This is a genomic window from Faecalibacterium longum (assembly GCF_040094125.1).
GTDB classification, from domain to species: domain Bacteria; phylum Bacillota; class Clostridia; order Oscillospirales; family Ruminococcaceae; genus Faecalibacterium; species Faecalibacterium longum.
In genome coordinates this window covers 1-48,142 of sequence record NZ_JBBNIH010000095.1, presented here as the reverse complement: position 1 = coordinate 48,142, position 48,142 = coordinate 1, and the positions used below count along the sequence as shown (strand labels likewise).

Sequence of the window (48,142 nt, the reverse complement as noted above, 5' to 3'; positions counted from 1 at the left end):
TTTTTATTTCCCGGCGGGGTGCAAATCCCTGTCAACTGTGGTACAATAGAAGCCGGCGGTCAGGGCATCATGATCATCTTCGAGGGTATGGGCAAGGTCTTCCACGGCGAGGCCATCGTGGCCGGCGGCGAGGCTGTCCCCAACAAGGCCAAGCTCTCCACCGAAAACGCCGGCAAGGGCGTCTTCACCGACGACCTGATGAAGGTCGAGGACATCAAGAACGGCTACTGCACCCAGTTCCTCATCAATAAGAACGAGGGTGCAAGCGCCGCAAAGATGCGCGCCTTCGCCGAGTCCAACGGCGACAGTGTCGTCTGCATTGAGGACGATGACGTCATCAACCTCCATGTCCACACCGCCGACCCCGGCAAGATCCTGAGCGAGGCCATCAAGTACGGCTACCTGACCAACTTCAAGATCGAGAATATGCACGAGCAGTTCCTGGCCCGCCAGAAGCAGGGCAAGAGCCTCGAGAAGCAGGCTTCCGCCGAGAAGAAGCCCGACCCCGCCAGCGAGTTCATCTACGCTGCCGTTGACCCCAGCCGCGACTATGGCTTCGTTGCTGTCGCCGCCGGTGAGGGCCTGAAGGCTGTCTTCACCGACCTGGCCGCTGACGCTGTCGTCTCCGGCGGTCAGACCATGAACCCCGCCACCGAGGACATCCTTGCCGCCATCCAGAGCGTCCCGGCCAAGACCGTCTTTGTTCTGCCCAACAACAAGAACATCATCATGGCTGCTGAGCAGGCCCAGAAGCTGGCTGACCGTCAGGTGGTCGTCCTGCCCACCCGTACCGTCCCCATGGGCATCACCGCTCTGCTGAACTTCGACCCCTCTGCCACCGTGGAGGCCAACACCATCAACATGATGTCTGCTGCCGATAAGGTCTCCACCGGCCTCATCACCTACGCCGCCCGCGACAGCGAGTACGACGGCAAGCGCATCAGGAAGGGCGAGATCATGGCCCTGGAGAACGGCAAGATCGTCTCCACCTCCAACGACATCACCAAGGCCACCTATCGTCTGGCCCGCGGTATGTGCAAGAAGGATTCCAGCTTCGTCACCATCATCTCCGGCTGCGACGTCTCCGACGAGGATGCTGAGAAGGTGACCGAGATCGTCAAGGCAAAATGCCCCAACCATGTTGAGGTCAGCCACATCCGCGGCGGTCAGCCGGTCTACTACTATATGATCAGCGTGGAGTAAGCCTCTCCCCTGTTCAAAAACTCAATCGTATAACAAAACGACCTCTGCTTCCGGTCCATCCGGCTGCAGAGGTCGTTTTTTGCTGCAATTTTAGAAGAAGCTCACCTGACTGCTTTCCGGCAGCTCACCCAGAGCGCCCACCTGACGCAGGCGGTCGATGATGCTGCTGCCAACGCCGGAGGCCTGCTGCAGTTCCTCGATGGAGAGATACTCTTCGCCGTGGATGGTCACATTTTCCAGCGCATCGGCGGCGGCACCGCCCAGACCCTTCAAGGAGCAGAAGGGCAGGCGTACCTTGCCGTCCTCCACCACATACTTGGAGCCCCGGCTCTTGCCCAGTTCGATGGGCAGGAACTCGTAGCCGCGCACCAGCATCTCGTTGACCAGCTGGAGCGAGACGAGCACATCTTCATCCTTGGCGTTCTTCTCTTCCTTGAGGCGGCGCTTCACCTCGTTCATGTGGGCGCGGGCCACCGCCGCACCGCCCACAGCGGCTTCATAGTCGATGTCATCGCCGCGGACGGTGAAGTACACCGCATAGAACGCCTGCGGGTGGTAGAGCTTGAACCACATGAGGCGGATGGCCGACATCAGGTAGGCCACCGCATGGGCTTTCGGGAACATATATTTTATCTTGCGGCAGCTCTCGATGTACCAGTCCGGCACATCGTGCTCCCGCATGGCCTCTTCCCAGCCGGGCGCAAAGCCGCCCTTGGCCACCTTGCCCTTACGGACGGCCTCCATAATATCGAAGGCCATCTTCGGCTCGAGGCCCTTGCGCAGCAGATAGAGCATGATACTGTCACGGCAGCCGATGACCTCCGCGATGGTACAGGTGCCGCTGCGGATGAGCTCGTCGGCGTTGCCGGTCCAGACGTCGGTGCCGTGGGACAGGCCCGAGATCTGGATAAGCTCGGAGAAATTCTTGGGACGGGCCTCCACCAGCATACCGCGAACGAAGTTGGTGCCCATCTCAGGGATGCCGAAGGTGCCGGTCTGGCTGTCGATTTGCTCCGGCGTCACACCCAGCTCTTCCGGGCTGGTGAGCAGGCTGTAGACCTTGGGGTCATTCATGGGGATGCTGTCCACGGGGATGCCGGTGTACTCCTCGAAATACTTGTAGAAGGTGGGCATATCGTGGCCCAGCTCGTCCAGCTTGAGCAGGGTGTCGTGGAGGTACTTGAACTCGAAGTGGGTGGTCAGCAGACCGCCCGCCACATCGTCCGCCGGGTGCTGGATGGGGCAGAAGTCGTAGATCTCGTAGGTATCCGGCACGACGACCATGCCGCCGGGATGCTGGCCGGTGGTACGCTTGACGCCGGTGCAGCCCAGCGTCAGGCGGTTTTCTTCCGCGTGGTTGACCGTTCTCCCCCGCTCATCCAGATATTTTTTGACGTAACCGTAGGCCGTCTTGTCCTGAATACCGGAGACGGTGCCGGCCTTGAACACGTTGGCCTTGCCGAACAGCTCCTCCGTGTAGCGGTGGACGTTGGACTGGTACTCACCCGAGAAGTTCAGGTCAATATCAGGCTCCTTGTCGCCGTAGAAACCAAGGAAGGTCTCGAAAGGAATGTCGTGGCCGTCCACCAGCATCCGGGTGCCGCAGTGGGGGCAGTTCTTGTCGGGCAGGTCGAAGCCGTCGTCCACGCTGCCATCGGTGATGAACTCGCTGTACTTGCACTTGGGGCAGCGGTAGTGGGGCGGCAGACTGTTGACCTCCGAGATTCCGGAGAAATGGGCCACAGCTGACGAGCCGACCGAACCACGACTGCCCACCTGATAGCCGCCCGCGTTGGAGTAGGCCACCAGTTTGACCGCGATGACGTACAGGACGGCGTAGCCGTGGCCGCAGATGGAGTCCAACTCTTTTTGCAGGCGCTTCTCCACGATCTCGGGCAGAGGGTCGCCATAGTCCCGCTTGGCGTGTTCCCAGGTCGCATCCCGGAGCTGCTGTTCTGCGCCCTCGATGCTGGGCGGGTAGGTGCCGCGCGGGATGGCGCGGACGTTGCCGTCGATGCTGGCCGCTATCTTGCGGGGATTGGTCACGACGATCTCGTAGGCCTTTTCCTTGGGCAGGTAGCTGAACTGGTTCAGCATATCCTCGGTGGTGCGGTAGAACAGGGGCGGCTGGTTGTCCGCGTCCTTGAAGCCGTTGCCCGCCTGCAGGACAGAACGGTAGATGGCGTCCTCCGGCTCGGTGAAATGGACGTCGCCGGTGGCGATGACGGGCTTGTGCAGGTCTTCGCCCAGCTTGATGACGGTGCGGTTGAAGTCCTTGATGACCTCTTCGCTCTCCACCTTGCCCTCCCGCACCATATAGGCGTTGTTGCCCAGGGGCTGGACCTCCAAAACATCGTAGTACGATGCAATTTTCTTCAGTTCTTCGTAAGAGCGGCCCTCTACGACAGCCCTGTAAAGTTCTCCTGCTTCACAGGCAGAAGTGAGGATAAGGCCGTCCCGATACTTGTTCAGAAGGCTGCGGGGAACGCGGGGCTTCTTGAAAAAGTAGTTGACATGGGCCTCGCTGACGATTTTATAGAGGTTTTTCAGGCCCATCTGGTTGCGTACGAGGATGATGAGGTGATAGTACTTCTTTTTCAGCACCTCGCGGTTTCCGCCGAGGCCGGTGTTGATGCCGCTGACGGCGGTGACCTGCTTTTCCTCCAGATCTTTCAGCATGACGCAGAAGATGCGGCCCAGTGCGGCAGAGTCCTCGCAGGCGCGGTGGGCCTCGTAGGCGGGCAGCTCCAGATGCTTGTTGATGGTCCCCTGCTTGTAGTTGTGGAGGCCGGGGTACATGGCCTGAGCCATGGTCAGGGTATCGATATAGGTCGGCTCAAACTCGATGCCGCTCCGCTTGGCGGCGGCGCGAAGGAACCGGATGTCGAAGGAGTGGGCATTGTGAGCCACAAGGATGCGGCCATCTACAAAGTCGAGGAAGGCTCTCAGCGCCTCGGCCTCGCTGGGGGCGTCAGCCACCATCTCGTTGGTGATGCCGGTCAGCTCGGTGATCTTGGAGGTGATGGCCTTTCCGGGTTTTACGAAGGTATCGAATTCTTCCACCACTTCCCCGTTCCGCACGATGACCGCGCCGATCTCTGTCAGGTACTCCACGCCGGGGTCGAGGCCCGTCGTCTCAGTGTCGAAGACGCAGAACTCACCGTTCAGCGGCTCGTCTTTCACGCCGTAGACACAGGGTATCATGTCATCGACAAAGTAGGCCTCACAGCCGTAGATGAGCTTGAAGTCCGGGTCTGTCTTGTGGATGGCGTCTGCAGCCAGCATAGCCTCGGGGTAGCCCTGACAGACACCGTGGTCGGTGATGGCAATGGCCGGGTGGCCCATCCGGTGGGCCAGCTTGACGATGCCGCCGGGGTCGCAGAAGGCGTCCATGCTGGACAGCTTGGTATGCAGATGCAGCTCCACCCGCTTGACGGGGGCGTTGTCCTCCCGCTTTTTGCGCTCGACAAAGAGGACGTCGTAGGGCCAGACGATATAGTCGTGCTCGTACTTATCGTAGGAGCAGTCGCCGCGCACCACGACCGTCGTACCCTTGGGGATGGACTCCCACTTGGAGCAGTCCTCCCCTTCCTGCGCACGGATCTTCAGGTTGATGGAGCCGGTGTAATCGGTGATGGAGACAGTGTATATCTTGCGGAAGTTGCCCTTCACTTCGGTGAAGAAGACGTCGCCCCAAATCATACACTTGCCGCCCTCGCCGCCCAAATCCTTGAGGGGGGTGAGGTTTTTCGGGGTGAACATCTTGCCGTGGAAGATGGTGACGGGCTTGTCCGTGAGGTCGAGGCCCTCCACCTTGATGGAGGGGGCAGTGTTCTTTTTCTCGAACTTGACGACAGGCGGCGCAATTTTCCGCTCGAGCTTTTCTTCCATCTGGCGCTGTTCGGCTTCGCCCACGCTGCTTTCCAGCGTCACTTTTGGCTTTACGCCGGTGTGGGCGGCGATGCGCTCCGCCAGCAGGCGCTCGAACTGCATCTCCTGCAAAAACTTCGTGCCGTGGCAGACGCCGATGGTGATGTTCTGGCCGGTGATGATGATGCGGCAGCGGTCGAGGAAACCGTTGATGGGGACACCATCCCGTTTCATCTCCTCCATCATTTCCCGCAGACCGGCTTCATCCAGCGTCGCATAGCCGAAAAGATTGTTGATGCGGAGCTCGAAGCCCTCGTAATCCGGTGCCAGCGAGGCCAGCAGCCGGGCGCACAGCCCCTTGTCCAGCGGGGCAGAACTGCGCAGCGTAAAGATGACCTGCCGCTCCTGCCGCAGCATCTGGGCGTGCTCGACGACCACGCGGCCAAAACAGGCCGCAAAGTCCGGGTCCGCCATAAACTGCGGCCATAGCTGGGAAACAAGTGGTGTCACAGTGGTACTCCTTTTCTATCAGATAACAGCACAAACTGCCGCGCCCTGGAGAAGGGCGTGGCAGCAGGTTGTTCTTGAGCTTACAGCTTATAGATCTCCTCCATGAACTGGTCGAGGATATTATCCCCCGTCAGCTTCTTGACGGGGTTGCCGTGGACGAACAGTACTGCCTCGCCCTTTCCGCCGGCAATGCCGATGTCAGCCTCACGGGCCTCGCCGGGACCGTTGACGACACAGCCCATGACAGCCACCTTGATGGACTTTTTGCAACCCTGAAGCCGCCGCTCCACCTCATTTGCGATTTCAGTGCAGGGGTACTGGGTGCGGCCGCAGGTCGGGCAGGTGATAACCTCCGGGCCGGCCACCGGGAAGCCGACAGCGCGCAGGATATTGTAGCCTGCTTCCACTTCCTTCTCAGGGTCAGCAGCCAGCGAGACACGGATGGTGTCGCCGATACCCTCCAGCAGCATCCCACCGATGCCCATGCCGCTCTTGAGCAGGCCCATCTGGTAAGTGCCGGCCTCAGTGACGCCCACATGGAGCGGGTAGTCGGTCACAGCGCTGAGCTGGCGGTATGCCTCCATCATGCGGGGGACGTTGGAATTCTTGATGGAGATGACGATGTTGTTGAAGTCGAACTTTTCCAGCAGGCGGACATGGTACAGAGCGCTCTCCACCATCGCTTCCGGCACAGGTGCGCCGTACTTGGCGAGAATGTGCTTTTCCAGACTGCCGCCGTTGACGCCGATGCGGATGGGGATATTTTTCTGCTGGCAGGCATCCACGACCGCCTTCACGCGGTCATCGTCGCCGATGTTGCCCGGGTTGATGCGGATCTTATCCACGCCCACATCGGCGCAGGCAATGGCAGCCTTGTAGTCGAAGTGGATGTCTGCCACAATGGGGATATTCACGGCGTTCTTGACAGCCTCGATGCACCTGGCGTCTGCCGCACTGGGACAGGTCACGCGCAAAATCTGACAGCCTGCCGCTTCACAGCGCTTTGCCTGCGCCACATTGCCCTCGATGTCTTCCACCGGGACGTTCAGCATGGTCTGCACGGCAATGGGATTCTTGCCGCCGATGGTCACATTTCCGATCTTCACTTCACGTTTCAGCTGCCGCATGGTTTTACCCCTTTCAAATTGCTCCGGTCACGAGCCGGACGATGTCATTGTACGTTGCAAAGAGCATCAGGCCGAACAGCAGCGCAAAGGCTGCGACGGTCAGACTGCTCTGGATTTTTTCCGGCACTGCATGGCCGGTGACTGCCTCGATGAGCAGGAATACGATCTTGCCGCCGTCCAGCGCCGGGAACGGCAGCAGATTGAGGACGCCGAGGTTGATGGTGATGAGCGCCAGCAGCTCAGCCACATCCTCCCAGCCGTAGCTTGCGGCCTGACCGATGGCGGTCACGATGCCCACCGGGCCGGACAGGTCGTTGATGCTCTCGCGGCCCCGCAGAAGGTCGGCCAGCGAAGTATAGATGATGCGTCCATAGTAGATGACGCTGTTGGCCGACTCTTTCAGGACGTTCTGCGGTGTTTTTTTAAGGCCGTAGACTGTGAAGCCCAGTGTCATGTGGGTCTGGCCCTGCTCATCCTGCCAGGTGTCGAACTGGACGTCCGGCAGCTCCACGAGCTTGCCGTCCCGGCGGACGGTGAAGTCTGCGCGGTAGCTCTCGGTGCGCATAAGCTCGTAGAGCATATCGTTGGCCACGAAGCAGTGCCGACCGTTGACGGCCACGATCTCGTCGCCGGCCTGCAGGCCGGTCTGGCCACAGAGGGCGTTGTCCTCCACGGCATAGATGACTTTGCTGGTGATCGGCTCACTGCGCAGTGAGATGAGGAGCAGCAGCACCACGAAGCCCAGCACGAAGTTCATCACCGCGCCTGCCGCCATCACCAGCATCCGCTGCCAGACAGCCGCCTTGTTCAGCGGCTTGCCTGTCCGCTGCGCCAGCACCTCCGGCGGGATGTCCGGGCCGTCATCGTCCCCGCTTCCACCCTCGGCCTGTTCGCTCTCAGGGCTCTCCTCCCCTTCCAGCGCCACAAAGCCGCCTACGGGCAGGAGCCGCAGGGTATACTGCGTGCCTTTGCGATAGGTCTTGATGAGGGTCGGACCCATGCCAATGGAAAACTCGTTGACCTGGACCCCGCAGAGCTTTGCCACTGCAAAATGGCCGAACTCGTGGATAGCGATGACCGCGCCGAAGATGAGCAGCGCAGCAACAAAGGTGATGAAAACTGACATTATTTCTCCTATATTACAGATGTGCTCTCACGAATGCACGGGCCATACGGTCACACTCATACACATCCGCGAGGCTGTAGTCGCCGCCGAAGCTGTCGCTGTCCACGACAGCCTCCACCAGACGGCCGATGTCGAGGAAGCCGATCTTATCCTCAAGGAAGAGCTTGACAGCCTCCTCGTTGGCACCGTTGGCGGCGCAGGGGCCGAGACCGCCCTTCTTGATGGCCTTCTTGCAGGCGGCGAGGCAGCGGAAAGTCTCCTCGTCGGCCACATCGAAGGTCAGCAGTTTGAGGGTGGTGAAGTCCAGCTCCGGCACGACGCCCGGCACACGGGCCGGATAGGTCAGCGCATACTGGATGGGGATGCGCATATCCGGCACACCCAGCTGGGCGATGATGGAGTTGTCGCTGTACTGCACCGCCGAGTGGACGATGCTCTGGCGCTGGACAACGATTTGAATTTTCTCCGGAGGCAGACCGAACAGCCACACAGCCTCAATGAGCTCGAGGCCCTTGTTCATCAAAGTGGCACTGTCGATGGTGATCTTTGCACCCATGTTCCAGTTGGGATGCTTGAGGGCATCGGCCTTGGTCTTGCCCCGCAGCTCTTCGGTCTTCATGCCGAAGAAGGGGCCGCCGGAGGCCGTCAGCAGAATTTTGGTCAGGCTCTTGGCGCTCTCCTTATCCTGCAGGCACTGGAAGATGGCCGAGTGCTCACTGTCCACAGGCAGCAGCTTGACGCCGTGCTTCGCCACGGCCTGAGTGACAAGATGGCCGCCGGTGACAAGGCTTTCCTTGTTGGCGAGGGCGAGGTCATGGCCGCTCTCGATGGCGGCAAGGCTTGCGCCGAGGCCAGCGATGCCCACCACGCTGTTCAGCACCACGTCCGGGCCGTCCATCGCGGCGAGGGTCTTCAGGCCCTCCGGGCCGGTCAGGAGCTTGGGTGCATCGGCGCGGCCTGCCAGCGCAGCCGAAAGCTTTTCGGCACCGGCCTCACTGGTCATGCAAACATATTTCGGGTGGAATTCTTCTATCTGCTGCAAAATTTTATCCGTCTGGCTGTGGGCCGACAGGCCGAACACCTCATACCCTTGAGCACGGATGACATCAAGGCTCTGGGTGCCGATGGAGCCGGTAGAACCCAGCAGCGTGATTTTCTTAGCCATAAAGAATCTACCTCCTGCTGATTTTAATCGTAGAACGCTGCGATGACCACCATCGTGACGAAGGGCGCGATGAACATCACGCTGTCAAAGCGGTCAAGGATGCCGCCGTGGCCCGGGAAGATGGTGCCGTAGTCCTTGATGCCGCACTGGCGCTTGACCACGCTGGCGAACAGGTCGCCGTAGATGCCCAACACCGCAGCCACACAGGCCAGCAGCGCAATGATGACATACATGGATACGCCAATATTGGAGCGGGTGAACTCTTCCATCCGGTCTGCTGCGATGGAGTAGATGACCGTGACCAGCACACCGAATACCATAGTACCCAGCACGCCGCCTACAGCGCCCTCCACCGTCTTTTTGGGGCTGACCACCGGGCAGAGCTTATGCTTGCCAAAGGCGCGGCCCGCGAAGTAGGCGCAGGTATCGCCGCCCCAGGCGAAGCAAAGGATGAGCAGGATGAAGAAGATGGCGTCGTAGCCATATTCCTCCACCGGCAGCATCTCCTTGAGCCGGATGAACGAGTAGAAGCAGAAGATCACGATGCCCGAAAACATGGCGAGGCCGCTGGCTTTCTGGTAGCTGATGACACCGTTGCGCACTACAAGGTAGATGGCATAGAACAGCACCACGAGGAAGGAAGCGGGCATCACCATCGCCCGGCAGACGCTGTAGCTCGACAGCATGATGAGCAGTGTGTAGGGTACCAGAACGGCCAGCAGCGGCCAGTCCTGCTTTTCAAAACCCAGCGCAGAGTAAATTTCATGCAGGGCGATGAGGGTGATGGCCGCGATGACCAGATTGAACACCAGCGTATCGAAGGTGAACAGGACGCCTGCCAGAACGATCAGGCCCACCACGGCTGTGATGATTCGTGTTTTCATAGTTTCATGTTCTCCTTTGTTTCGTCCGGGAGCCGCTCCCCTGCTCTGGCAGGGTCTGCAGCGTCAGCGCCTGAGGAAATACCGGACGCTCTCCGGGGGCCGCGCACGCCGCGCGGCATCTTGCGTATCGTTTGCTGCGCTCAAAGTCCGCCGAAGCGGCGGGAACGCCGGTTGAACTCCATGATGGCGGCATCGAGGTCATCACGGGTGAAATCAGGCCACAGAACGTCCATCTCCACCAGCTCCGAGTAGGCTGCCTGCCAGAGCATGAAGTTGGAGAGCCGCTTTTCTCCGCTGGGGCGGAGGATGAAGTCGGGGTCTTTCTGGCCGGCGGTGTACATTTGGGCCGAAAGAGCCTCTTCCGTGATGTCCTCGGGCTTCATCTCACCCGCAGCCACCTTGGCCGCAAGACTCTGGGCCGCCCGGACGATCTCAGGCCGTCCACCGTAGTTGACGGCGATGTTGATGGTCAGACCGGTCTTGGAAGCCGAGTCGGTCTCCAGCTCGTTCATCAGCTTTTGCAGCTTGGGGTCCAGTGCAGTGCGGTCGCCCATGAAGCAGATGCGGATGTTCCGGTTCTTGTAGTCGAAGCCCTTGATGAGGTACTCGCCGAACAGCCGCATGATAGCACCCACTTCTTCGGCGGGACGCTTCCAATTTTCGGTCGAGAATGCGTAGAAATACACCGACTCCACACCCAGCTCATCGCAGTAGTTCGCAATGTCCTGAAAGACCTGTGCGCCCTTTTTGTGGCCGGCGGTGCGGGGCAGGCCGCGGCTCTTGGCCCAGCGGCCATTGCCGTCCATGATGATGCCGATGGACAGCCCCTTTGCAAAATCCTTTGGATGTTCCATGATCTTATTCCTCTATTTTCAGTCTGGCAAAAAGTGCCGCGCACCTTCTTTCAGCGCACGGCACCTCCCTGCTTGCTTGCAGTCAGAATCAGACGGACATGATCTCCGTCTGCTTTTCTTCCACAGCAGCGTCGATATTCTTCACGTACTTGTCGGTCAGCTTCTGGACGTCCTCTTCCATGGTCTTCTGGGTGTCCTCGGTCAGTTCGCCAGCCTTCTTCATGGCCTTGGCTTTGTCCATAGCGTCGCGGCGGACATTGCGGACAGCGACCTTTGCCTCCTCGCCCATCTTGGAGACTTCCTTGGCCAGCTGCTTGCGGCGCTCCTCGGTAGGAGCCGGGAAGTTCAGACGGATGGTCTGGCCGTCATCAATGGGGTTGATGCCCACATCGCTGGCCAGGATGGCCTTGCTGATGGCGCGCAACAGAGTGCGGTCCCACGGGGTGATGGTCAGAGTGCGGGCCTCGCTGACAGCCACAGAAGCCACCTGCTGGATGGGCGTGGGCGAACCATAGTAATCCACGGTCACCTTGTCCAGAACGCCGGGGTTGGCACGGCCTGCGCGCACGGTCTTCAGCTCGCGCTCCAGATGCTCGACTGCGCTCTTCATCTTGTCTTCGAATGCCTTGGTGTTGCTGCTCATTGTCCTTGTCTCCTGTTTGTTATCAATTCTCACCAGCCGCGAAAAGGCGTCTGGCATATTCTATTGTCGGAAGCGGGGCAGTATGCTCAGCCCTCGTAGACCAGCGTACCCACGTTCTCACCCTGCACAGCGCGGGCGATGTTGTCGGGGTCGGCCAGGTCGAACACGAGGATGGGGAGCTTGTTGTCCCGGCAGAGGGTGGCGGCAGTGCCGTCCATAACAGCCAGACGGTCTTCCAGCACCTTGGTAAAGGTAAGGGTCTCGTACTTCTTGGCATCGGGGTACTTATGGGGGTCCTTGTCATAGACGCCGTCCACCATCGTGGCCTTGAACATGATGTCTGCACTCACCTCAACGGCGCGCAGAGCAGTGGTCGTGTCGGTGGAGAAGAAGGGGTTGCCCGTACCGCCGCCGAAGATGGCGATCTTGCCCTCTTCCATTGCGTGGAGAGCTTCCTTGCGGGTGAAGGCCGGGGCCACCTGCGGCATGGTGATGGAGGTGAACACCTCGGTCGGCACACCCAGCTGCTCCAGCTTGTCGGAGACAGCCAGGGCGTTCATCACCGTTGCCAGCATACCGATCTTATCGGCCAGCGTACGCTCCATCTTGCCGCTGGAACGGCCGCGCCAGAAGTTGCCGCCGCCCACAACGATGCCGATCTGAACACCCAGCTCATGGGCCTTCTTTACGCCGCCGCAGATTGCGTCCATGGTCGGCTCGTCGAAGCCGGTCCCCTTTTCGCCGCCGAGGGCCTCACCGCTGATCTTCAGAAGGATACGCTGATATTTCAATGCCATAATAACATACACCACCTGTATCAGATTTGGCCGCGCTGTACGCCGCCGATTTTATCTCTTATCTATTTTACAATAAAACTGCTCCAAAGTAAACAGGCAAACGCCAGCTCATCGGCAAAGGTTTCTTCTCCTTCTGCACTTTGGGCAAAAAAAGCTGGACATTTGCCGCGAATCATGCTATAATACTGCTTGCATCCCGGCAAAATAGAATATGCGGGCATCGTACATCGGCTAGTATATCAGCCTTCCAAGCTGAGGAGGTGGGTTCGATTCCCATTGCCCGCTCCACAAAAACCGCCTAGATTCGTCAGAATCCAGGCGGTTTTCTTGCTTCATTACCTCATTTCTTTTCCATACCATATAATAATGCCCCCTTCGAAAAAATTTTGAAGGAGGCATTATTAGACTATACAGCTCTCACCGCACTCTCTTTTTCATCCTTGCCATGAATGCATCCGCCTCGATGGCCTCAGGGGTGAAGCTGTTGTTCTTCCACCATGCGGCCAGTGCTGCACCGACGGTGAAGCCGGTGCAGATCATCTGCTCGAGCTGGGCATTGTCGATGGGCAGCAAAGGCTTGCCCGCTGCGCTGAGCAGCTGATTTGTCAGGGCGAGGCCCAGCGCTGCGGTACGGGTCAGAGTACCGGCGGAGACAGTGCGGTTGGTAATGATATGTGAGTTCATAGCTTAATTCCTTTCTCTTGTATGTCCGTTTGCTTCTAAATCGGCGATACGGTGGTTTGCCACCTTCATCTGCTCTTCCAGCACGGCGACGCGCTGGGCAAAGTTGTTGTGCGCCCGCACCTCGCGGGTCAGCTCCTCAAGCTTGGTGTCTGTGACAGCCTGACTGCGGCTGTTGGCGATGAGTACGCCGATGAGAGTCACGGCCCCGGTGATAAGCGCTGCGAGAACAGTCTCCATCGGTCTCACCCCTTCCATCTGGACTTATTCGTCCGGGTGTCGATATGTACCCAGCCGGTCATGCGCTTGGGATGTTTTGCATCCTTCGGGTACCGCCCGATGCCGCCGCGCCCGGGAAGCAAGGTCTCAGCGTAGGCGGCGACAGTCGCCACCGGCACACCTTCGACGTAGAAGTCCGCTGCCCGGCCCAGCAGGTGCTGGCTGCTCTTGCTGCCGCCCACGGCGGCATTGTGTTCGGTGGTGCGGTAGCCGCTGGTGATATGTACCGGTTTGCCGAAGTGCTCCCGGATGCACTGCAGCAGCACCACCAGCTCGTCGTCGATGAGGACGACGTCGCTGCCCTTGCAGGCGAACTCGCGGACACGGAAGCTGGGCGAAAGCTGCCGGGTGGAATCGCGGGTCATGGAATATTCTCTGATTGCCAATTTCTTCATCCTTTCTTTTTGCTTTGTTGATTGACATTGTATCGCATATGTGCTACATTGTATTCAGAAGGAGCGTGATACTATGGCACAGACCACTGTCAGCATCCGTATGGATAATGATTTGAAAAACAATTTCGACCACATCTGCAATGAACTTGGGATGTCCATGTCCACTGCTGTCACCATGCTGGCCAAGAAGATGACCCGTGAACAGCGCCTGCCTTTCGAGCTTTCGGTGGACCCGTTCTACTCTGAGCAGAACCAGGCTCGTCTGCGTAAGTCCATCGCGGAGATGGAAGCGACCGGCGGCACCATCCACGAGGTCGATTTGGATGATTAAGGCGTGGACAGAGGAAGCATGGGAAGATTTTGAATACTGGACAACGCAGGACCGCAAGGTGCTCAAGCGCATCCTGCAGCTCCTGAAGGACATTGACCGAAACAGTTATGAAGGCATCGGCAAGCCCGAGCGCCTCAGCGGAGACTTGTCCAGCTATTGGAGCCGCCGTATCGACGATGCAAACCGTATCGTTTACCGAATTGATGGAAATGTAGTCAAAATCGTCCAGTGCGGTTCCCACTACAGAGATAAATAATTTTCATTTCCGGAGCAGCCACTCATTCGAGCGGCTGCTTTTTGTTTAGTACTTCTTCCCGCAGATCTCCTCGAAATCCGCCTTCGAGATAATGCCCTTGCGGACATACACCCGCAGCATCGCCTCAGAGATGCGGCCCTGCGTCCAGCGCTCGGTCAGTTTTTCCTTGTTGCTCATAACTTCGTTCTCCTTTCTCATTCTGCGTCTGGCAGGCTCAGCGCCACCATGTCTTCCAGAGCGTCCGCAATGCGGGTCTGGTCGGAGACGCCGGCGTCTGCCATGGGCGGGTTATCCTCGAACGCCTCGATGGCGGCCAGATAGTCCTCGTCAGTGGTGCAGGCACTGAAATCGCAGCCCGCCTTGCGGTAACGCTCCACCTCATCGTCGAAGACCAGTGCGACGCTGCCGTTGATGATGCCGCCGCCCACGATCATCTTGGTGTAGCGGCCCCACTGGTAACGGTCCAGCCACTGTTCAGCGGTAAGCTTCTCGCCCACCGGGGTGATGACGTCAGATTTGTTGTCGTAAATTTTGTATCGTGCCATTTTGATTTCTCCTTTCATTACGCCGAATAGACATCGACGACATCCTGATATTTGTCTACCGTGCTCTGGATTTTTGAGATACCGCCTGCGAACAGCGCATAATCTCCAATTACAGCAGATGCAAGGCCATACCGTCCGACACTCAAGTCTGGCATCGTCATCTTGGTTAACGCGGTGTTGTATGCATCCACCGTTGCCACATAGGCTGCATCGCTGTTGCCTTTATAGCCACCTGCAAACATTGCGTATTCGCCCACTGTGGCCGAGGCCAGGCCATTCTTTGTGCTGCTCAATTCGACGGCAGTGCTTCGGGTCAGCGAGGCATCGTACGATTCTACTGTGGAGAGGTATTTTCCCGTAGTGCTGTTGTATCCTCCTGCAAAAAGAAGATGATTCCCGATGGTTGCGGCAGAATGGACTGCTCTGGGGCAACTCAAGGGCGCGGCCTTACTGGACGTAAGAGACGAATCATATGCGCGCACTATCTCCATAGCCCCAATGGTTTCAACAAGAGTCGAATCCGAGTTCATGCTGCTGCCGCCGCTAAACACTGCATAACCTCCGACTGTGCCTCCTGCACAGGCGTATGCATTACTGGGCAGCGGAGTTGCAGTCGTCCGGGTGAGAGACGTGTTGTATGCATCTACGGCGGACTGCGATATTGCAAATAAGCCATTATACCTTCTGCCGCCAGCAAAAAGCGCATAGGATCCTACAACTGCTGCGGCACTGTCATATCGGGTAATACTCAGCTCTGTAGCGGTCGTCCGGGTAAGAGATGCATCGTAGACATCCACCGTGCCAAAGGACGTGTCTCCGCTTCGTCCACCGACGAATAGTGCGTGATTCCCCAGCGTTATCGCCGTCAATCCTTGCCTTGCCACGCTCAAAGAAGCTGCGGTCGTCCGGGTGAGAGATGCGTTGTATGCGTCCATTATGGCCTCGCCTTTTTTGGCGTCGCTATCATAACCGCCGCCTCCGAACAGGGCATATCCGCCAACTGTCGTTCCGGCAAGCAGACTTCTAGCCTTGCTCAGCGATGCTGCCATGCCAAATTTGTCAGCCTCTGCACTGTAGCACAGCCTCGCCTTGCCTCCGACACCGATGTACATCTTCTTGACCTTGCGGGCCTTACCGCCGATGCCGATGTAGGCTTTTTTCATCTTGCGGGCTTTGCTGCCAACGCCCACATAAACTGCTTTTGCCATATCCGGCCTCCTTTACACGTACACGATGAGCACCTTGTTGGTGGTCAATGCGCTTCCCGCCCCCGGGTCGGTGGTCTGGGCGGCAAAAGTCAGGCCGTTGACCGAGTTGGCCGTGCCGCCCGCACTCGAAGACCCGGCATAGTTGTGGGTGTGGGAACTGTTGGCTTTGCCGTTGAGTTTGGTGTTCATCTCGCTCTCGGTGTAGTACCGGTCGTCATGGGTATGGCTGGACGCCGCCTTGCCGTCCACGAGGCCTTTCAGCACCTTGCCCTGATTTGCGCTCAGACTCTGGTCGGTGGCCGTGCTGGTCAGGTTGTCCTGCACGCCGCGCCAGGTGTTGGTGTCCGTGAACTTTGCATCCGCAGGCACACTCTTGCCCAGCGTGTAGGTCATAGCGACCGGCACACCATCCTTGAAGTATACGCCCTGCGTAGCAGAACCCGCGTTCTTGTTCAGTTTGTTGGCTGAGTTTGCCGCACCGCCCGCGCTGGACGAACCAGCGTAGTTGTGGGTATGGCTGGCGGCAGCTTTACCCGCCAGCGCGTCGCCGGTGGCTTTGGCGTCGGCAGCTACGCCGGAGACTTTGAGGGTGGCGTCCACCTTCGTTTCTTTGCCCGCCGGGCCTGTCTCGCCTTTCGGTCCCTGAGGGCCGGTCGCGCCTACAGGACCCTGTGGACCGGTGTCGCCTTTGTCGCCCTTCGGACCCTGCGGGCCAGTCTCGCCCTTTGGACCTTGTGGACCCGTTGCACCAGTGGGGCCTGTCGAGCCGATGTCGCCTTTTTCGCCTTTAGGCCCCTGAGGTCCGGTATTTCCCTGCGGACCTCTCGCGCCTGTATCACCCTTTTCGCCCTTGAAATCTCCCGCAGCGATGCCATCCTGAAGCTCTTTCAGTTTTTTCGCCGCCGCTGCAGCACTACCGGCCGCTGCGCTTTTTTCGCTTTCGGCCTGTTTCATCGACTTCCGGGCCTGTTCGGCACTTTTCCGGGCGTCTGCACCGACTTCTTCCACCCGGCCCACCAGCTGCTGCCACGCAGGCGTACCCAGCGGCGGCATAGTACCGTCTTCGGTGCCGGAATTTGCCGCCACGCGGTAACGCATATCGGCGCTGGTGATGGTCCGGGTGCCGTCGGAGCCTTCGAAGGTGATGCGGCCCTCGCCGGACACAGCCGTGACGAAGGCAGGCACCTCCACCACACCGTTCTCTACCAGTGATGCAGGCGGGTCGCCCTCCGGCGTATGCCAGAACACCCGGAGCTTCATCCCCTTCCACTCGTCGGCGGCAGTCACCCTCAGCCGATAGACGCCGCAGTTCTTGTTGTAGCCAAACCGCAGCATATCCTCATAACCCGGTGCTTTTACCGCGCCGGACGACGCAAGAGAAAGCTTGTATTCTATCATTGAGACCTCCTTTTTCGGCAGTCATTTCCTGTGCGGAGGCTTCTGCCGATACCATCCGCACGCAGACAAAAACTTCGAGCCGTTTCCAGCACAGATGCCGGCCTCTGCGCCCTTGAAACAACTTTATTTCGTTATCTTTGTCTTTTCTTGTGCCATATGGTAGCATTTTGCACATTCAAAGTCAACGATTCTCATGAAATAGTCGGAAACTTGTGCAAAAGCGCACAAAAAACTGTGTTTTCCTCTTTTGGACGCAAAAAAAGAACCGACCCGAGCCGTGTGAGGATACACGAACTCGGGTCGGTTTTACATCATTTTATTTCAGAACGATGTTTTCGGAGCAGCTATGCCGCCGGGATGTTTGCCTCATCTGTCCCACTTGTCACAGAGAGCGTTGATCTGGTCGGCGAACTTGGCGAGGTCCTTGTTGGCACCGCCCTCGTTGTGCTCGATGACTCGCAGCAAACGCTTGCCGGCATTGAGCAGGCGCTGGAAGACGGTAGCCGCGCGGGCTGCGCCCTCGCTGACGTGGTGCTCGATGCGGATACGGGTGCCTTCCTTCAGGCAGACTGCGCCCTCGGCACCGATGGCCCACTGCTCACCATTATAAGGTGCGCAGGCGTTGAAGCCCTGCTCCGTGAGGGTCTGGGCAAAGATGTTCTCCACCTCATCCTCGCCGTGGATGATAAACACCCGCTTGGGCTTCGGCTCAAAGAAGTTGACCCACTTCAGCAGGCCCTCCCTGTCGGCGTGGCCCGAAAGGCCGGTGAGCTGGCAGATCTCCGCCTGCACCTCGATGGATTCGCCGAAGAGCTTCACGTTGTCCGCACCCTCCAGCAGAGAGCGGCCCAGCGTGTTCACGGCCTGATAGCCCACAAAGAGGACGGTGCATTCCTTCCTCCAGAGGTTATGCTTGAGGTGGTGGCGGATACGGCCCGCTTCGCACATGCCGCTGGCCGAGATGATGACCTTCGGCACGGGGTCAGTGTTGATGGCACGGGACTCATCGCTGGTGACGCTGACCTTCAGGCCCGGGAACTGGATGGGGTCGATGCCCTTTGCCAGCAGGGCGTTGGTCTCTTCATCAAAGCAGGAGGAGTCGGTGTCCTTGAAGATACGGGTGGCCTCGATGGCCAGCGGGCTGTCGATGTACACCGGGAAACAGCCGTGGCCGGTGACCAGATTCTTTTCCTTTATCTCGCGGATGAAGTAGAGCAGTTCCTGAGTGCGGCCCACTGCAAAGCTCGGGATGACCACATTGCCGCCGCGGTCGAAGGTGCGCTGCAGGATCTTCGCCAGCTCTGCCACATAGTCGGGCCGCGGGCCGTGGCTGCGGTCACCGTAGGTGGACTCCATAAAGACATAATCTGCGTCTTTCAGATACGTGGGGTCTTTGATGATAGGCTGGTCGTGGTTGCCGATGTCGCCGGAGAAGACCAGCTTTGTGGTCGCGCCGTTCTCCGTCACCCATATCTCGATGCTGGACGAGCCTAGCAGATGGCCCACATCCACAAAGCGGATGACGATGCCGGGCGCAAGCTCGATCTCTTTATTGTAATCATAGCCCCGGAACAGCGCGATGGCTGCCTCGGCGTCCTGAATGGTGTACATGGGTTCCACAGGCTCTGCACCGGAGCGCTGGCCTTTGCGGTTCTTCCACTCGGCTTCGAATTCCTGGATGTGCGCCGAGTCGCGCAGCATGATGCTGCACAGTTCTGCCGTGGGCCTGGTGGCATAGATCCTGCCCCGGAAGCCGTTGCGCACCAGAAGAGGCAGAAGGCCCGTGTGGTCGATATGGGCATGGGTGGCCAGCACGCCGTCGATCTCGCCCGGCGCAACGGGGATGGGTTGGTTCTCATAGACATCCTTGCCCTGTTCCATACCACAGTCGATGAGGTAGCGCTGTCCCGCCGCTTCCAAGAGGGTACAGCTGCCGGTCACTTCGTGGTTGGCACCCAAAAACGTCAGTTTCATAGACACACCTCCAACGAGATTATCCAACTTTGGTACATTAAGTATATCACGTTTCGCGTTGTAATGCCGCCCAAATCGATAGCCGATTCTCGGGCAAAACGCCGAATCCATCAAAAATTTTTTATACAATCTTGACAAACCACCCCCGGATGATATAAACTTAAATCGTATGACGTAACTTCTACTGAGATTCAAAATAGAGAGGTTGTATTTTATGGTTCGTAACGATTTGCGCAATGTCGCTATCATCGCTCACGTTGACCACGGCAAGACCACGCTGGTGGACGCCCTGCTGCGCCAGAGCGGCGCTTTCCGCGACAATCAGGCTGTGGCAGAGCGTGTCATGGACAGCGGTGACATCGAGCGTGAGCGCGGCATCACCATTCTGGCCAAGAACTGCTCCTGCACCTACAAGGGCGTCAAGATCAATATCGTCGATACCCCGGGCCACGCCGACTTCGGCGGCGAGGTCGAGCGCGTGCTGAAGATGGTCAACGGCGTTCTGCTGCTGGTGGACGCTGCTGAGGGCTGCATGCCCCAGACCCGTTTCGTGCTGCAGAAGGCTCTGCAGCAGAATCTGAGCCTTGTTGTCGCCATCAACAAGATCGACCGTCCCGATGCCCGCATCAAGGAAGTCATCGACGAGGTCCTCTACCTGCTGATGGATCTGGGTGCTACCGACGAGCAGCTGGACTGCCCCATGCTGTTCTGCTGTGGCCGTGATGGCACTGCAAGCCTTGACCCCGATGTACCCGGCACTGACCTGGTTCCCCTGTTCGACACCCTGCTGAGCACCATCAAGCCGCCCGAGGGCGACCCCGAGGCTCCCTTCCAGATGCTGGTGTCCTCTGTGGACTACAATGAGTTCGTTGGCCGCATCGGCATCGGCCGCATCCAGAACGGCGTCGCCAAGGTGGGCGAGGAAGTGGTCGTGTGCGACTGGCACAACCCCGACCTCAAGATGCGCGGCCGTCTGACCAAGCTGTATGACTTCCAGGCCAATGGCCGTCAGCCCTGCGACAACATCACCGCAGGCGACATCGTGGCTTTCTCTGGTCTGCCCGACGTCACCATCGGCAACACTCTGTGCAGCCCCTCCAATATCGAGCCGCTGCCCTTCGTGAAGATCAACGACCCCACCGTCGAGATGACCTTCTCCGTCAACGACAGCCCGCTGGCCGGCCGTGAGGGCAAGTATGTCACCAGCCGCCAGATCCGTGACCGTCTGCAGAAAGAGCTGCTGAAGGACGTCGCTCTGAAGGTGGAGGATTCCGCCACCACCGATTCTTTCCGTGTCATGGGCCGTGGTGAGATGCATCTGTCCATCCTCATCGAGACCATGCGCCGCGAAGGCTATGAGCTGCAGGTCTCTCCCCCGCACGTTCTGACCAAGGTCATCGACGGCAAGACCTACGAGCCTATGGAGCACGTCGTCATCGACGTCCCCACTCAGTATCAGGGTGCTGTTATGACCGGTCTGGGCCAGCGCAAGGCCATCCTGCAGCAGATGGAGTCTCTGGGTTCCGACCGTGTGCGTCTGGAGTTCCGTATGCCCAGCCGCGGCCTGTTCGGCTACCGCAACCAGTTCCTGACCGATACCCACGGCGAGGGCATCATCAACCAGATCTTCGACGGCTATGACGTCTGGGCTGGCATGATTGCCAACCGCTCCACCGGTTCTCTGGTCAGCTTTGAGACCGGTGAGGCCGTCACCTACGGCCTGTTCAACGCTCAGCAGCGCGGCACTCTGCTGGTGGGCGCCGGCGAGAAGGTCTACGAGGGCATGGTCATCGGCTACACCGCTTCCGGCGAGGACGTCGATGTCAACGTCTGCAAGACCAAGCACCTGACCAATACCCGTGCTTCCGGCTCTGACGACGCTCTGCGCCTCATCCCCATCAGCAAGCTGAGCCTCGAGGGCTGCCTCGAGTTCCTTGCTCAGGACGAGCTGCTGGAGGTCACTCCCGAGAACCTGCGCATCCGCAAGCAGATCCTCAACCACGAGCAGCGCATGAAGGCCAAGAGCAAGATGAAGTAAGCCTTCCTCATAAAATGCAAAATGTCCCGTCCTCTGCACTCTATGTGCAAAGGGCGGGATTTTTGTTTGTCTTTATTCCTCTTCTCCGGTCATTTTCTGCCGGGCCAGCGCCTGCAGTTCTTCCAGTGAACTCACCTTCACCTTGTTCGTCTTGTGCTTTTGGAAATGCTTTGCCCCCTTTGCGTCCCGATGATGGCCGTGTCCCCGATGGGTCGGCTCCGGCGGTTTTGCGGCAGGGACACTCCCCGTCTCCGGGAGCGGACTGTTTTTCCGGTAAAGGTCGTGCTGGACGATGTATTCCAAATACTCCATGATGGTCTTCTTGTGAATGGCCTGACTGTGATAGCCGGGGATGTCCTCACTCTCAGTCAGATGGCTCCTATGGGTGTTCTTGTGATAGAGCCAGATCTTATCTTTTCCCTTCCAGACGATCCGCCACCCGCCGATGGACGTCGTGACGTCGATCTCGCCATCCCGCAGCACACACTGCATCCCTCTCTGGCTGCAGAAGGACTCTATCTGCGTCCGGGTCTGCCCATACCGGATGCCCAGCGGTGAACACCGGTCGCAGGCCGTCAGGCCGAGGGCCGCCGCATCGGCTCTCCCGAAAAGCGGCTTCCACTGCAGATAGTCCGGCCCCTCCCGGAACGGTTTGCAGCAGGGGCAGGCACGGTCATGGTAAAGCTTTTGCGGGTCGCCCTCCCGGTAGAACAGCTTCGGTGCCGGCGGATAATTCTGCGGCGTCCCCAGAGCACCTGTGTGAGGCTGGAACTTCACTGCATGCAGCCGTTCCATCTCCCAGAGATACAGCGCCTTCTTCTTTTGGCAGTCTCTGCAGAGAGCGGCCCCTTCCAGCAGCACCTGCGGCGTACAGGGCTGTCCGCCCGGCAGGCCGAGATGACTGCATCCCGGCAGGTGGACGGTGTTTGTCCTGGGGTTAATGCAGAGTTCTGTCTGCGTCCACTCCTCGCTCTGCGCCGCAAGCTGGCTCACCCTGTCCCACAGCTCAAGCAGAAAGCCTGCCCGGTATTTCGGCTGGTAAAACGTCTCCCGGGTCGTCTGGACATGAAACGCCCTCAGCACCTGCTGAAAAGGCACCCGGCCCCTCTTTCCGGGGCGGACGACTGCTCCCAGCAGTTCTTCCAGCAGAACGACTTTCGCCGTACAGAGGCGATGTCCGCAGTCATGCATCGCCTGCCGGAACAGCTCATATTCTTTCCGGCTCCACAGGACCAGAACGTCATAGGCCGGGAAGGTCTCCGCTACCGTATTCAAAATCTCTTTTCGCGGCTTTGCTGTTTCCAGTACCGTGATGTTGTGGCAAACAGCATCTTTTGTCCACTGCGTCAGGGCGCTCATGTCGTCCAGATGGGTGTAGCGTCCGTACCGCGTCATTCCATTCGGGCTGTAAGACTGACAGCAGACCGCAAAAATATCGCCCGGCATGGGCATTTCGGCCCGGGCATTCCACATGAGCGTCACAAACAGGTACTTCATTTTTACCGTCCTTTCCTCTGGCCGTGCTCTCTTCTGCCTCCTATTTTACAAATCATCTGTCCGATAAAACTCTCTTTTGAGATTTTTTGCAGCAAAAATGCCCTGGATCCTGCGATTCAGGGCATTTGCCGTTGTATTTTTGAAATTTCAGCCTGCGTAGGCGCTGCCGGGCGTCCATGCATTATCGGCAGAATACTTGGCGTGGTTGCGCAGGTAAGTGACCCACGCGCCGTAGCCGTTGCCCGCCGAGAAGTGGACGCCGTCCGGCGCAGCCAGCACCTCTTTCAGGTTACCCTCGCCGTCGGCCAGCGTCTCCCACAAATCGAGGTAGACACAGCCCTTATCTGCGGCCAGCAGGGCCAGCTGCTCATTCACCGAGCGGATGATGTCCGAGGCAAGGCCCGGCTTTTCCGCTGCGGCCTCGGGGCGGACGGGCGGGATGGACTCAACATAGATGACGCAGTCCTCCCCCAGCGTCTGGCGCAGCACATCCAGCATCTGGCCGTAGTAAGCGAGGAAGCGGTCTGCCGCACCCACGGTGGTCAGGGTGTTGGTACCTAGCAGGATATACAGCTTCTTGGGCTGAGCAGCGGCCAGCACGTCCAGCGCGACTTCCTCGCCCCGCACACTGCTCTTGACGGCGCTGCGGTTGACGATGGCATCCGGACCGACGCCGGTGTAGCCGCAGATGAGTGCTCCGCCGAGGTTGATCTTATAGTCGGAGAAGCCCACCGTCAGGCTGTCACCGAGGAAGGCGGCATCGGAGAAGTAGCTCAAATCGACCTGACCGCTGGCAGGCTGACGGATGACGCTGCTGTCGTAGGCTTTGACGCTGTAGGCTCCCGCCGTCTGACGGGCCGGGCCGAACTGCTCGAGGGTCACGGCGGGCGTGCCGTCTGCCGCTGCGTTCTCCCCGCCGCTGACGGCGCTGTCGGTGGCGCTGTCTGCCGCGCCCTGCATGGGCAGCGGAGCCAGAATGTTCTGCGCCGTGCCGTTGGCCGTCACGGTGGGCAGCTCTTCGGGCTGTGCCTGTCCATGCTCGAGGATGGCCGTAATGGCGAAACTCACCAGCAGGATGCCGGCCACGGCCCCCGCAAACCGGATGACTCCGCCGGGACCGCCTCTGCGGCTCCGGCCCGTGCTATGATAATCGTGTGAAATGCCCATAAAGGTGTTCCCGCTTTCGTTTGGTTCTGCTCTTAGTCTGCCCGGGCGTCGGCGGGTTATCCCCGCTTTCCGGCCCGGCAGAGCTGTGCAGTACCTATTTTATCATAATTTTTTTGCCTCTGCAACCAATTAGGACTTGCATACAACAGGCAAAACGGTTACAATAGAAGAAGAGCAGATTTTTGCACACATTTCTCGAAGTGCTTGCACGACCTGCCAGAATTTTTGTGCGAGTTGCGGTCATCGATTGTTGGCTGTTCCCCCGTCTGTACACTGTGCAGGGTGTACGGACCGCGAAACGGGGACAGCGCGGAGCGGTGCTGCGGCGCACAGGAAGTCCAATTTATCGGTAAATGGTACAAGGAGGTTCTCATGGCCAAGAATGTCATCATCGGCCAGAGCGGCGGCCCGACCGCCGTCATCAATTCCAGTCTCGCAGGCGTCTATAAAGCCGCCTGCAGTCTGGGCGCAGACAAGGTCTACGGCATGAAATACGGCATCGAGGGACTGCTGAAAGAGGAACTCGTGGAGCTGAACGTCCTGCTGGACGACCGGCTCAGCATCGAGCTGCTCAAGCGCACACCGTCCAGCTATCTGGGCAGCTGCCGCTACAAGCTCCCCGAGCCGGAGGCGGACTCCACGCCCTACGTCAAGCTGTTCACCCTGTTTGACAAGTACGACATCTGCGCGGTGTTCTACATCGGCGGCAACGACTCGATGGACACCATCGCCAAGCTCAGCCGCTACGGCGCACAGGTAGGCAGTGCGGTGCGTTTTATCGGTGTACCCAAGACCATCGATAATGACCTCTGCCTCACCGACCACACCCCCGGCTACGGCTCTGCGGCCAAGTACATCGCCACCATCCTCAAGGAAGTCATCCGTGATTCCTCCGTCTACGACATCCGCAGCGTGACTGTGGCCGAGATCATGGGCCGTCACGCCGGATGGCTGGCCGGTGCGGCCTGCCTCGCAGGCGGCGACGACAGCGACGGCCCCGACCTCATCCTTCTGCCGGAAGTCCCCTTTGACCAGGACAAGTTCCTCGCCAGAGTGGATGAGCTGCAGCGGGTGAAGTCCAACGTCATCATCGCGGCCAGCGAGGGTGTCAAGACCGCCGACGGCACCTACCTGTGCGACCTCGTGTCCACGGCAGGCCAGCTGGACGCCTTCGGCCACAAAGCCATCCTCAGCGGCACCAGCCGCTATCTGTCCGACCTCATCCACGACAAGCTGAACTGCAAGAGCCGCGCCATCGAGTTCTCGACACTGCAGCGCTGCGCCAGCCATCTGGCCAGCCGCACCGATGTCAACGAGGCCTACGCCGTGGGCGGCGCAGCGGCAGCCGCAGCCTTTGCCGGTGAGACGGGCAAAATGATCGCGCTCAAGCGCATTTCCGAGTATCCTTACCAGTGCACCACCGAAGCGGTGGATGTCCAGCAGGTGGCAAACCTCGAAAAGAAGGTGCCGCTGGACTGGATCACCCCCGACGGGATGCAGGTGACGGCGGCGTTCGAGGAATACGCCCGCCCGCTGATCCTCGACGAGGTCACCCCCGTCTACGTCAACGGTACGCCCCGCCACATCTGCCTGTAAGGAAACTCGCTTCTCCCCTTCCCCGCGTCTGTTTTCGTGCTCCTGCACGATTTTATAAAGCCGAAACAGAAAAACAAAAAAGGAGAAATCATCATGGGTAAAAATGCAATCGTTGGCCAATCCGGCGGCCCCACCTCTGTCATCAACGCAAGTCTGGCTGGTGTGTTCGAGAGCTGCAAGAGCCGCGGCGCGGACATCGTCTACGGCATGTGCAACGGCGTCGCCGGTCTGCTGGAGGAGCGGGTCGTGGACCTGTCCACCCTGCTGACCGATGACCTCGACATCGAGCTGCTCAAGCGCACCCCCTCCAGCTTCCTCGGCAGCTGCCGCTACAAGCTGCCCGACTGGCACACCGACGAGGCCGTGTACAAGAATCTCTTCGCCATCCTCGAAAAGCTGGACATCGGCTACTTCTTCTACATCGGCGGCAACGACTCGATGGACACCATCGGCAAGCTGGCTGAGTACGGCGAGTGCATCCAGAGCGACATCCGCTTCATGGGCGTGCCTAAGACCATCGACAACGATCTGATGGTCACCGACCACACCCCCGGCTACGGCTCTGCGGCCAAGTACATCGGCGTGGTGATGAAGGAGATCATCCGCGACGCCACCGTCTACGGCACCAAGTACGTCACCGTCGTCGAGATCATGGGCCGCAACGCCGGCTGGCTGACCGCCGCCGCCGCACTGGCCAAGAGCGACGACTGCGAGGGCGTGGACATGATCTGCCTGCCCGAAGTCCCCTTCAATGTGGAGCACTTCATCGAGAAGGTGCGCGTGATGCAGGAGAAGAAGCCCAGCATCGTCATCGCGGTGTCTGAGGGCGTCAAGCTCGAGGATGGCCGCTATGTCTGTGAGCTGGCCGACGATGTCCACGCAGTGGACGCTTTCGGCCACAAGGCCCTGACCGGCACCGCCCGCTATCTGGCCAACGTCGTGGCCCGCAATCTGGACACCAAGACCCGCTGCATCGAGCTTTCCACCCTGCAGCGCTGCGCCGGCCACCTGACCAGCCGCACCGACATCACCGAGGCCTATCAGGTCGGCGGTGCTGCTGTCAAGGCTGCGTTTGAGGGCGTCACCGGCCAGATGGTGGCCCTGAAGCGCATCTCCAACAGCCCCTATCAGTGTACCACTGAGCTGCACCCCATCAGCGAGGTCGCAAATCTCGAGAAGAAGGTGCCGCTGAGCTGGATGAACGAGAATCACACCCAGATGACCGAAGATTTCCTCGCTTACGCACGGCCCCTCATCCAGGCTGAGCTGACCCCGCTCTACATCGCCGGTCTGCCTCATCACATCTACATGAAGCCCCAGAAGTAAGCGTTCTGTTTCGCAAACGTACCTCCGCGCCCCTGCACCCTGTGTGCGGGGGTGCATTTTTGTACGGAAAAAGCTTTGATTTCACTTGTATTTTACCCGAAACCGTATTATAATACTATCTGCGTCGCTCGCTGTTGAGCGGCGCGTTTTTTCGTGAGTACCATCTGATATTTGAGGAGGCAGAGCATTTTCATGGCACAGAATACCCGGACAGGCGATCTGACCAGCGGCCCCATGCTGCAAAAGATCATCCTGTTTTCCCTGCCGCTGGCTGCATCCAGCATCCTGCAGCTGCTGTTCAACGCAGCCGATGTCGTCGTCGTAGGACGCTTTGCGGGCAGCACGGCGCTGGCCGCTGTCGGCTCCAACGGTGCGCTCATCAACCTGCTGGTCAACCTGTTCGTGGGCCTGTCGCTGGGCGCGAACGTCGTTGCGGCCCGCTGCTTCGGCGCGAAGGACGATGAGGGCGTCCGCAACACCGTCCAGACCTCCGTGGCGCTGGGCCTTGTCAGCGGCTTCTTGCTGGCCGTGGTGGGCTTTTTCGCCGCCCGCGTCCTGCTGGAGCTGATGAGCTGCCCGGAGGACGTCATCGGGCTGTCCACCCTCTACCTCAAGATATACTTCATCGGTATGCCCATGACCATGCTGTACAACTTCAGCTCGGCCCTCCTGCGCGCCGTGGGCGACACCAGGCGACCTCTGTTCTGTCTGGCCGTGGCGGGCGTCATCAATGTGGTGCTGAACCTCGTGTTCGTCATCCTCTTCTCCATGAGCGTGGCGGGCGTCGCTCTGGCCACCATCATCAGCCAGACCGTCTCAGCCTGCATGGTCACGGCCCTGCTGGTGAAGGAGAAAGGCCCGCTCCACCTCGACCTCGGCCAGCTGGGCTTCCATGCGGGGGCTCTGGGCCAGATCTTGCGCATCGGCCTGCCTGCCGGTCTGCAGAGCACCGTGTTCAGCCTCTCCAACGTCGTCATCCAGTCGGCGGTCAACTCCTTCGGTTCTATCGTCGTAGCCGGCAACTCTGCCGCTTCCAACCTCGAGGGCTTCGTCTATACCGCCATGAACGCTTTCGCCCAGGCTGCTGTCACCTTCACGAGCCAGAACATGGGCGCCCGCCGATACGACAACCTTGACCGCGTCATGCGCAACTGCCTGCTCTGCGCCATCGTCACCGGCCTCGTGCTGGGCGGCGGTGCTTCCCTGCTGGGCGAACAGCTGCTCCACTTCTACTCCTCCGATGAGGTCGTGGTGACCGCCGGTCTGGCCCGTATGCATATCATCTGCACCACCTATCTGCTCTGCGGCTGCATGGATGTTCTGGCCAGCTGTCTGCGTGGCCGGGGCTACTCCGTCCTGCCGATGGTGGTCAGCCTCGTGGGCAGCTGTCTGCTCCGCCTCGTTTGGATCGCCACCATCTTCCAGCTGTTCCACACCACCACGATGCTTTACATCAGCTACCCCGTCAGCTGGATACTCACCGCACTGGTGCATCTGGCCTGCCTGCTGGTGGTGCGGCATAAGATGAACGAGAACCTTAAAGCTGCTGCACAGCGGTAAGCAGGCTCTTTGTCAGAGCGATACGATCGCAGTGCAAGAGCTGTTTGGCAGCGTCCTTGCCCTCTCAGGCGCTCCGCGCCAGCTCTCCCAGAGGGAGAGCCTTTGGCAGGCCGGTCAACTCTGAGCTGGCCGCCGGAAGCCTGATATAATGCAAAAAATAGTGCCCTGCTACAGAGGGCAGCAGCTGCGGAACCATGTTCCTTGTCAAGCTGCTGCTAACCTTGGTAGCAGGGTACTACTGTTTGCGATACAAATTAAGCTTTACTCGTCCAGCATGGGCTTGACCGACACGCCAGTGCCTCTCCCTTCGGGAGCAACGGCGACGACCGCCGCCAGCGGCGGAAACAGGGAGGAGCTGTTGGGGCCGCGGCCAGCAAGGATGCGAGCGGCAGCGAAGCAGACGCTGGGAGCCGCAACCCGGGCAGTGTCACCGAAGGTGACGGAGAGGGCCTTCGCCAGCAGATACCTGTCATACCCGCCGTACATCTCCCGGCGGCAGACGATTTCAAAGCCGCTGGCCAGGGCGTTGTTGAGGCTGTACTGATTTTCTGGGCTGACGGTGGCCCCGATGCCCACGATGCCCGGACGGAGCAGGGTAAGCGCCACTTCCAGCAGCTTCCGCTGCAGACCGTTGCCCCGGTAGTCGGGGTGGACGATGGCGCTGTCGGCGTTGGCCCAGCCGTCCCACTCTTCTCGCGGGATGCCCATAAAGGCGGCGTAGTTGTGCGCGTCCTGCCCGCAGTACCGCAGGATGAAGTAGGCCCCCAGCCGCCCGCCGTCCCACCCGCCGATGCACAGGTCCTCTTTCAGGTAACAGGCGATGTTTTCCAGCGTGTCGGGTACGAACTGCTCCGGGTGGGGCATCGCGGCCCGCACCTCGTTCTGCAAGGCGTAAAAGGCGGCAGCATCCTCCGGCCCGGCAGCGCGCAGGGTCATGGTGCGGCTTGCGGGCCGGCCGCACACTTTGTGCAGAAGAATTTCCATTCTTGCTCTATCCCTCCAAAATAAAATCATACTTTCCGGCTGATTCCAGTATAAATGCCGTTTGAATCATTGTCAATTTATGCTATAATATTTGCAGGAAAAGCTTTTGTGCTCAGGCACAGCTTTTTCGGAAGTCCAGGCAGGGCCGCCCTGCCCGTGTACCGGAGGAAACGAACCATGAGAGATTCCAGCTTATCCCCTTCCAGCCGCCTGGGTGGTGCTGTCATCAGCGACCGCATCGTCAGCGCTCTGCTAGAGGAACTGCGCACAGGCCGCTATGCACAGACCGACCGTCTGCCCGCCGAGGTAGACCTTGCCGCCGAACTCGGCGTCAGCCGCACCGTCATCCGCGATGCGCTGAGCGAGATGGAGCGTGCGGGTTACATCGAGCGGGTGCGCGGCATCGGCACAGTGGTCAACCGAAGTGTCCTGAACCTGCGCAGCCGATTGGACCAGAAGCTGGAGTATTACCCGCTCATCCGCAGCTTTGGCAGCTACCCCCACGCCGACGGCATCCAGATCTACCCCGTCCGCGCAGGCGAAGAGCTGGCCCGTGATTTGGCCATCGAGCCCGGCGACGATGTCATCTGCATCAAGAAGCGCATCCTCGCCGACACCACCCCCGTCATCTACTCCATCGACTACCTGCCCCGCGCCCTGTTTGGGAACCGGGACTACACCCGCATCGACCTGTCGGGTGACATCTTCGATGTTCTGGAGCGGGAGTGCCGCCAGCAGGTGGCCTCCAATGTGGCCCACCTCAAGGCCAGCTGCGGCGACGAGCCCATCCGGGCCGCCATGCGTCTGGCCCCGGGCGAGGCCATGCTGCTGCTGGATGAGATATGCTACAACCGGCTCTGCCATCCCGTCATGCGTTCGTTGAGCTACTACACGAACTTCTTCGACTTCTCGATTCTTCGAAAGCTTCTTTGACGGAGGGAAACAAAAGAATATGCGTCATCTAATCGATCCGTTGGATTTCAGTCAGCAGGAGATCACCTCTCTGCTGGACCTGGCCGACCGCATCTGCGCCGACCCGGCTGCCTATCAGGACGTGGCCGCCCACAAAAAGCTGGCTACCCTGTTCTACGAGCCGTCCACCCGCACCCGTCTTTCGTTTGAGGCCGCGATGCTGAACCTCGGCGGACATGTCCTCGGCTTCCCGAGCGAGACCGTCTCCAGTGCATCCAAGGGCGAGAGCGTGGCCGACACCATCCGCGTCGTCTCCTGCTATGCCGACATCGTGGCCATGCGCCACCCCAAGGAGGGCGCACCGCTGCGGGCCAGCCGGTACTCCCGCATCCCTGTCATCAACGCAGGCGACGGCGGCCACCAGCACCCGACCCAGACCATGACCGACCTGATGACCATCCGCCGCCGCAAGGGCCGTCTGAACGACCTGACCATCGGCCTGTGCGGCGACCTCAAGTTTGGCCGCACCGTCCACTCTCTCATCAAGACCATGGCTCGCTGTGAGAACATCCGCTTCGTCCTCATCAGCCCCGAGGAGCTGCGGGTGCCGGACTACATCATCACCGACGTGCTCGAGGCCAACCACATCCCCTACAAGGAGACCCGCAGCCTCGAGGAGTCCATGCCTGAGCTGGACATCCTCTACATGACCCGCGTCCAGAAGGAGCGTTTCTTCAACGAGGAAGACTATGTCCGTCTGAAGAACAGCTATATCCTCACCAAAGAGAAGATGGCCCTTGCCAAGCCTGACATGGCCGTGCTCCATCCCCTGCCCCGCGTCAATGAGATCACGCTGGACGTGGACGACGACCCCCGCGCCGCCTACTTTGAGCAGGTGCAGAACGCCGTCTACATCCGCATGGCGCTGATCATGACACTGCTGGGCCTCAAGGACCCCAAGGCTGAAAAGGAGGGCAACTGAGATGCTGAACATTGATGAAATTCAGAACGGTATCGTCATCGACCATATCAAGGCAGGCACGGCCATCGGCCTGATGGACCTGCTGGGCATCAAGGGCAACCGCACCTCCAGCGTGGCCCTCATCCAGAACGCCCGCAGCCACAAGGCAGAGTCGGGCCGGAAGGACATCATCAAGGTGGAGGGCGACGCATCCTGGCTCAACCTCGACGTGCTGGCCTATCTCGACCCCGACATCAGCGTGACCGTCATCGAGAACGGCAAGGCTGTCAAGAAGGAAAAGCCCCAGCCCCCCAAGCGTCTGGTCAACATCGTGCGGTGCAAGAACCCCCGCTGCATCTCCTCCATCGAGGAAGAGTGTGACCAGATCTTCGAGCTGAGCTCCAACGGCAAGTATCGCTGCATCTACTGCGAGCAGGAGCTGCAGGTCAAGCCGGAATAATATAGATAAACGATAAAAGCCGCCTGTCATTCAACGAACGACAGGCGGCTTTGCTTTTGATTCTCAGACTTTCCGGCGCAGCAGGCTCATAGGCGGCAGCTCCGGGGTGGGGATGGTATAGTGCTCCATCGCGTGGGGCGTGGACTCCACCAGCTCACCGGCCTCATTCTTTATCCACTCGGGGTTCAGCGGGATGCTGCGGCCATCCGGGCAGAGCACTTCCAGCGTGTCGCCGAGGCTCCACTTGCCCCGCTGCTGGCAGCTGGCGACGCCGTTCTCCCAGCCGTCCACCGTACCGACAAACTCCCACTCGCGGATGTAAGTAGCGCTGTCGGTAGCCTGACGGGCCTGCTCCCGGCCAAAGTAGAAGCCGGGCGAATAGTGGCGGTGACTGGTGCGGGTCAGCTCAGCCAAAACCTCTTCCGGCAGCTCGAAGTTCTCGTTCATCGGGTCGGCCAGATACTGGTCGAGGGCGCGGCGGTAGGCCGCCGTCACGCTGGCGACGTAGTAGAAAGTCTTGGCGCGGCCCTCGATTTTGAGGCTGTCCACGCCCGCGTTGCAGATGAGGTCGAGAAAGGGCGCGGTACACATATCGTTGGCGTTGAGGATGTAGCTGCCGTTCTCGTTCTCGCCGATCTCATAGAGCTGCCCCGGGCGGGTCTCCTCGCTGAGATAGTACTTCCAGCGGCAGGGCTGGGCGCACTGGCCGCGGTTTGCGTCGCGGCCTGCCATGTAGTTGGAGAGCAGGCAGCGGCCCGAGACGCTCATGCACATGGCGCCGTGGACGAAAGCCTCAATTTCCAGCTCCGGCGGGGTCTTGTCGCGGAGGGTGGCGATGTCCTGCAGGGTCATCTCCCGGGCCAACACCACCCGCTTCGCGCCCATGTTGTAGGCGGCGCGGGCAGCGGCCCAGTTGGTGATGCCGGTCTGGGTGGACATATGGATGTCGATGTCGGGCGCGAACGTCTTGCAGGCGTCCAACACGCCGAGGTCGGCCACGATGAAGGCGTCCACACCGGCGGCGGCAGCGTCCTTGATGGCCTGAGGCAGACGGTCAGCCTCCTCGTTGGTGGGCAGGGTGTTCATGGTCAGGTAGACCTTGCGGCCCCGGGCGTGGGCATAGATGACGCCCTCGCTCAGCTGCTCCGGGGTGAAGTTGGTGGGTGCAGAGCGCATCCCGAACTCGGGCAGAGCGCAGTAAACGGCGTCCGCGCCGTAGTTGATGGCATACCGCAGGCGCTCGAGGTCGCCTGCCGGGGCCAGAAGTTCCGGTATCTGTAACATGGTATTCCTCTTTTACTTCATACTTTTATTAACTTTAGCCGCCTCATCGCAGTTTTTCTGGTGATCTGCGTAGGTGCGGGCGTAGTAGTAGTGACCGGCAAGGTCCGTGACAAAGAAATAGGCGTCTTTCACCTCATCGTCGGGCTGCGGGTCAAGCGCCGCACGGATGGCCGCGATGCCGGGGTTGGAGATCGGGCCGGCGGAGAGGCCGGTGCAGGCGTAGGTGTCGTAGGCTTCCAGAATGTTCTTCGGGATGCTGTCCCAGCCGCCGTAGTAGGGCGCGACCCAGTTCCAGAGGTAGTTGTTGTCGGCGTCGCTCTGGACGTAGCTGGAGGTGTTGCTCTGCAGTTTGGGGTAGGGTGAACCCTCGGCCAGACGGTTGCGGAACACCTGCGCCACATTATCGTCCTGATCGTTGCCGGCCTCCTCCTGCACGAAGGACGCCAGAGTGACCACCTCGGAGAGGGTCATCCCCTGCTTTTCCATCTCGGCATACATCTCATCGGTGATCTGCTTGTCGAAGTGAGAATAGAACGTCTCAACGTAATGATGGACGGTGTCATCCTTCAGGAAATCGTAGGTATCCGGGAAAAGATAACCCTCGCACTTGAGGAAGCGGTCCGGGGCGTCCTTGTCGTCGGGGACGTACTGCCAGAACCTGTACTGGCTGAAATCACCGGTGTTGGCCTCCTTGAGGAAGTCCTCGGCGCTGCACAGCCCGGCATCTTCCATTTTTTTCGCAATGGCGATGGCCGTCGTACCCTCGGGGAAGGTCAGCCGGACACTGTCGGCCTTCGCGTAGGCGGAAAGTGCCTCGATGATGTCGTCGTAGGAGCTGCCGGGGGCGAGGTCGAACTCACCGTATTGGAGCTTGCCTGCCGCGCCCTGTTTGCCTGCATACCAGCGGAAGACGTGGGGGTACTTGATGACGCCCGCCGTCTTGAGCTTCTGGGCGATGGCTGCCACGCCGCTGCCCTGCTGGATGCTCACACTCACCGGTTCGCCAGCGGAAGCACTGCCGTTGATCTCTTTTCGGATGGCCAGCAGACAGCCGCCCGCCGCCAGTACCAGGATCAGCAGCACGATCAGGATCATTTTCGCTGCGCCGCCTTTTCTGCTTTTTTTATGTTTTGCATCGTGTGCCATGTACACACTCCTTTACCATTCCGTTCAGCTTTCCATCATCAGCCGCATATAGCTTTCTTCCACATCGAAAGGCTCCGCGTCGAACCGTATCATGCCGTAGTCCTGCCGGGTGCCTTCGCCGAGGAAAAGGTTCTGAGCCGCGCCCACTGTGATGACGGCGCGCTCCACGATGACTTCCTTCTCCCGGGCCGCTTCCATCAGCACCTCGGCGGAGCGGTCGTCTTCGGCCATCAGCTCCACAAAATAGAGGGTGTCCTCCCGGCGGAAGTAGATGCCGTAGCCCTTCTCGCTGGACACGATGGTCGCGCCCCGGGCGTAGAGGTCGGTCAGCACGACGGCCATCTGCTCCGGCGGGAACTGGACGGTATCGGGATAGAAGCGCTCCCGCAGCTCACAGAGCTTGCGGGCCGTCACGGAGTCGAACTCCGCCTGACTCCACAGGTTGCGGGACACCTCCCGGGGCAGGCAGCGGAGGGCAAAAGCCCGCTGGAAACCCTTGTTTTCCAGCAGCGCGGCCTGCTCCTGTCCGGCCGGAACGGCCACGGTGAAGCCCGCGCCCCGCAGCTTCTGCTGCGCACAGAGATAGTCCACGAGTCCTGCCAGAAGCAGGCTTCCCTGCCCGCAGAGGCCGTAGAGGTAACTGCCGCTGCGTCCCTTGAGGGTGACGGGGACCGCCAGCGCCGCAGCGACTATCTCGTCATTTTCCTCAGCGACGTAGATATTTTCCACCCCGGCGAACTTTTCCAGAGCAGTCTTGATGAACTCGGCGCTGTCGCCGCGTTCTTTCTGCCACAGTGCCACGACTGCCGCCTCATCCGACGGCTGCATCAAACGATACATTGATAGTATCCCTCCCATTTTCGCGGTTATCCGAGTTCTTTTTCCGCCAGCGCCCGCACCTCGGCCTGAATATCCTCGATGGTGCGCATGGCTCCATTTTCCGCGCAATGGACGGTGGCCCAGCCCAGATGCTCTGCGCAGTACTCGGCGGCACGGCGGCTGCGGGCCAGATATTCGATGTCCTTTTCGTGGACGTCCTTTCTGCTCTCGTCGCCGTGGTAGCGGCCGGTCATAAGCTTCTGGCTCACGGCGGGGTCTACCTGTAAGTACACCACAGCGTCCGGTGCGGGCAGGCCCAGCAGCCTGTATTCGTAGTCAAAGGCCCAGCGGAGGAAATCGTCCCACTGCTCCGGCGGGAGCTTGGAGCACTGATGCACCGCGTTCGACGTGGTGTAGCGGTCGGCGATGACGATGCCGCCCGCCTCGTAGAAGCTGCCCCACCTGGTCTTATAGCTGGCGTACCGGTCCACCGCATAGAAGCTGGACGCCGCATAAGGGTTGACGTCGTCGGGCTTGTCGCCGAACTGGCCGGAGAGGTACATCTTTACCAGCGCACTGGAATCGCTCTCGTAGTCCGGAAAGGTGATCTCCATTACCTTGCAGCCGCTCTCGGCCAGATGGGAGGCCAGCAGCTTTGCCTGAGTGGCCTTGCCGGAGCCGTCCAGCCCTTCGATGACAAGAAGCCTGCCCTTGCTCATTCTGCCTTCTCCCCTTTCAGCGCGGCGTACTGGGCGCGGACTTCGGCGGTGCGGCCGCAGCACATCTTGCCTTCCGGGCAGGGGCCGGACACGCAGGCCGGGCCGGCGGTGCGGAAGATATGGGGTGCCACCGGGTAGACCAGCCGCAGCATCTCTTCGGCCAGCTGCCGTATCTCCCACTGGGCGCGGCTGCAGCAGCGCAGGTGGAAGAAGTTCTGCAGGCTGCGGGCGTTCATGGTCACCACCATCTTGGTCTCGCAGGCGTTGGGCAGCACGAATCGGGCGTCCTCGTTGGCCTGCTTGGAAGCCTTGGCCCGGGCCTGCTTTTCGGGCAGACCTTCGGCCATCAGGCGGGCGGTGTGGCCGTCTTCCAGCTTCTGCACGAGGTCGAGGTAGCGCCTGGCGTCCTCGTTCATGCTCTCGATGAACGCTGCCTTTGCCTCGGGGATGGCCTCGATCTCGGGCGGGATGACGTAGCGGAAATCGTCCAGACGGACGTACCGCTGACTCTGGACGCTGAAGGACGCGATGCGGTGGCGGGTGATCTGGGCCAGCAGGGTACGGCTGACGCCCTCGATGCCGAAGGTGAAGCTTGCGTGCTCGATGGGGCTGGCGTGGCCCAAATCGCTGAGCATGGTCAGGAAGCGGGCAGTCTTCTCCTCATCCAGCCCGTCCAGCAGGTCGGTGATGTGGGCATCGGAGTAGCAGAGCTTCGCCGCGGCCGCCACGACCTTCTCCGGCTCCGGCGTATGTGCTATCAATCGGACAGTCATCATTTTTCTCATTCCTCCGTCGTTATCTTCACAAGGGGCGCAAAGTTGGCCATAGTCTTCTTCACACCCACCTTCTCGAAGCTGATCTCCACGATCTGGTCGCCGGCGGCGGGCTTGACTTTCAGCACCTTGCCGCGCCCGAAGACCTTGTGCTCCACGATGTCGCCCGGCTCATAGTGTTTGGGGCCGGTGGATGCCGCTGCCGGACGGGGCGAAGAGGTCACACCGCCGCCTGCGGGTTTGACCGGCGCTTTGGGCGCTGCCGGACGGCCATAGCCAGAACCAAAGCCGCTGCTTCCCGAACCGGAGCTGCAGCCGCCATGACCCGACGAAGCACTTCCCCGGCCCGCGTAATCGGAGCCAAAGCCTCGGCTATTGGACATCGGTGCGTTATATTCTTTATTCAGATAGCCGCCGCGGCTGCCATAGCCCGAGCCGTAACCAGAGGCCGCACGCCCCCAGCCGGAGGGGCCGGAGTAGCCCGACGCACCGCCCGGCACGGTATCGCTGCCGTAACCGCTGCCCCAGCCGCCCAGACGGGAGCGCTGTTCCAGCACCGGGCTGCGGGTCTCTTCGATGTACTCCGGTTCAATTTCCCGGAGGAAGCGGCTGGGCTCGTTGCGCTGGGTGCGGCCATAGAGCATCCGGGTGACGCTGTTGGAGATGTAAAGCTCCTTCTTGGCGCGGGTGATGCCGACATAGGCCAGGCGGCGTTCCTCCTCGAGGTCAGCCTCGGAATACTTGCTCATCTCACTGGGGAAGACTCCCTCTTCCATGCCAATGAGGAATACATAGGGAAACTCAAGGCCCTTGGCCGAGTGGATGGTCATCAGCACCACCTGGTCAGCGCTCTCGTTGTAGCTGTCGATGTCGCTGATGAGGGCGATGTCCTCCAGATAGCCTTCCAGCGAGGCCTCTTCGCCGTGCTGGTCGCAGTAGCTCTTGACGTTGTTGACCAGCTGGCCGAGGTTCTGCAGACGGTCGGCGGCATCCTCGTGACCCTTGGCGGCGTCGGCTTCCAGCATGGCGCGGTAGCCGGTGATCTCGATGACATCGGAGGCGAACTCATCCAGCGTCTTCGTTTCCAGCGATTCCTGCAGTTTCTGGTAGATGTCCCAGAACTTGAACAGCGGCGCGATGGCGCGGCTGAGCTTGGCGTACTGGTCGGCATGGGAGATGACATCCAGCATACTGATGCCCTGCTGAGCCGCCAAATCCGCGATGACTTCGATGGTCGTTGCACCGATTTTGCGCGCAGGCTCGTTGATGATTCGACGAAGTCGGACATCGTCCCGGGGGTTCGCCACGATGGACATATAGGAGTGGATGTCCTTGACTTCCTTGCGGTCATTGAAGCGCTGGCCGCCCACGATCTTATGCGGGATGCCCGCACGAGTGAAATAGCTTTCGATGGGGGCCGACTGGGCGTTCATCCGGTAGAGGATGGCGTGGTCGGCCAGATGTCCGCCCTCTTTGAGGTGCTGGCCGATGACATCCGCGATATGGCTGGCCTCGTCCTGCTCGTTCTCGGCGGTGTAGACCTGCACCTTATCGCCCTCGCCGTTCTTCGTCCAGAGGGTCTTGCCCTTGCGCTCGGTGTTGTGCTGGATGACACAGTTGGCGGCATTCAGGATATTTGACGTAGAGCGGTAATTCTGCTCGAGTCGGATGGTCCTGGTGCCTTTATAGATGCGCTCGAAGTTGAGGATGTTCTCAATGGTCGCGCCGCGGAAGCGGTAGATGCTCTGGTCGTCGTCGCCCACAACGCAGATGTTTTTCTCCGGGCCGGTGAGCAGGCTCACGAGCCGGAACTGAGCCACACTGGTGTCCTGATACTCGTCCACCAGCAGATATTTGTACTTGTTCTGGTAGAACTCCCGCACGTCCTCGTGCTCCGACAGCAGGATGACCGTCTGGTAGATGAGGTCGTCGAAGTCGAAAGCTCCGGCCTCCTTGAGCTTCTTTTCATAGGCGGCGTAGACCTTGGCCGCAAGAGCGCCCTTCGTGTCCCGGGCCGGGGTCTTCAGGGCCTCTTCCGGACTGATGAGCTGGTCTTTCCAGCGGCTCATCTGGTTGATGGCGCTTTTGACCGGGAAGAACTTGTCGTCCACGCTCAGCTCTTTGTACACAGTCTTCATGACACGCTGGGAGTCGTCGCTGTCGTAGATGGTAAAGCTGCGGGGGTAGCCGATCTCCTCGGCCCAGCGGCGGAGAATGCGGACGCAGGCCGAGTGGAACGTGGAGGCGAACACCTCGTCGCCCTCTTCCCCGCCCAGCATCCGGCGCAGACGCTCTTTCAGCTCACCGGCGGCCTTGTTGGTAAAGGTGATGGCCATGACGTTCCAGCTCCGGACGGCGTCCTTCCGCAGCATTCCGTCCAGCCACGACGGGGCATCGGTACCGGTCATGATGGCAGTGCGCAGGGCTTTCACATCGTCCTCCGTCACCTCCCGGGGCGTCCACTTGGAGCCGTGGGCCGAGCCGAAGCGGATGAGGTTAGCGATGCGGTTGACCAGCACGGTGGTCTTTCCGCTGCCTGCACCCGCGAGGATGAGCAGGGGGCCGTTGGTGGTGAACACCGCCTCCCGCTGCATATCGTTCAGGCGTCCGAACTGCTTTTCGATATACGTATCACGCAAAGCGCAGAATTGTTGTGCTAGATCTGTTGCCATTGTTTCACCTGTTCTTTTCAATCATTTCTGGATATATCACTTAAAATATAGTATATCACATTTCAAAAAAGTTGTACATAAAAACAATGCAAACAAAAACCGCCCCACCGCAGTCAATACCACGATGGAGCGGAGATCTCAGGAAATGCTTAGCCGAAGATGTTGATGAGGATACCAGCAGCGACGGCGGAACCGATAACACCGGCCACGTTGGGGCCCATTGCGTGCATCAGCAGGAAGTTGGAGGGGTTCTCGCTCTGGCCGACCTTCTGAGAAACACGGGCAGCCATAGGCACAGCGGAAACGCCAGCGGAACCGATCAGGGGGTTGACCTGACCGCCGGTCAGGACATACATGACCTTGCCGCAGAGAACACCGGCAGCGGTGCCGAAGGAGAAGGCGATGAGGCCCAGCACGATGATGAACAGGGTGCGGCTGTTCAGGAAGGTGTTTGCAGAGGTGGTGCAGCCGACAGACAGAGCCAGGAAGATGGTGATGATGTTCATCAGCTCATTGCCGGCGGTCTTCTGGATACGATCCACGACGCCGCACTCCTTCATCAGGTTGCCCAGCATCAGCATACCGACCAGAACGGCGGCATCCGGCACGATGAGGGAGACGATGATGGTGACCATGATGGGGAAGATGATCCTCTCGGTCTTGGTCACGGCGCGCAGCTGCTTCATCACGACGGTACGCTCCTTTTTGGAGGTCAGGGCCTTCATGATGGGGGGCTGGATGACGGGCACCAGAGCCATGTAGCTGTAGGCCGCGACGGCGATGGAGCCCAGCAGCTCAGGAGCCAGACGGGAGGTGACGAAGATAGCGGTGGGGCCGTCTGCGCCGCCGATGATGGAGATGGCGGCAGACTGCTTCTGGGTGAAGTCCACCAGACCGGTAGCGGCCAGCAGACGAGCGCCCATGTAAGTGCCGAAGATACCGAACTGAGCGGCAGCGCCCAGCAGCAGGCTCTTGGGGTTGGAGATCAGGGGTGCGAAGTCGGTCATGGTGCCGATGCCGAGGAAGATCAGCGGCGGGTAGATGCCCAGCTTGACGCCCATGTAAAGCATGTCAGCCAGACCGCCGTTGTTCAGGATCTCGACCCACATCGGGTGCTCGAGGCCGTCACCGACGAAGTACTGCATATGGATGACGCCGCTGCCGGGGAGGTTGGCCAGGATCATGCCGAAAGCCATGGGCAGCAGGATCAGAGGCTCGAACTCTTTGACGATAGCGAGGTAGAGCAGGAAGCAGCCTACGCAGATCATCACTGCGTACAGCCAGCCGCCCGGCTCACCGAACTTGGCAAAACCGGAACTCTGGAAAATACCGACCAGAGTCTCAATAAACTGAGTCATGTTTTTCCTCCTGTGTTAAAAGGGTGCGGTGGTGTCGTTGACGCCAGCCTTGCCCCAGCCATTCTTGCCGCGGCGGACTGCCTTCAGCACATACTTGCCGTTGCCCATAGAGTAGATGGCTGCCATGATGGCTGCCACAACGTCGCCGGGGATGCCGGCCTCGACCTGCGGGGCAGCAGCCTTTGCAGGAGCGGGCGCAGCGGCCTGTTTCACAGGAGCAGCCGGTTTTGCAACAGAAGCAGCCTTGGCAGCTGCCTTCTTGCCGTTCATGGCGTCAAAGATCTTGCCCTCCAGCGTGATGATAGCCATCAGCAGGACGAGGATCAGAAACACCAGCACAATACCGGTTATGGTAACGATCACATCATAACCTAAATCCATGGTCTTCCTCCTATTTACTTTTTTCTTTGCCGCCCGGGGGGCGGGCGGCAAAAAGCGATTTGAAGATATTATACAATATTTTCCGGGTCGATTCAACAACTATGAACAAAAATCATATTATTTTTCACGGTTCTGTGAACAGCGCTTTCTTCTCAGCGGCGGCCCATGCGGGGGGTGGCGTCCATGAAGCCGGTCTCCAGCTTGTCGCCCAGACGCAGGCTCATGGCCGTACCCAGCGCGACACAGTTGACGGGGTCAGGCGAGACGGTCACTTCCACCTTCAGCTCCTGGCTGAGGTACTCAGGCAGGCCGTGGAGCTGTGCGCCGCCGCCGGTGAGGACGACGCCATTGCGGTAGATGTCGCCGGCCAGCTCCGGAGGAGTCTTCTCCAGCACCTGATGGGCGGCGGTGCCGATCTGCTCGCTCAGGCGCATGACCGGCTCGTAGAGGTCGGCGGTGGAGACATTGACACGCACGGGCAGGCCGGTGAGCAGGCTGCGGCCCTTGATCTCCATGGTCTCGTTGAAATCTGCCTTCTGGGGGCAGCAGGCCACGTTCTTTTTCAGGTTCTCAGCGGTGCGCTGGCCGATGGCGATGCTGAACTTGTTGCGCACGAACTTCAGGATCTCTTCGTCGTAGTGGTTGCCTGCCACGCGGACGCTGGTGGCCTTGACCTTGCCGCCGAGGCTCAGCACGGCGATGTCGGTGGTGCCGCCGCCGATGTCGATGATCATTCGACCGTCCGGCACGGTGATGTCGATGCCGGAGCCGAGAGCTGCGGCGATAGGCTCATCAATGAGGTAGACCTGACGCGCACCGGCAGCCATGACGGCCTCCACCACGGCGTCGCTCTCGATGCCGGTGATGGCGGCAGGCACACAGACGGCCACACGGGGCTTGACCATGTGGGAGCTGTAGACCTGATTGACGAAGCGGCAGATGAGCTCCCGGGTCATGGTGTGGTCGCTGATGACGCCATCCTTCAGCGGGAAGATGGCGGAGATGTAGTTGGGCGTGCGGCCCACCATTGCAAGGGCCTTGTCGCCGGCCTCAAGCACGCAGTTCTTGCGGGTATCCACCGCCACCACGCTGGGCTGGTTGAGCACGACGCCCTGCCCCTCCTGCGCGATGATGATGGTCGTCGTACCAAGATCGATACCGATGTCATTCTGTGCCATAGTTGTGATATTTCCTTTCTCTGCTGCCCATTCTCTATTTCCATCGCCCATCTCCGGGCGCGGGTCATCAAAACACATTATAGTATAACACAGGTGTATCCAAAAAGAAACCCTTAAAGCTTCCCCTGCTCCGGGGGCAGAGCCTGGGCCAGCAGGGCAGCCAGGCCGCTGTAGCGCAGGTTCTGGCGGATGTTGGACATCATCCGGTTCACCACGTCCCGCCGGCCCACCACGATGCAGAGCTTCCGCCCGCGGGTGACGCCGGTATAGAAGAGGTTGCGGTAGCACAGGCGGGGCGGCACCTGCGCCGCCGGGAGGATGACCGCCGGGAACTCGCTGCCCTGGCTTTTGTGTACCGTGATGGCATACGCAATTTCCAGCTCGTTGAGGTTCTCCGCCGGGTAGACCAGCCGCCGGTCGTCCATCCGCACCACCATGGAGCGGCTGCGCACGTCGATGGACTCCACGATGCCGATGTCGCCGTTGTAGGCGCCCACACCCTGTTCCCCGCCGATGCGCTGCCACGTTATCTCGTAGTTATTGCGCACCTGCATCACTTTGTCCCCCACCCGGAAGACCCGGGCCGCGCTCTGCAGCTCCGGCTTGCCCTTCTTTGGCGGGTTGAGCATGGCCTGCAGCTCCGCGTTGAGGGCCTGGGTGCCGGTGGGGCCGAGCTTCGTGGGGCAGAGCACCTGAATATCCTTCACCGGGTCGAACTGGTAGCTGCGGGGCAGACGGGTGGTCACAAGGTCGCAGACCAGCTTCTGGGCTGCGTCGCCGTCGGCTTCGAGGAAGAAGAAATCGTCCGTCTTTCCGCCCTTTTTCAGCGGTTCGCCTGAGATGATGTGGTGGGCGTTCTCCACGATGAGGCTCTGAGCGGCCTGCCGGAATATCTCGTTGAGGCAGACCGTCGGCACCAGCCCGGAACGGATGATCTCGCCGAGGATATTGCCCGGGCCGACGCTGGGCAGCTGGTCGGCGTCGCCTACCATAATAATACGGCAGCTGTACCGCAGTGCCGCAATGAGGGCCTGGAACAGCTTGACGTCCACCATACTCATCTCGTCGAGGATAACGACGTCGCACTTGAGCAGGTTCTTGTCGTTGTGGATGAAGCTGACCACACCGCCGGTGTAGTCCACTTCCAGCAGGCGGTGGATGGTGGAGGCTTTCCGGCCCGTCAGCTCGCTCAGACGCTTGGCGGCGCGGCCTGTGGGAGCACAGAGGGCTACCCGTTCGGCCTCGTTCTCGAGCAGCTGCAGGATGGCGTTGACCGTGGTGGTCTTGCCGGTGCCGGGGCCGCCGGTGAGGACAAGGCAGTTCTCGGTCATGGCCTTACGGATGGCTTCTTTTTGGAGCGGCGCGTAAGCAAAGCCCTGCGCCAGTTCCAGTATTTGGATGTTCTTGTCGAGGCCGTGGGCCGTCTGCTTCCCACGCTTGGTCAGCATGGCCAGACGGTCGGCGATGTCCTGCTCTGCGGCCAGCAGATCCGGCAGATAAATATACGGTGTTCCGTCGAACATCCGCACCGCCAGTTTCCCGGTCTGGATGCAGCTGTCCAGCGCCGCCGCCAGCTTTTCGGGGGGCTGGTGGATGAAGTTCGATGCCGTTTCCAGCAGCTGCGCCCGGGGCAGACAGGTGTGGCCGTTGCCTGCGTTGTGGCGCAGGGTGCGCAGGAGGGCGGCTTCCAGCCGCTGGGCGCAGTCCCCTGCCATCTGGTAATACTGAGCGATGCTGTCGGCATGGCGGAAGTCCAGCTGCAGCGGCTCCCCGCAGAGCAGGTAGGGGTTCTGCTGGATGGCCTGCATGGCCCCCGGCCCGAAGGTGCGGAAGACCTCCATCGCCCGGCGGGGGCTGATCTCGAACTGAGCCAGATAGGCGATGAGCTCCCGCATTCCGAACATCCGCTTGAACTCCTGCTGGATGCGGTCGGCCTTGTCCGCCGAGATGCCCGGGATGAGGGTGAGCTGGGCGGGGTCGTTGGCGATAACTTCCAGCGCCGCCGCGCCGAATTTGTCAATGATCTTATCCGCCGTCCGAGCCCCGATGTAGGGCAGCGACCGGCTGGCGAGGAAGGCGTAGACGGCCTCGAGGTCTTTGGGCATATCCGTCTCGCACTCCTGTGCGTGGAACTGTCGGCCATAGGTGGCGTGGTTCTCGTACCTGCCCCGGCAGACGACGCTTTCGCCCGCGTGGAGTTCTCCCACCACGCCGCACACAACGGTGACGACACCGCCGCCCGACACCTCGAACACAGTGTAGCCGTTGTCCTCGTTCAGGTAGATGATGTCCTCTACCGTGCCTTCCAGCCGTTCCAGCTCCTGCTCCATCGTCCCGCCTCCTCGTTTTGACACAACTATATCTAGTATAGCGGTTTTGGGGGGATTTGTAAATACAACAAAAGCTCCCCCGAAGGGGAGCTGTAGGCGAGGGTCAATCCTCCACCCGCGCTGCGGCAAGCTCCTTCGTCAGGCGCTTGCGCACTGCAAAGTAGGCCGGGATGAGGAAGAAGCAGGCGAAGAACCATGCCACAGGGCTGGCGATGCAGGCCGCAAAGTAGCCCCAGAGCGGCACGAACCAGAAGCCCACCATGGCACGGGCGACCATCTCGGCCACGCCCGCGAACATGGCAAGGCTGGAATAGCCCAGGCCCTGGATGGTGTAGCGGTAGATGATGAGGACAGCCAGCGGGATGTAGAACACGCTGTTCCAGAAGATGAAGCTGCGGGCATTCGCCATGATCTCCACCTCGCTGCTCTCGAGGAAGAGGCTGATGAGCGGCACATCCAGCACACGCAGGATGAGGAAGGATGCCACACTGTAGACGCAGCCAATTCCCAGCGCAGTATTGACGCCCCGGTCCACACGCTTGAGGTCGTGAGCGCCCATGTTCTGGCTGGCGTAGGTGGTCATGGCGGTGCCGATACTCTCCAGCGGCACCGAGAGGAACTGGGCGGCCTTGCTGCCTGCGGTCTGCGCGGCCACGATGCTGCTGCCCAGACCGTTCACCGCGCCCTGCAGCACGACGCTGCCGATGGCGGTGATGCTGCACTGCAGGCCCATAGGGATGCCCATGTTGCAGAGCTTGAGGCAGTGGCTGGCGCTCAGACGGCCCTCTTCCCTGCTCCATTTCAGCTCCGGGTAGTGGCGGCCGATGTAGATGAGACTGCCGATGCCCGCCACCGCCTGACTGAACACGGTGGCGAAGGCCGCACCGAACGCCCCCATCCGGAAGATGAGGATACAGAGCAGGTCGAGGCCGATGTTCAGCACGCTGGCCACCAGCAGGAAATAGAGCGGCCGCTTGCTGTCGCCCAGCGCGCGCATGAGGGCGCTGGTGACGTTGTACAGCAGGGTGAAGGGGATGCCCCAGAAGATGGTGCGGATGTAGATGTCCGCGATGTCGATGATGTTGTCGGGGGTGTTGGTCCAGACCAGCACCGCCCGGGTCAGGGCCACCGTCACCACCGTGAGCACGACGGCGAAAAAGAGGCTCAGCCAGACGGTATTGGCGGTGTAGCGCCGCATCTCTCTGTAATCCTTCGCGCCGAAGGTCCACGAGATGGGGATGGAGAAGCCGCAGGCGATGCCGTTGACGAAGCCCAGCACCAGATAGTTCAGGCCGCCCACGCTGCCCACCGCCGCCAGCGCATCCACGCTCACGAAGCGGCCCACGATGATGGTATCGGCCAGATTGTAGAACTGCTGGAACAGACTGCCCAGCATCAGCGGCACCGCAAAGGCAAGGATGAGCTTGAGCGGGCTGCCCTGTGTCATGTCTTTTGTCATACAAAGCCCCTCCCCGGGCGGTCACTTAACATTTCTTTGCCGGATCTTTACCGACAAAAACGCCCTGCCGGATGAGGGGCAGGACGTTTTGCGTTTCATGAATGGTATTATACTCAGCTCATCGTGATTTTGCAAGGGGTTTGGGGCAGATTTCTTCGTACAACATTGCTATTTTCTATCGGTGGTTTTTGGTGATTGTGCGCAGGGGGGCGGCAGGGCTGCCCCTGCGCAGGACTCTCCTGCTGCACTCCCTCTCAGCCCACGCTCTCAGCCTTTATAATCGAAATCCCATTCAGAGTCATAATATGCAGAGTCATAAAAGGGATCCCACCGAGCATGATCCCTGATCCGTGTCTGCAGGATTGGTTTCCAATATAACTGATCGCCCTCCTGCACCGGCTGCCACTCCCACCAATAATCGTCGCTTCTCCCCATCCATTTTCTTGTCTCCCAATTTCCTCTCAAATCCGGCGGCGGACCGCCATCCTTGCCCGGCTTCCACACCCAGTCACCCTGACTGTCCGTTACCCATCCGCCTGTTTCCGGCTGCTGGGCGCTTGTTTCCGATGGCTGGGTGCTTGTTTCCGATGGCTGGGCGCTTGCTTCCGGCTGCTGGACCGTGGTAAGGCTGTCCGGCGAGAGAGTCGGGAGGCCGCTGAGGTCACCGACGGAGGGGGCCGGGTCGTCCTTCTTGCTGTCCTGCTTCCCGCCCGCGAGCTTCACGATGTTACCGGTAAATGTCTTCCACCCCGTCGAGTCGGAGGCGGACTTCTCGGGCAGACGGACCGTGATGGAGCCCATGTCGGTGACCTTCGGGTCTGCGATGGAGTCGGTCACGCCGCCGACGGTGCCTGTTCCCGGCTGAGTCAGCCCGGGCTGTCCGCTCAGGGAGCTGCTTTCCCGACCGGAGAGGACCGTTCCCCATTGCTTTTTCTCCTGCTTGCGGCGGGCGATCGCCTCCTCCACCCGGGCAGTCTCCTGCGCTTTCTGCTCCTCATCGCCAACGCGGTACACAAGGACCAGCTCCCTGCCGTTTCGGCGCAGGGCGGTCTCATCCGAGAATGTTTTTCTATCATATCCCGTCTGCCTGATAACATGGAAGCGATAGAGCCCTTCCTGGGACAGCTCGAGTTCGAACGCACCATTCACGCCGACCAGATCTTTGATCCGGGCCAGCGGAATGACGGCCTCCATCTCCTGCCCTTCCCCATCAAGGAATCGGACGCGGAGTTCATCGACCTCCTTTGCAAGCTCCCGCAGCGAGTCGCCTGTCATCCGAAAGACTGTGCCGTGGGCATCGAAGCGCAGGACCTTGTTGACCGGGTCATACTCTGCCGTGGTCACATCTGCAAGCTCCTGTGTGCCATCCGGATGGGTGATCACGCCCATGGCCTCGTACATCTGCTTCACACGGTCCGGCACCTCGCCGACCTGCACGCTTGGAGCGTCGTCGTCCTCGGTATCATCGGGCTGTTCCGGCTTGTCCGGCTGCTCCGGCTTGTCTGGCTGTTCCGGCTTGTCTGGCTGTTCCGGCTTGTCTGGCTGTTCCGGCTTGTCCGGCTGTTCCGGCTTGTCCGGCTGCTCTGGCTTGTCCGGTTGGGAGGGCGTCCGCCGGTCGTAGCTGTAGTCCTCCATCTTCTTCCCGTCGGGGTCGTAGCGGGTCAGACTACCGCCTGTCACCTTGTGGTCGTCGTCGGAGAGGGCGTCATTGGGGATCTCGCCGACTATGCCGCCGCCGATGGCCGCAGTTTTGCCGCCGGTGCTTGCGCCTGCCTTGGCCTCCACCTCGGCGTCGCCGGAGATGATGATGTGATTGGGATTGCTGGGCGGCGCATCCGGGTCTATCTCAGACCACGCACCCGCGCCGTCGCCAATGCCTGCCGCGCCGGGGCGGGGGTCGCCGCTGTAGCTGCCGCCCGTGGCCGACACCTTGCCGCCGGAAATCTCGATGTCGCGGCCCGGGCCGTACACACCGCCGCCGATACCGGCAGCACCCTCACCGCCCACGGCTTCTACCGTGCCGCCGGTGATCTCGATGTTTCCGGCACCGCTTTCGTAGCCGCCGCCGATGCCTGCGCCGTCTTTGCCGCCCTCGGCGGTGAGGGAGCCTTTGGTGTCGTTGTCGTCCTTGATGGTCAGCTTGCCGGAGGACTCATTGCCATTCTTCTCAAGACCCGCATTGCAGCTGCCGCTCTTCAACTCGTTGTCGCCGTCCAGCTCGATGGCGGCATCGTGGTCACCCTGCACGGTGACGGCGGCTTTGCCCGCATCGACTG

40 protein-coding genes, 1 tRNA gene and 1 pseudogene are annotated in these 48,142 nt (G+C 60.2%); 11 read left to right on the top strand and 31 right to left on the bottom strand.

The window, feature by feature from the left end:
* Positions 1-1,203, top strand: a 1,203-nt coding sequence (locus AAAU26_RS03320; RefSeq protein ID WP_227618279.1) for a DAK2 domain-containing protein, incomplete at its 5' end; no start/stop codon positions are given.
* A gap of 90 nt (positions 1,204-1,293) precedes the next feature.
* Here AAAU26_RS03320 and AAAU26_RS03315 read toward each other — a convergent pair.
* The 8 genes from AAAU26_RS03315 to pyrH all read right to left on the bottom strand — a co-directional run bounded on the left by AAAU26_RS03315 (position 1,294) and on the right by pyrH (position 12,179).
* Entirely contained in the window at positions 1,294-5,583 is a 4,290-nt protein-coding gene (locus tag AAAU26_RS03315; protein ID WP_227618280.1) for a PolC-type DNA polymerase III, read from the bottom strand.
* Positions 5,584-5,663: 80 nt separating this feature from the next.
* Complete coding sequence (gene ispG / locus AAAU26_RS03310) at positions 5,664-6,710, bottom strand: flavodoxin-dependent (E)-4-hydroxy-3-methylbut-2-enyl-diphosphate synthase (RefSeq protein ID WP_227618281.1); 1,047 nt, start codon at positions 6,708-6,710, stop codon at positions 5,664-5,666.
* Positions 6,711-6,723: 13 nt separating this feature from the next.
* On the bottom strand, positions 6,724-7,836 hold the full coding sequence (locus tag AAAU26_RS03305) for a M50 family metallopeptidase (protein WP_227618282.1): 1,113 nt from the start codon (positions 7,834-7,836) through the stop codon (positions 6,724-6,726).
* A 13-nt stretch (positions 7,837-7,849) separates the two neighbouring features.
* The gene (dxr, locus tag AAAU26_RS03300) at positions 7,850-9,001 is read right to left on the bottom strand and encodes a 1-deoxy-D-xylulose-5-phosphate reductoisomerase (protein WP_158394632.1); all 1,152 of its coding nucleotides are present in this window, start codon (positions 8,999-9,001) and stop codon (positions 7,850-7,852) included.
* Positions 9,002-9,024: 23 nt separating this feature from the next.
* On the bottom strand, positions 9,025-9,885 hold the full coding sequence (locus tag AAAU26_RS03295; protein WP_158394633.1) for a phosphatidate cytidylyltransferase: 861 nt from the start codon (positions 9,883-9,885) through the stop codon (positions 9,025-9,027).
* A 140-nt stretch (positions 9,886-10,025) separates the two neighbouring features.
* Positions 10,026-10,739 (bottom strand): polyprenyl diphosphate synthase, encoded by a 714-nt coding sequence (uppS, locus tag AAAU26_RS03290; protein ID WP_217210078.1) that lies wholly within the window; start codon positions 10,737-10,739, stop codon positions 10,026-10,028.
* 88 nt (positions 10,740-10,827) lie between these two features.
* Positions 10,828-11,382 (bottom strand): ribosome recycling factor, encoded by a 555-nt coding sequence (gene frr, locus AAAU26_RS03285; RefSeq protein ID WP_207676184.1) that lies wholly within the window; start codon positions 11,380-11,382, stop codon positions 10,828-10,830.
* A gap of 86 nt (positions 11,383-11,468) precedes the next feature.
* On the bottom strand, positions 11,469-12,179 hold the full coding sequence (pyrH, locus tag AAAU26_RS03280; protein ID WP_158394635.1) for a UMP kinase: 711 nt from the start codon (positions 12,177-12,179) through the stop codon (positions 11,469-11,471).
* Between the two features lie 213 nt (positions 12,180-12,392).
* Between pyrH and AAAU26_RS03275 the strand changes: the two genes are divergently transcribed.
* Positions 12,393-12,467 (top strand) — tRNA-Gly (locus tag AAAU26_RS03275).
* Positions 12,468-12,596: 129 nt separating this feature from the next.
* On the opposite strand, the gene AAAU26_RS03270 is transcribed toward AAAU26_RS03275, so the two are convergent.
* Genes AAAU26_RS03270 through AAAU26_RS03260 form a run of 3 tightly spaced genes read right to left on the bottom strand, consistent with a single transcriptional unit; the run spans position 12,597 to position 13,525 of the window.
* Entirely contained in the window at positions 12,597-12,863 is a 267-nt protein-coding gene (locus AAAU26_RS03270; RefSeq protein ID WP_227618283.1) for a phage holin, read from the bottom strand.
* A 3-nt stretch (positions 12,864-12,866) separates the two neighbouring features.
* Positions 12,867-13,100: a hypothetical protein gene (locus tag AAAU26_RS03265; protein ID WP_227618284.1), complete on the bottom strand. Its 234-nt coding sequence runs from the start codon at positions 13,098-13,100 to the stop codon at positions 12,867-12,869.
* 5 nt (positions 13,101-13,105) lie between these two features.
* Entirely contained in the window at positions 13,106-13,525 is a 420-nt protein-coding gene (locus AAAU26_RS03260; RefSeq protein ID WP_227618285.1) for a YcbK family protein, read from the bottom strand.
* An 82-nt stretch (positions 13,526-13,607) separates the two neighbouring features.
* Between AAAU26_RS03260 and AAAU26_RS03255 the strand changes: the two genes are divergently transcribed.
* Both AAAU26_RS03255 and AAAU26_RS03250 read left to right on the top strand, forming a co-directional pair.
* Positions 13,608-13,865, top strand: coding sequence for a type II toxin-antitoxin system RelB/DinJ family antitoxin (locus AAAU26_RS03255; protein ID WP_207676188.1), 258 nt, complete (start codon positions 13,608-13,610; stop codon positions 13,863-13,865).
* A complete protein-coding gene (locus tag AAAU26_RS03250) occupies positions 13,858-14,121 on the top strand; it encodes a Txe/YoeB family addiction module toxin (protein WP_207676189.1) in 264 nt (87 codons plus the stop codon). The genes AAAU26_RS03255 and AAAU26_RS03250 overlap by 8 nt, the downstream gene beginning before the upstream one ends.
* 45 nt (positions 14,122-14,166) lie before the next feature.
* Here the strand turns inward: AAAU26_RS03250 and AAAU26_RS03245 are convergent, their stop codons facing one another.
* The 5 genes from AAAU26_RS03245 to AAAU26_RS03225 all read right to left on the bottom strand — a co-directional run bounded on the left by AAAU26_RS03245 (position 14,167) and on the right by AAAU26_RS03225 (position 19,246).
* The gene (locus AAAU26_RS03245) at positions 14,167-14,298 is read right to left on the bottom strand and encodes an XkdX family protein (RefSeq protein ID WP_207676190.1); all 132 of its coding nucleotides are present in this window, start codon (positions 14,296-14,298) and stop codon (positions 14,167-14,169) included.
* 17 nt (positions 14,299-14,315) lie between these two features.
* Positions 14,316-14,666, bottom strand: coding sequence for a hypothetical protein (locus tag AAAU26_RS03240; RefSeq protein WP_207676191.1), 351 nt, complete (start codon positions 14,664-14,666; stop codon positions 14,316-14,318).
* 17 nt (positions 14,667-14,683) lie between these two features.
* On the bottom strand, positions 14,684-15,874 hold the full coding sequence (locus tag AAAU26_RS03235) for a Kelch repeat-containing protein (RefSeq protein WP_227618286.1): 1,191 nt from the start codon (positions 15,872-15,874) through the stop codon (positions 14,684-14,686).
* Positions 15,875-15,886: 12 nt separating this feature from the next.
* Positions 15,887-17,272, bottom strand: coding sequence for a collagen-like protein (locus AAAU26_RS03230; RefSeq protein WP_265104185.1), 1,386 nt, complete (start codon positions 17,270-17,272; stop codon positions 15,887-15,889).
* A 366-nt stretch (positions 17,273-17,638) separates the two neighbouring features.
* Entirely contained in the window at positions 17,639-19,246 is a 1,608-nt protein-coding gene (locus tag AAAU26_RS03225) for an MBL fold metallo-hydrolase RNA specificity domain-containing protein (RefSeq protein ID WP_217210096.1), read from the bottom strand.
* A gap of 214 nt (positions 19,247-19,460) precedes the next feature.
* Here AAAU26_RS03225 and typA point away from each other — a divergent pair, with 214 nt between their 5' ends.
* Complete coding sequence (gene typA, locus AAAU26_RS03220) at positions 19,461-21,284, top strand: translational GTPase TypA (RefSeq protein WP_158401701.1); 1,824 nt, start codon at positions 19,461-19,463, stop codon at positions 21,282-21,284.
* Between the two features lie 72 nt (positions 21,285-21,356).
* Here the strand turns inward: typA and AAAU26_RS03215 are convergent, their stop codons facing one another.
* Together AAAU26_RS03215 and AAAU26_RS03210 are read right to left on the bottom strand one after the other, a co-directional pair.
* Complete coding sequence (locus AAAU26_RS03215; RefSeq protein ID WP_227618287.1) at positions 21,357-22,781, bottom strand: hypothetical protein; 1,425 nt, start codon at positions 22,779-22,781, stop codon at positions 21,357-21,359.
* 147 nt (positions 22,782-22,928) lie between these two features.
* Positions 22,929-23,948: a GDSL-type esterase/lipase family protein gene (locus tag AAAU26_RS03210; RefSeq protein ID WP_227618288.1), complete on the bottom strand. Its 1,020-nt coding sequence runs from the start codon at positions 23,946-23,948 to the stop codon at positions 22,929-22,931.
* 372 nt (positions 23,949-24,320) lie between these two features.
* Here AAAU26_RS03210 and AAAU26_RS03205 point away from each other — a divergent pair, with 372 nt between their 5' ends.
* The 3 genes from AAAU26_RS03205 to AAAU26_RS03195 all read left to right on the top strand — a co-directional run bounded on the left by AAAU26_RS03205 (position 24,321) and on the right by AAAU26_RS03195 (position 28,430).
* On the top strand, positions 24,321-25,544 hold the full coding sequence (locus AAAU26_RS03205; protein ID WP_227618289.1) for a 6-phosphofructokinase: 1,224 nt from the start codon (positions 24,321-24,323) through the stop codon (positions 25,542-25,544).
* A 93-nt stretch (positions 25,545-25,637) separates the two neighbouring features.
* Complete coding sequence (locus AAAU26_RS03200; protein ID WP_227618290.1) at positions 25,638-26,870, top strand: 6-phosphofructokinase; 1,233 nt, start codon at positions 25,638-25,640, stop codon at positions 26,868-26,870.
* Between the two features lie 192 nt (positions 26,871-27,062).
* Complete coding sequence (locus tag AAAU26_RS03195; protein ID WP_227618291.1) at positions 27,063-28,430, top strand: MATE family efflux transporter; 1,368 nt, start codon at positions 27,063-27,065, stop codon at positions 28,428-28,430.
* 261 nt (positions 28,431-28,691) lie between these two features.
* Here AAAU26_RS03195 and AAAU26_RS03190 read toward each other — a convergent pair whose 3' ends face one another.
* Positions 28,692-29,414, bottom strand: a complete 723-nt coding sequence (locus AAAU26_RS03190) for a GNAT family N-acetyltransferase (RefSeq protein ID WP_227618292.1) — start codon at positions 29,412-29,414, stop codon at positions 28,692-28,694.
* Between the two features lie 177 nt (positions 29,415-29,591).
* On the opposite strand from AAAU26_RS03190, the gene AAAU26_RS03185 reads away from it, so the two are divergent.
* Genes AAAU26_RS03185 through AAAU26_RS03175 form a run of 3 tightly spaced genes read left to right on the top strand, consistent with a single transcriptional unit; the run spans position 29,592 to position 31,747 of the window.
* Positions 29,592-30,347, top strand: a complete 756-nt coding sequence (locus AAAU26_RS03185; RefSeq protein ID WP_158394648.1) for a GntR family transcriptional regulator — start codon at positions 29,592-29,594, stop codon at positions 30,345-30,347.
* A 19-nt stretch (positions 30,348-30,366) separates the two neighbouring features.
* Positions 30,367-31,308, top strand: a complete 942-nt coding sequence (gene pyrB / locus AAAU26_RS03180; protein WP_015563910.1) for an aspartate carbamoyltransferase — start codon at positions 30,367-30,369, stop codon at positions 31,306-31,308.
* A gap of 1 nt (position 31,309) precedes the next feature.
* On the top strand, positions 31,310-31,747 hold the full coding sequence (locus AAAU26_RS03175) for an aspartate carbamoyltransferase regulatory subunit (protein WP_015563909.1): 438 nt from the start codon (positions 31,310-31,312) through the stop codon (positions 31,745-31,747).
* A 63-nt stretch (positions 31,748-31,810) separates the two neighbouring features.
* Here the strand turns inward: AAAU26_RS03175 and AAAU26_RS03170 are convergent, their stop codons facing one another.
* From AAAU26_RS03170 to AAAU26_RS03115, 12 genes and pseudogenes are all read right to left on the bottom strand, one after another.
* Positions 31,811-33,031 (bottom strand): peptidase U32 family protein, encoded by a 1,221-nt coding sequence (locus AAAU26_RS03170; protein WP_158394651.1) that lies wholly within the window; start codon positions 33,029-33,031, stop codon positions 31,811-31,813.
* A 12-nt stretch (positions 33,032-33,043) separates the two neighbouring features.
* Positions 33,044-34,177, bottom strand: a complete 1,134-nt coding sequence (mltG, locus tag AAAU26_RS03165) for an endolytic transglycosylase MltG (protein ID WP_227618293.1) — start codon at positions 34,175-34,177, stop codon at positions 33,044-33,046.
* A gap of 24 nt (positions 34,178-34,201) precedes the next feature.
* Positions 34,202-35,017, bottom strand: a complete 816-nt coding sequence (locus tag AAAU26_RS03160) for a hypothetical protein (protein WP_227618294.1) — start codon at positions 35,015-35,017, stop codon at positions 34,202-34,204.
* Between the two features lie 26 nt (positions 35,018-35,043).
* A complete protein-coding gene (locus AAAU26_RS03155; RefSeq protein WP_227618295.1) occupies positions 35,044-35,715 on the bottom strand; it encodes a dTMP kinase in 672 nt (223 codons plus the stop codon).
* Positions 35,712-36,491, bottom strand: coding sequence for an FAD-dependent thymidylate synthase (gene thyX / locus AAAU26_RS03150; protein ID WP_149795300.1), 780 nt, complete (start codon positions 36,489-36,491; stop codon positions 35,712-35,714). The genes AAAU26_RS03155 and thyX overlap by 4 nt, the downstream gene beginning before the upstream one ends.
* 5 nt (positions 36,492-36,496) lie before the next feature.
* Positions 36,497-39,160 carry an ATP-dependent helicase gene (locus tag AAAU26_RS03145; protein ID WP_320443565.1) on the bottom strand — a complete coding sequence of 888 codons (2,664 nt, stop codon included), beginning with the start codon at positions 39,158-39,160 and terminating at the stop codon, positions 36,497-36,499.
* A gap of 149 nt (positions 39,161-39,309) precedes the next feature.
* Positions 39,310-40,518: a sodium ion-translocating decarboxylase subunit beta gene (locus AAAU26_RS03140; protein ID WP_149795302.1), complete on the bottom strand. Its 1,209-nt coding sequence runs from the start codon at positions 40,516-40,518 to the stop codon at positions 39,310-39,312.
* 15 nt (positions 40,519-40,533) lie between these two features.
* Positions 40,534-40,899 (bottom strand): OadG family transporter subunit, encoded by a 366-nt coding sequence (locus AAAU26_RS03135; RefSeq protein ID WP_207676205.1) that lies wholly within the window; start codon positions 40,897-40,899, stop codon positions 40,534-40,536.
* Between the two features lie 152 nt (positions 40,900-41,051).
* The gene (locus tag AAAU26_RS03130; RefSeq protein WP_149795304.1) at positions 41,052-42,077 is read right to left on the bottom strand and encodes a rod shape-determining protein; all 1,026 of its coding nucleotides are present in this window, start codon (positions 42,075-42,077) and stop codon (positions 41,052-41,054) included.
* 113 nt (positions 42,078-42,190) lie between these two features.
* On the bottom strand, positions 42,191-44,407 hold the full coding sequence (gene recD2 / locus AAAU26_RS03125) for an SF1B family DNA helicase RecD2 (protein WP_227618297.1): 2,217 nt from the start codon (positions 44,405-44,407) through the stop codon (positions 42,191-42,193).
* A 103-nt stretch (positions 44,408-44,510) separates the two neighbouring features.
* A complete protein-coding gene (locus tag AAAU26_RS03120; protein WP_227618298.1) occupies positions 44,511-45,866 on the bottom strand; it encodes an MATE family efflux transporter in 1,356 nt (451 codons plus the stop codon).
* Between the two features lie 267 nt (positions 45,867-46,133).
* A pseudogene (locus AAAU26_RS03115) lies at positions 46,134-48,142 on the bottom strand (hypothetical protein); the annotation flags it as partial.

Excerpts from the sequence above, each read along its gene's own strand:
- AAAU26_RS03295 (WP_158394633.1), bottom strand. The coding sequence starts at position 9,885 with ATGAAAACACGAATCATCACAGCCGTGGTGGGCCTGATCGTTCTGGCA.
- AAAU26_RS03245 (WP_207676190.1), bottom strand. The coding sequence starts at position 14,298 with ATGAGCAACAAGGAAAAACTGACCGAGCGCTGGACGCAGGGCCGCATC.
- AAAU26_RS03205 (WP_227618289.1), top strand. The coding sequence starts at position 24,321 with ATGGCCAAGAATGTCATCATCGGCCAGAGCGGCGGCCCGACCGCCGTC.
- pyrH (WP_158394635.1), bottom strand. The coding sequence starts at position 12,179 with ATGGCATTGAAATATCAGCGTATCCTTCTGAAGATCAGCGGTGAGGCC.
- dxr (WP_158394632.1), bottom strand. The coding sequence starts at position 9,001 with ATGGCTAAGAAAATCACGCTGCTGGGTTCTACCGGCTCCATCGGCACC.
- AAAU26_RS03210 (WP_227618288.1), bottom strand. The coding sequence starts at position 23,948 with ATGGGCATTTCACACGATTATCATAGCACGGGCCGGAGCCGCAGAGGC.
- AAAU26_RS03250 (WP_207676189.1), top strand. The coding sequence starts at position 13,858 with ATGATTAAGGCGTGGACAGAGGAAGCATGGGAAGATTTTGAATACTGG.
- AAAU26_RS03170 (WP_158394651.1), bottom strand. The coding sequence starts at position 33,031 with ATGTTACAGATACCGGAACTTCTGGCCCCGGCAGGCGACCTCGAGCGC.
- ispG (WP_227618281.1), bottom strand. The coding sequence starts at position 6,710 with ATGCGGCAGCTGAAACGTGAAGTGAAGATCGGAAATGTGACCATCGGC.
- AAAU26_RS03255 (WP_207676188.1), top strand. The coding sequence starts at position 13,608 with ATGGCACAGACCACTGTCAGCATCCGTATGGATAATGATTTGAAAAAC.
- AAAU26_RS03120 (WP_227618298.1), bottom strand. The coding sequence starts at position 45,866 with ATGACAAAAGACATGACACAGGGCAGCCCGCTCAAGCTCATCCTTGCC.
- AAAU26_RS03185 (WP_158394648.1), top strand. The coding sequence starts at position 29,592 with ATGAGAGATTCCAGCTTATCCCCTTCCAGCCGCCTGGGTGGTGCTGTC.
- thyX (WP_149795300.1), bottom strand. The coding sequence starts at position 36,491 with ATGATGACTGTCCGATTGATAGCACATACGCCGGAGCCGGAGAAGGTC.
- AAAU26_RS03215 (WP_227618287.1), bottom strand. The coding sequence starts at position 22,781 with ATGAAGTACCTGTTTGTGACGCTCATGTGGAATGCCCGGGCCGAAATG.
- AAAU26_RS03160 (WP_227618294.1), bottom strand. The coding sequence starts at position 35,017 with ATGTATCGTTTGATGCAGCCGTCGGATGAGGCGGCAGTCGTGGCACTG.
- mltG (WP_227618293.1), bottom strand. The coding sequence starts at position 34,177 with ATGGCACACGATGCAAAACATAAAAAAAGCAGAAAAGGCGGCGCAGCG.
- AAAU26_RS03305 (WP_227618282.1), bottom strand. The coding sequence starts at position 7,836 with ATGTCAGTTTTCATCACCTTTGTTGCTGCGCTGCTCATCTTCGGCGCG.
- pyrB (WP_015563910.1), top strand. The coding sequence starts at position 30,367 with ATGCGTCATCTAATCGATCCGTTGGATTTCAGTCAGCAGGAGATCACC.
- AAAU26_RS03225 (WP_217210096.1), bottom strand. The coding sequence starts at position 19,246 with ATGAAACTGACGTTTTTGGGTGCCAACCACGAAGTGACCGGCAGCTGT.
- AAAU26_RS03175 (WP_015563909.1), top strand. The coding sequence starts at position 31,310 with ATGCTGAACATTGATGAAATTCAGAACGGTATCGTCATCGACCATATC.
- AAAU26_RS03235 (WP_227618286.1), bottom strand. The coding sequence starts at position 15,874 with ATGGCAAAAGCAGTTTATGTGGGCGTTGGCAGCAAAGCCCGCAAGATG.
- AAAU26_RS03145 (WP_320443565.1), bottom strand. The coding sequence starts at position 39,160 with ATGGCAACAGATCTAGCACAACAATTCTGCGCTTTGCGTGATACGTAT.
- AAAU26_RS03155 (WP_227618295.1), bottom strand. The coding sequence starts at position 35,715 with ATGAGCAAGGGCAGGCTTCTTGTCATCGAAGGGCTGGACGGCTCCGGC.
- AAAU26_RS03265 (WP_227618284.1), bottom strand. The coding sequence starts at position 13,100 with ATGGAGACTGTTCTCGCAGCGCTTATCACCGGGGCCGTGACTCTCATC.
- uppS (WP_217210078.1), bottom strand. The coding sequence starts at position 10,739 with ATGGAACATCCAAAGGATTTTGCAAAGGGGCTGTCCATCGGCATCATC.
- AAAU26_RS03270 (WP_227618283.1), bottom strand. The coding sequence starts at position 12,863 with ATGAACTCACATATCATTACCAACCGCACTGTCTCCGCCGGTACTCTG.
- recD2 (WP_227618297.1), bottom strand. The coding sequence starts at position 44,407 with ATGGAGCAGGAGCTGGAACGGCTGGAAGGCACGGTAGAGGACATCATC.
- AAAU26_RS03195 (WP_227618291.1), top strand. The coding sequence starts at position 27,063 with ATGGCACAGAATACCCGGACAGGCGATCTGACCAGCGGCCCCATGCTG.
- AAAU26_RS03130 (WP_149795304.1), bottom strand. The coding sequence starts at position 42,077 with ATGGCACAGAATGACATCGGTATCGATCTTGGTACGACGACCATCATC.
- AAAU26_RS03230 (WP_265104185.1), bottom strand. The coding sequence starts at position 17,272 with ATGATAGAATACAAGCTTTCTCTTGCGTCGTCCGGCGCGGTAAAAGCA.
- AAAU26_RS03135 (WP_207676205.1), bottom strand. The coding sequence starts at position 40,899 with ATGGATTTAGGTTATGATGTGATCGTTACCATAACCGGTATTGTGCTG.
- AAAU26_RS03190 (WP_227618292.1), bottom strand. The coding sequence starts at position 29,414 with ATGGAAATTCTTCTGCACAAAGTGTGCGGCCGGCCCGCAAGCCGCACC.
- AAAU26_RS03140 (WP_149795302.1), bottom strand. The coding sequence starts at position 40,518 with ATGACTCAGTTTATTGAGACTCTGGTCGGTATTTTCCAGAGTTCCGGT.
- AAAU26_RS03200 (WP_227618290.1), top strand. The coding sequence starts at position 25,638 with ATGGGTAAAAATGCAATCGTTGGCCAATCCGGCGGCCCCACCTCTGTC.
- AAAU26_RS03240 (WP_207676191.1), bottom strand. The coding sequence starts at position 14,666 with ATGGCACGATACAAAATTTACGACAACAAATCTGACGTCATCACCCCG.
- frr (WP_207676184.1), bottom strand. The coding sequence starts at position 11,382 with ATGAGCAGCAACACCAAGGCATTCGAAGACAAGATGAAGAGCGCAGTC.
- typA (WP_158401701.1), top strand. The coding sequence starts at position 19,461 with ATGGTTCGTAACGATTTGCGCAATGTCGCTATCATCGCTCACGTTGAC.